The sequence below is a fragment of the Corynebacterium sp. HMSC067D03 genome (assembly GCF_001811185.1).
GTDB lineage: Bacteria > Actinomycetota > Actinomycetes > Mycobacteriales > Mycobacteriaceae > Corynebacterium > Corynebacterium coyleae.
Window position 1 is genome coordinate 1 of record NZ_KV803781.1, and the last position, 57,671, is coordinate 57,671.

Here is a 57,671-nt window from a genome sequence, read left to right on the forward strand (position 1 = left end):
TACTCAAACGGAACAAAACCTGGGACACTTCAACTTGACCCCGTTCAAAGATCACTGCCCAACTCGAATCCGCTTTTAGTTAAGCTAGATTAGGTGACAACGAGCAACACCTTGCGCACATTCTCGAAAGGGAAACTTACGCGACTCTATAGGCCTCCATAAATCGCTCGGTGTTTCATAAAATAGAGACCTGCTAGTACTCCAAATCTACACATAGCTCTCTATCTCATTGTTTCCGCTGGAAGCGCTGCTCGGCAGTAGCCACTCATGCCCCGTTCTGGCCCAACGAGATGTGGCGTAGGACTATACGACCTGCTGCTCTCCACTCTCCACTACCATCTGGGCGCGTGGGGCGCCTTTTCGGCGAACAAAGACCTGAGCCCTATATATCCCGGCTCCACCTATCTCGAAAGAAACCGGATTCTGGTATTCCGAATACCAGGCCGTAGAAACTCGGGAGCCATCTTTGAATAAGTAGATCGCTACCTCGGCCTCTGACGAGAGATTTTCACACCACACCTCAATGTTGCGGTCAACGACCTCAATACCTACGTTGACATCTCCCATTGAATACTGCTTACGTGTTCTCTCAAAACGCCCTGGAATACAAATTGTTTGCGTTACCAGATGCTCCTGTTCCGAGGAAAACCTTGTTACACTGTAAGCAGCATCAGATACTCCCAATGCGTCTTCAACAGTAGCTATCTTTGCCAACAGTGATCTTTGAATACCGTTGGAGAAATCACTGTTTACAGCTACGGTTTTTAGTAACCAGTCAGGCAAATATTCGAATACCCTGTCGACTCGTCGTGCTAGTTCGGCACCAAAACCAGACTGAATATCGTATCGTGGTACTCCGGCTATTTCTGCCACTGGAGAGACAGAGGAATTTTCCTCCCATCTAGAAAGCGCACCTGAGCCATTAATCGTATTCCATCGAGTATCACTTGGAAGAGATTTAGTAAGTTCGCGATCCCACTGATCACCATTTAATCCTAATGTAACAAAGGCAGGGTCAATTGACCGCATGATATCAAACTGGAGTTTCCCCCATCCTTGTTCCGTAGGATCCAAGAAAGTTTTTGCCATTATAAACTCAGGCTGGCAAAGGGGATTTACTAAGAGTTCCTCGGTTTCCCACGCTTTTCGCGTAATTGCGTGATGTAACCTTCCAAAATTGACGTCGAAAAAACGGCTCAAGGAATCAAAGTAGGACCTAAAATAAGCGCTAGAAAGGAAGGCCCGCACGAATAGAGCCTCGCCAGCGCTATAGACTTCGTGCGGAACGAACATTTTTGGATTTGAACCGGCGTAGAACCGCCGGAATCCCGCTACCAAATCCTCGCCCGCAAGTGCCGATTTGTGAGCACCCAGCATGCCAACAGCAAACTGCCCACGAAGCATCTCACCGTTCGCGCCATAAAAGTGAGTTCTAAAACCGCGTTTCATCGCAATAGTCGATGAACCCTCAATTTCGAAACTTTGGTGCGATCTTACGTGTTGGAAACGATCCACGGCTTCTGTGACTGTGAACCTGTAGCCTTCACTTGGCTTTGGCTGTTGCCAATTCAGGCCAAAGCGCTCGACAATTCGACTAGCGTAGTGCAAATCACCACGCATAACGTCTCGTGTAGCACCTGCTGGATACCCCATCGGGTTATTGCTTATCACGTTAATAGAATTAAGCGAATCGGCAGCGTGAATTAGAGAAAGTACTGTACGCGAATCTCTGCCACCAGACAGTCCAACTACGGGTTCCTGCTTACTGAAGGCCACGCTTGCTTTGATTTGTTTACTCGCGCGTTCGATACCTTTCGCTATGAGGTCAGAGTAACTACTCCCCGGAGCTGGTTTAGAAAAACGGCGCCGCACGACACTGTAGGTTCCGCTTCTAATTATGATCGCCTCGTCGGCATTTAACGCATACACTCCCCGGCGAAAAGTTTGTTTAGAAAATCTTCTACCGAACAGCGTGTGTACGCTGGAAACGGTGGGGGCAAGTGACGCGAATTCCAACTCGCCACAGCCATCAAATCTCTGCATCCTATGGCAAACCGCCCGGAAACTTGATCCGATGACCAAAACTCCATCCGACCGCTGTCCGTAATAGACGTTAGCGAAACCGAAGTAATCAGCTAGCACAACGTGCACGTTCTGATCATCCCTGAAAATCCCGAACCACTCTCCGTTCGCTTCAAGCAAATCAGCAAGCGGGAAAGTAATCTCAGAATCCGAAAAGCTTAAGGCTCCGGCGTGTATGTTCGCAGGCAAAACACCGTTGATAGCGACCGACCGGAACAACTCCAGGTCAAGTTCTTCAAGCTCTCGAACTGTTATTGATTCGACAACATTCTCAAACTCGGCTACGTCGCTTGGAAAGCAAAATTGAGAGAATTCAGCGCTCTCTGAGAAACGCACGTCAATTGTCCTATCACTAAAATAATCGAGATAAAGCTGCAGCCACCGCAAACTCTAATAAATTTTTAATGTTCTACCGGGTACCGGCCGGGGAGCTCCAGTTGATCACCGACATCTAAAAGCGCTTGAAACTCCGACGGTGTCCCGCAAAACACACAGTCCGACTCAGGTACCTGTCGAAAATAGACTGGCAGATTCTGTCCAATCAGGTGATTATAAAGAGGAGCAATATAATACTCTCCCTTCTCAGTCAGATTGCTATCGAAAAACGCACGAAAAGAATCCAGAAATAGCTCGGAATTAGCAAAGATATACAATCCATTACTGCAAAACTCGGAAATCCGAGTCTTTTCTGCAGTCCTTAATACTCGAGAGCCTGATGCTGGTTCAACGAATGACCAGTGGTCCCCCTCACCCCGAAACACGTCGAGAACGCCGGCCCCGATATGTCTCCGATCGGGAATACTGAAGTTCAATAACATGCTGTCCGCGTTGAAGATAACGAGGGGGCCTGCGTCATCGGATTTCTGCATACGCTCCAATCCGATCGCCACTGAATGCGCTTGACCTTCGGTTTCAAAGTCAAGTTCGACAATCTCAAAATCTCGAATTCCCTCCTTCTTCACGACCTCTGTAACGAAACCTGAAGCATTAAAATCTTCTCGAGTAACAAATAGAAATTTTTGAGACTCGTAATAGGCTTGAAAGCTTCTTAATACCCACGCCAGGACTGGTTCCCCAAACAAACATAGCTCATACTTAGGAACGGAGAATCCTTCTTTAAAGAATCGGCTGGACCGCCCTACCATAGGGATAACAATCATTAGATTAAACCTTCTTTGTAATCATGGTAAAGCCGTAGCCCGTTTGCGAATAGCCCCCACTGCCGACGCTGATTATCCGCATGAAGAGGCAACATAGAAAAGAACAAAAGGATCATCTGGGGTATGGAAGCGTTCAGATCGATATCCCCCAGTAACGCATATCCATCTCGGAGATACACGTCTTTGACTTCTTGCTGATTGTGCGTCGTTAGGACCTCCAGGTCAAATTTCATTCGGGACAGGTCCCAAGAAACATCAAAGGCTCCCGAAATGATCAAGTCGTAGAATCCAATGACGGAGTGCGACAATTTGGCTAGATCGTAATGTAGGTCTCCGGTCGCATCCGAGCTAGTTGCTGGAATCCCTCGGGGATCAAGTAACCGAACACGACGATTCCGGGAATCGTAGAGTATGTTCGAAAAGCACATATCCCCATGTAACAAGCCAGGTAACACTGGGCGGCTAAGGGAATCCGCAATAAGGTCATCAACAATTTCCCAAACGGCGGGGAGACTCACACCATTAAAAACGACTGGTTCATTTCCTGAGACTCCCATAACACTTAAGAATGTTTCAACCCGGGCCCGAGTTTTTGCCACTACTAAGCGGTTCCTCGCCTCGACAGCAAGTGACTCATTAGCAGGCAAAGCCATTTGCGCCCTAAGGAGCCAATCCCCGATTGATCGGAAGAGTTCTGCCCAAAAATGCTTTGGATGGTTGCCGTGCACGAAAAGATCATTTAAAGGAGTCATCGGAAGATATTCGAGTGAATACGAACCAACATTATGATCGACTCCGTAAAGTGCGGGGGCAAACAGCCTCAGATCTTCGGGTAAAAGATCGAACCACTTAGCTTCCGCTAGTATCTTGTCTGTTTTGTGGCTACTCTTCCTTACGATGCCGCCGAAAATTTCAAGGTCGTTAAACTCTCTCTGGGTTGTAAATTTCTCACGAGCTTGAAAGTAGGTATTCACATGTCCGAGATCTAACCAGCCGACTGCCTCAATTTCCTCCAACGGTATACGCTGAGAGTACGCTAAAACCGCACCCTCGAAATCATCGTCAGAGAGCGCAAGTGCACGCGATAGCTCTCTTCTGCTCTCAAAGCAGAAGTATCCACACCATACGTTGGAAGGCTCGCCACTCTGAGTGCCCGCCAGCTGCCAATCATAAGAATCGGTGGTTGCGGAAACCCCCACCACATTCACCGAAGAATCAATGCGTTTTAATAATGTGTCTCCGTGAAGAATCCGGACGATATCATCCCGAGATTCACTTACATTGAGCGCAAACAACACCGATGCCGCCAAACTGAAGCCCGCCGGGACAGTTACCACCTCCACGCCACTGTCATCTATCGCACGACTTTGGAGGTTTGTCAGAGAAATGTTTTCCGGAAGCGAGAGCACAATAGATTCATCTCCGAAGGCTTGTCGCAACGTTTGGACTTGCCAATACAGCAGCGGCCTATTGCCAATCGGCAGAAATACGGGCGGAATCGGTCCGAATTCGGAGCGAAGATCACCTTGGACCTCCGCGGCGGCAGTTATTAATATCACTTTTTTAACCCTATGAGTTCACAGATCTCCAGATAGCTGAGTTTAGCGAATTCGTCCGGCCTTACAGCCTTATCATCGACGTAGAATCCTTCAGATCCACACCAAGGTTTCCCCATATAGATTTCATCATATGGAATCTGGTGCCGATCCAACCATTCTATGAGGGTCGGAAGTGTATGCGCATTTATTTTGCCCAAATTTCCCTCAAAGGTCCTTACGTTTCTGGAGGAATGGAATACGATTTCGAATCCACGATTCTTATATTCACGAAGCCGTTCAATTACAGGAAAGTTTGGCTGCGCACACGCATAATCACCATTTTGAGTAAATGAAATGGTGTCGTCAACGTCGACAATCAGTCGCTTCAAATCTAAACCCTCACCTTTTCAATCGCGGATCTTAGCTGCGGAAGGGTAATCAGTTCTGACTTGAAAAGCCCATTCTTCTGCAGTGGACTGGATACTGGATTTCCTCCCATCATCCAAAGCTCAAGGCCCAAATTGACGTGCCCTTGCAAGTAGTTCGGCTTTCCGAATACCTCGGTTTGTATTCGCACTGATACCGAATGAGGACTCCAAGTTGTCAACAGAGCTTCCATCACATCTGACCGTCCATAGAAGAACTGGTCCCCTACGCCGAATCCCCATGGCTCAAAGAGCCAGTTTGGATGATCATTCCCAATGTCGCTCGGACCTAGGCTTCGCAAGTCTTCGGAAGTCAGAACGGTACCTTCCTTAAAAATCAGATCCGGCCGCACTTTTACGACATAATCATAGTTCCGAGAAAGATACCTTTCCCCCAAAATGGATGGCCACACAAGGTTGTGATAATGCATCTTCATGCCGTTATCCATCAGCTTAAACACCGGCTCCGACTCATCTACCAAATGTATGCGATCCGTGTGGAGGCTCGGAATGGAATTCAGTAGGATTTCATTAAGTGTTTCCAGACTCGCTCCCCTTTGACTACTCAACTCCTTATCAACCAAGGCCAGTTCTCTATCCGTAAGGCTTTCCCCCAGGGGAATTGCCTCCGAATCAAGTACTCGACTCAACCTCGAACGATTGAGTGACGTCCGTCCGAGAGTGCTCCACGACGAGACAAAATAGTCCGCGTCATTGACCTGCAGGTGCCGTTGTAGTTCTGGAAGCGCGCGTTCTGGATTACGCATCTGGCCCGCAACTACTATCGCAGTTCTTCCGCCGTTAGATTCCGAAAAAGGCTTCGGAGCATTCACCAAACGCCGCGTCACAGCAAGATTGACCAGCCTATAACGGTGATCACGACCCTCAGTAGCCCTTTGGATAACCCTAAGCAACTGATCTCCACCAACATTAATTACTGTGGCCGCTAGCGCTATATTCAGTAGAAACTCTGGGGAAAAACTACCGTATGGCAACTCATCGCGCAATATATGCCCAATCAGCCGTTCTGCGTTACTTCGATTTGACAAAAAAACTGCTGCGTCATTGGCACCGAAAGTACTGCCGGCTTCACCAAGGTAGTAGGGGTAAGCCTCCCAGAAAGCTGTCGGTAACAAGTAGGAAAGATTAGAGACATAGGCGGCGGGGGGATTTGCTACCAGCAAGTCACTTCCGAATTCACCTCTCCGGGTATCGAACTTGTTAGCAAAAATCTTGATGCCTTCTGCCCCGTAGTTGCGCATCAACTTAATGCGGATCTGCGACACGAGTCCCGGTGAGCCAAGTACATCTACAGGCGAGTTCGCTGCCAAAACCTCAGCTACCAATTCGGCCACCATTTCGTCTATCTGCTGCATTTCCTCCACTTGCCTTCCCTAGCACCGTTACTTAAACGGTTTCAATATGGACATCATCTCAAACCGGTTGGGCTTAGCGATCGAATTGAATCCCATAAAATCACTAATTATCTCGGGATACAGCGCAATCTTAAAAAAATTCTAGACGAACAGTCCAGCATTAAACTGCTACGAATCATCTTCAAGAATTATCACTCGCTTTGTGGATCGCTTCCGTCCATTCACATTGGAGGTCATCGCAAACTCAGACTTATTCATTCCCCGGCATTTCAGGTGAGCTAGGTGAAATCCGAGAAGATCCTATCCAATACCGTGATTGCTTCCGGAGCGTTGCCCACACCGGATTGATAGGTCAATTCCAGTTCCGACAACGGAGAGCCTTCTTGAACGACGCCCCAAATTGAGGTTCCACTTGCCTTGTAATCAGAAAATTTCGAAGGGAGGAAAGGGTTAATTCCCTCTGGGTTACTACAAACTGCATCATTGACAAGAAGGACGTCCGCTTGCACACAAGCGCTCAAAAAATCGAGATACGGCAAATATCCTTTTACTCTTACGGTCCCCGTCAATCCATAGGTAGAAATCTCTGATTCAACATTTTCTATCTGGTTGGTAAAGATATGCAGCACGACACTTGATCTGACCTCCGGACGTGAATTCATCAACGCAACTAATACATCGCGTAATCCACGATTCGAATAAAACGATCCGAAGTACGCGATGTTAATACGCTCCGGGGGAAACGCACTCGAATCTGATTTGTTAGTGAATAATGATGAATCCGGAGCAGGATGGGATCTCACAAGTGACTTCTGCTCCACCAGCTTCTTTAGGCTTTCCGGATAAGAATGCAGCATGTACGACTTTTGATTTTCATTTGTAAAAATGACTTCGTCAGCAAGTATTACCGTCAGAAATTCAATCAAGTCGAACGCGGTCTCCACATCAGCTAACGGAACCACCGAACTCACAACCTCCAGTAGCTCCGACGAGAGGTCGTTTTCAATAAGTGGTGCTTTTCTCTTCTTTCCCTCCACATCAAACCTTAGAGGATCAGAAAACTCTGCAATCCAGGGAACCGCCGGATGTGCCAATTTATACAAAGCTGCCGCTACATGCGATCCAGCCCACATGGCACGAGAATAAACTGACTCATAAGGACCAATCCGCTTCTGCGTAAGAGAATCCGCCACTGCGAACGCCTTCAATGCAAAAGTGGTAAGTAATGACCAATCATTAAAGGTGACCGGCGCCTCTATTTCCTTATGTTGAACTACCCAACGACCAACAACATGATCAAGACTTTCGTCTCGCTCTCTCGTACTGGACATGTCTGCCGATACGACATCCACCTTCTTCTTTCGAGACCTAATGACTTTAGCCGCCACAACTGCCGAGGTGTCCGAAAATGGGGGAAAGCAGTACGAAAAGACTAAGTCGCTAGCTTGGCCAGTCTGAACATCAGACCATGGAAAGTTAGAGACCGAACGCTCATCAACCAGATCCTCCAGTGCTTGCTCGTCCTGTGGATTTTCCTTCAAATACCGCCTAATAAAGCCCAACTGACCTTTTTGAAGCTGTCGAACTGCAGGAGAATTACCCTCAATCTCATTGAGCGCAACATAGCAGTCGAGGCGTTGCCTCACTGAAAAGTCAAAAGTTGCTGGCTGGCGGGAGACGGAATTCTCCGTTAGCCGCCTTACGTACGCATTGTCGTCAAATTCCACAGCCGAGACGCGGAGATCCGCATCTGATAAAAGTTGCGCAAAGAATACTAGATCTTCGCCACTTTCGAGCGTCTCGTTGTAGCGGTACTCTCCAATAAGATTTCGGTGAACGAGTTTACAAGCATTGAATCCAAAAGCCCAGGATATACCGGTACTAGCGACTTCCGTTCCAGCGATTGCGGAAATCTTCCGATTTAAGGGATTCAAATCGTCGAGTCCCGAGTTCGGTGAATAATTGTGAATTGGCGTCAGCGCTATCACTTTATCCGAGGCAATCTTATAAGCAGATTCTAAGAACCTTGGCAATACCCAGTCATCAGCATCCACGAAAGTTACATACTCGCGTGTGCAAGCGCTCAACCCCAGGTTACGAGCCGCACCCGCCCCCGCTAAAGCGGACTGAAGGAAACGAAGATTGAATCCCGTATTTTCCCGCTCGTAATCGCGAAGTAGGTCTAGAGTTCCATCTTCAGGACCATTAACAATAACAACAACTTCAAGAAGTTCACGAGGGAGCGTCTGAGCGCGTAGCGAATCTAATGTCTTGCGGATCGTACTAACCGATTTGTAACTGGGGACGATAACGCTGACACCAGGCTGCGACCTCTGAGAAGAACCTTCATTAAATAACATTTTCCCAATCATCTCCTGTGACAAACCATTCCAGCCAGCTACCCAATGAAGTATTCCTGCTGTCTAGCTTTCCGATTTGAGCTCGAGGATACGTTCGGCCAAGGCAGCATTTTGCATCTTCAGCTCTTCGTTCCTGACGCACTGAGCAACGAGCTGGTCGCCCAGTTGGACAACCAACCTGTTGGCAAAGTTGAGTTCGGTCTCGACTATTTCTTTTGAGTTGGCAACCTGTTGAAGCACTTCCACTTCATTCTCAAGATGGTTGAGTTTAGCCCGATACTCCTCCGCCTGTTGTGCCGATAGGATAACCGGAACTGTCACGAGTCGTCCAAGTTGAACCTTCGCTAGCTCACAATCGCCTCTACCCCCGTTAGTGCTGTAGGTGGCAAGGGCAACGGAATCCCTAAAGTCGACTGACTGTAAGCAACAATCAGAAGTGCCGAACTGTATAAGGACCCGAGTTACATGCCGTTCAGTTTCTGGACGCCACACCGCAACTACAGATTTATCATGCCTTAGCCACCCTTCCATGAGCGTAATATCCTGGTAATTTGGGCTAAATATATAAATACAATCAGCAGACTGCAGTACCGATGAGGGAAGTATGTCCGCATCTGAGTGCCAAATCATCGTCCCGTTAGGAAGTACCCATAGCGGTGGTGGTTGATCAGCTGGTTGAACAACCGCAACTTTGACCGATTTCCTCAAACTTTCCATTCTTTATCTCTCTGCCTAGGACTGTTCTTCAGTTGGACCTTTACGTTTGCAATCTCGATACTCGGCCGCTCTCGGCCAAACCTCATGAACCGCATGCCGGTGCACACCAAGCCTGCAGGTAAGTCAACATCTACATGATAACGACCAACCCCTGGCCGGAGATCTAAATACTTAAAGTGACCAATGGATGGATCGCCTGACAGATATAAGCCGTCGACCCGAAAATCAATTGTTTGGTCTGCAACTATTTCACCTGCTTCTATTTTTGCAATCTCAAAGCTGACCAAACAATCTTTCGGCTTAATGGAATGATCTGCCACACAATCGAAAGCCAATTCAAATGCAGAAGCGCAATCAAACAATGAAATTACGTCTAGAGCCTCTATATCTCTGAAAGGCTTATCAACGGCACTCAGGCACCCACCGTCGTGCACGGGTTGCAATAGCTCTTCTTCCACCATCAACTCGTGCAGCACTTCGGAAAAATGATCATCCGATCCGCAATCAAACACCCCGTATGCTGGCTTTTCACCTAACCTACGAAATGCGTTAGTTTCGACTTCCGCCTTTAGATGCCTGTCACCTGCCACAAACACGACTCTCCTTGGGGATGCCACCGACGCAAGTCGCCGTAACTTTTCACCGAGCTCTGGAGTGAACGAGGAGACTCTCATTTCAGCGCGAAGGAAGCTATCTAAATCAACTAGAAGTACGTCGTACGCGAGATGTTTTAGCTCGGCTTCCAGTTTCGAGAAGGCGATGGAACTTCCTGTGATTGTTTCAACAGGGAACCGCTTGAAAATTTCGTCTTCCACGCCCCGGTTTCCCACATAAAGAATTTTGGGAGACCCCACAAAGCTTTCAAAGAGAAGCTCAATTTCACCCCGCCCTTTCCATCTTTCGATGGTAACAGTCACTTTTCCAAATTGTTCCGGGGGCATATGAGCTACGACACTAAAGGGTTCAAGATGACTACTATTTTCGAGATAGCGATAATGCGAACCGTCAGGGGTAGGCCAGAGCCCGTCGATTTTCCCTGGATGCCCTTTCTCTGGCGAAAATCGAACCAGAACTTTATTTTCAGAAGCTGACTTTAGTAGCCCTTTAACCTCGTAGAAACTATTTTCATCCGGAAATACTGGCAGGGATAGCTTTTCGTTCAAAATCATTTAATCCGTCCAACTATTTGCTCGCCTCTAAACAGTAGTTCGCCTCATAGTAAACTACCGCCTGCTCATGCCCACTGTCCGTTTCCACCCACTGGGTCTTTCTGTAGCACTCCGTGCGTACAGAACTCCGCCACGTTCAGCGAACGATGATTATTCTTAGCCTATGCATTGTCGCATGAATCTCCGACGCTTCCCACGCCCGGCATAATCTCAGCATCGGCCAACGCTGTAGACTATTTTAGCGACATGTACCGACTGTTCCGATCACTGCGATGGATTAGATTTCCGTCATGAATTCGACCGGTTTTGTCAACACGTGCTCCAATCCTTCCCTTGGCAGCGCATGAACACTTCAACAACAAACGCGGTGCAAAGAAACGCTGACGAGGTGCTCGCAAAGGTAATGCCAGCACCCCAAAAGCAGGCCAGGTGCGTCAGCACGATAGTTCCGCTAGACAAGATCCGGACGACCGACTTGCAATTGAGTGACTATCCATTGCTATCAGATTTCGTCCACGCCGCCAGCCATAAACACCTGCTGGTTTCATCAAACGCGCCGTATAGTCGCGGCCAATATGTAAGCCCTCCCGATTCATTGCGTCCCGCATTTTGCGGGTGCCGTAAACAGGGAAGTTTTCCCCTGGATACGTTGAGTCTCTGGGATAAGCAGGCTTTCGCTCAACGCATTTGCGTTTGGAGTCCGTGCGGTGGCGATCCGCTAGCCGCGCGGGGCAATGAAACCACGATCTGCCTGCTTCAAAACACGGCAGATGACTTCGACCCCAATTTGTTCCTTTTGCACGTCGATTTTGGAAATCATCTCATCGTGGCATCGGCAAAATTCCACCGGGAAAAAACCAAATCTGGTTTTCAAAATCTCGTTGGTTCGTTTCAACTAACACGACCTTCCCGGAATATTCTCTTGAGCTTCTGCCTTCGACAGGTTCCTCAGCCGAGGCTGCTGCCCGTCCGCGAAGTACAACCAAGTCGAGATACCACAAGCGCAACGTCTGGTGGCAAACGCCAAGCAGTATCCCGACTTCTCCGTAAGCGCATTGCAGTGAGCAAGGCTTAAGGTGGACCGTTTCAACGATTTGGCCGACTGCCCTTCCCTTGAACTCGACGAAATTATTCTGGGCCGAGTGACCTATCTTTCCTTAGATAGGTCAGGAACTAGCCTGAGGACACTTCCAAGAGTAGACACTTCATGATAAAGCCTCTATTAACAAGATTGAATGCCTCGCACTGAACGTCAACTCTGGGTGCCCCGCTCAGACATGGAAGCAGAGAGCTACAATGCAGGTGTTCTTAACACCTAAAGGAGCCTTGATTTGAATTCAGTTGCTTTTATTGGACTAGGTTATATTGGCCTGCCAACAGCCGTCGTCATGGCCAATAGTGGCTTGCAGGTGACCGGCGTAGATGTTGTACCAGAAAAAGTTGAATCCGTAAACAACGGCGAAGTAACAATCGTGGAGCCAGGCCTCGAGGAGGAACTGCGAAACGCACTCGAAAGTGGCAACTTCCGTGCTTCCACGGCAATGCCGACTGCCGACGCCTACATTGTCGCGGTTCCCACGCCTTTCCAACAGGACCATTCCGTAGACATGGCTTTCATCTATTCGGCCGCCGAGGCCATCGCACCGAAGCTTACGGGTGGTGAACTAGTTGTGCTCGAATCCACTTCTCCGCCGCTCACGACCCAGCGCATGGCCGAACGCATTATTGAACTGCGCCCTGAATTCGTTATCGATGGCAGCGACAATCCGGACGAGAAACCGACAATTCTTTTTGCACACTGCCCCGAGCGCATTCTCCCTGGCAAAGCCATGGAAGAGCTCCGTACCAACGACCGCATCATCGGTGGTATGTCACCTCAGGCTACGAAGCAGGCCCGCGAAGTATATGCGAGCTTCTGCCGTGGCGAACTGCTCGAGACAAATGCACGCACTGCTGAGTTAGCGAAGCTAACTGAAAACTCGTTCCGCGATGTAAATATTGCTTTTGCCAACGAACTATCTGTCATCTGTGACAGCCTTGACATCGATGTCTGGGAACTAATCGAGCTAGCTAACCACCACCCTCGCGTGAACATTCTTCAACCCGGTCCAGGTGTTGGCGGCCACTGCATCGCAGTGGACCCATGGTTCATCGTCTCTAGCGCTCCTGAACAAGCGCGGTTGATTCGCACCGCTCGTGAGGTAAACGACGCAAAGCCCGCATGGGTGCTGGACAAGATTGCTGACGCTGTTAACCAGGAGGACGCCGGAACAATCGCGATTCTCGGTCTGGCGTTCAAGCCCAACATCGACGACCTGCGCGAATCTCCAGCATTGGAGATTGCGAAGCGCGTCGCTACGCAATTCAGCAATAGGCAGATTCTCGCTGTTGAGCCGAACGTAAAGGCTCTGCCGCCGGCCCTCGAGGGATTAGAAAACGTCGAATACGCCACGCTTGATTCCGCAATCAATCAAGCAGACGTATTGGTACTGCTGGTTGACCACAACGAGTTTAAAGAAGTTCGTGCATCTGAAATTCAGGGCAAACACATCGTGGACACCAAAGGTCTTTGGGTTTAACTAGAGCCGCTTAGGGCCTGCCCCTCCCCGAGGGGCAGGCCCTTCAACTTTACCCTTCCTGACGAGTAATCAAAGCTACCAGGCGTTCAAGGACGTCTTCCTGAGCAAAGTGCTCTTTCACGAACTGACTTGCATCCTCAGAATTCACCTCGCCACATATCAGGGCTTGAGCCAGCTCATCGGTTGAAGCAGACAGCCATTCCAGTGGGTAGATGAGATCCGCACCCGGCCACGCGATGGAGTAGGGAATCGCACCAGAAGCAGCACCGTCAGCCAAAGTGAGATGGAACGATTCAAAGTCACTCACCGAGAGGACGAAACCTACGTTCCGGTACCAATCGGCCATATCAGGACCAAAGCCATCGAAAATAACAGAACCAGGCTTCCGGTTATTTAGCGTTGCAATCCGGTCGTATTGCTCCTTGTAGAATGCCATTTCCTCCGGACGGTTTGCCATCCACGGATAGTCTTCAGGGGTTTTACCTTTTATCCGCAAGTGGAACCGCTGATCTTTTTTCTGTAGCGCCTCAAGCACATCAAGGGCACGGTCCAAACGCTTTAACCGTGGCACAATTCCGACAAAGCCTATACCGAACTCAGCCGTCGGCTTCTTCGGGAGCTTAAGTGCCCCCACGTCGACAGGGTTAGGGATGATAACTGTCTTTTCTTTTGGAATGCCGTGGGAAATGACGGCGGTATCTCGAATAAGTTCACCCACGAACACGAATTTTTCTACGCTAGACGTATCAATCTGCTTGAGGTACGGGCGAAACAGCTCCTGGGAATGTACCCGCACAACAAGTCGTTGATCAGGGCGAACGTGATGCGAAAACCACACCGCATTTCCCAGACCCCACTCGCAAAAAACTATATCCGCCTCAGAAAGCAGTTCCATCGACTGATCTTCGTCGTGCTGAGTATGCGACTCCCATTGATCCAATAGGACCTTATAACCATTGGCCGTCAAGGCGGCAATAGTGCTCTGAGCAAATTTCAGATCGTGCCCTGCCACAAGAACTGTTGCTCCAACGGGGAGAGACGCTAACTCATTTTCGACTTGTTCCGGTTGCGTCCAAGCTGTGTCCGGCGCCATAAACATTCCAACAGCATTTGCATTGTCAGCATTCTCGCTTCTGATCAGCGCCGCAACAGTTATTTCGTCCGGGGTAATCGGAACACATACTGAGTCGCCGTTAACAAAGTTCTCCCCATACAGTGGCTGAATGACATCCCATTCACCAAACCGCGTAGCAAGGAGCAAATCCTCAAAATGCGTGCGTGAAACTGGCTTATCTACGTGCGTGGTGTAGTCCGCTTTTACTGACTCAACGTCCACGCGAATGCCTTGTTCTCTGACTAGTGCGCGCTGTTGTTCCGATAAGTCACCAACAATAGCGAATGGTCGAACAGACTGTTCCAGTAGCGATGCAATTAGCTCGTTGCTCGGGTTTGAAACTGTGACAAAGTAAGTCGGAAGCTTGACTCCACGGACCGGAATACCAGCAGTGCGACACATAATTGCCATTGCTGTATCCGTCGTGTGTGATCGATAGATCGTGCGCATTTGCCGCCAGATTTCTTCCAGCCGGCCTTCTGCGCTTTGCGTCCAATTGAGCATCCATGCGTCAATGTCCTCTTCGGCATTGGACGACGCAATATTCGGCCCCAAGGTTTCCGAGATTCCACGACTTGGAGAGGAAAGGACAACACCGCCACAAGCAGGGATCTCAACAACACGGCGAGAGAACATAGTCGGAGAATCTGTCACTGAGCTCACGTTTAGTTGAGCAATGTGGGATGCGTACGATTTCAACACCTCGGTGTATGGCAGTGATCCTCGAACCGCAGGCGCATACTTTGACGGAAAGGTGTAGGGAGAATCTGGTATATCCGCCTGACGGTCGTAGATTGCTAGTCCATACTTTCTCGCGGCCTCGAGCAGCTGGTCAAGCCCCTTTGAACGATCCGCGTATCGCTGCCCGTAATACGTCCCGGCATACGCGATCGTATTATCGAACTCTCTCGACACCGGTAGAGGATTGTGAATCTTGGGCTGCGCGTAGAAAGGTAGAGAAGAAACACTTACATTCTTGCAGTCAGGAACCCTCAAATACTCAGGAATCATGTTCGCATCGGTGGTAAACACATGATCAAACAGGGCTGTGTTAGGGGCGAATCGCGCAAAGTGCACCGGATCTTCTTTATTCCAAAAGACAGTGGGGACTCCGTTTTCTTTCGCATACGCTACAAGTGCTCGCAGATCAGCGCTTTCGTCATCCGAGTAGTGCCCGACTCCCCGCTTCCATTCGCCACCGTTTCCTTCCCATGCTGATTCCACAAACAGCAGATCAATCGAGTGCGACGAAAACTGTTGACGCCAGCTTTCACGACTCATCAAAACTGTGTGGAACGCCCCTTCAAGAGTGGTACGTGTGAATTCATCTCCAATCACCCCCACCGTCAAATCAGCAAGTTCCCTACTTGAAGTAACGCATGTTTCGTAACGACGACGCGCCTCCACCTGAGCCAACCGCATAGTTTGGCCGATAGCTTCCCAGGTACGCTGCTCAACCGTCCAGAGACGCGCTCTACGGCCAAGCTCACCACGTGCTTCAGAGTCTTCAATCAGTGTTCGTAGCTCCACGGTGAGGCTCTTTAAGTCTCCCGCTCTGAACGTTGCTGCACGCGGTAGATCTGCTGTACCTGAAAGATCTACGTTAGGTGCGACATCGGACAAAATCGTTGCTTTACCGGCTGAAAATGCTTCCAAGGGTTTTAAGGGCGAGACCAACTCGGTGATGCGTTGAGAATGACGCGGGCATGCGACGATATCGAAGATACTCATCAACCGAGGGATTTCAGACTGCGGTAAGCGTCCCAAGAATCGGACCTGCGCATGAGGGCGATCCGCTGCTAGCGTTCTCAGGTTATCTTCTGCTACGCCTGATCCAGCAATCACAACCTGGTGTTGGATACCTTCTCGCCCAAGCAGCTCGGACGCTTCAATGAGCAGATCGAGCCCCTCATATTCCACCAAGCTGCCGGCAAAGCCAATGACCGGACCCTCACTTGGGATCTTTTTCGCTTGCTTGTAGCTTTGGTCTGCGGGAATCGGCACGAACCTGCGAGTGTTCACCGCATTAGGCGCAAGCAGGATCTTGTCTCGTTCAACGCCCCGTTCGACCAACTCATCAGCTACCTGGTCTGTAATAGCAAGTACTACATCTGCTTCCAGCGCAACCAAGGTCTCGAGGTCGCGCATGAGCTCGAAACGTTCCGTATTTTCAAACCCCGGTTTTGATGATGCTTCGGTTAGCTCCCAAAGTCCCCTCACTTCGTAGACGAAGGGAACACCAACTCTCCTGGCAGCGATCAGAGCTGGTAGCGCTGTCCGGAAGTTCGATGCTGACTGAATCATACTGGGACGATTCAGTTTCGCTTCACGCACGAAACCATCTGCGGCGATCTGAAAATAGTGATCTAAGGCGTCTCGGCTCAGGTTTCCGCCGGGAATGTGAACATATGGCACTCCGTCTAGATTTGTGGAACTGCGACGCTGACCGGGCTTTTTTCGATCAGCCTTTGAGTCCCACGGATAACCTGGCCGGGCGACAACAACCGGATCAACACCATTTGCCGAGAGTCCTTCAACTACACCCCGAGTTCGTGTTGAATAGCCATTTGAGTTAAAAACAGGGCTCTGGTGCACGCAATACATCACACGATTTACCTCGGGAACGTAAGCGCACGCATCCGAACGTGCGGGGAGAGCGATGCCGTTCTTGCGAACCCGTTCAATACCAAGAATTCTGTGCGAGAGAATTTTTGCTTTATCTGAAGATTCCTCTAACGCAGCTTGATTCGTTTGAATGAATGTAGCGGCATCACTGACTCGACCTTCCTGATACCACAGCCGATTCAATGTCGTTTCAAACGATTCATTGCGAGTTCTGTGGTTACGCTTTTCTAGGGATTCGAAATCTCGTTCACCGTCACTGTTACCACTGCCAAACGAACCAGTGCGGGGTAGCGCATCGACTACCTTGTTGGCGAATTTCGAAGATTTCTTCGCTGCCTTTTGCGTAAAACCAACTGGGTCAGTCAACGCATGGCGCGTAGCTTTAGCCGGCGCTGCAACAGCACGCCCAAGGCGCATAGTTTTGGAACTACGAAGTGCTGCAATCTGATCTTTCAACTTGGAGTTCTGCTTCGCGAGCCGTTCGCTACGAGTCTTCTCATCCTTGAGACTCGCCATCGCGGATGAGATTCTCCTCTTCAAATCGCTTCGCTCGCGCATAAGCGCAGCGAGCTGCTTCTCCTGGCTCTGCCCACGAAGATGCTTCATCTCGTTGTAGAACTTCTCGGGATCATTGACAATGGCATTAATCCGTAACTGCTCGAGATGTTGCGGATCGCGGATCTCATCGGCGAACACTAGACGCTCCTTCAGACGTTTGAACTACACAGGATCTAGCCCGTTGCTCAATCGATTCTACAAACTCGTAGGAAGCTACTCCCATGCTAAGACAGCGGCGCTGCGGTAACCCTCCACTGGAAACTGCGTGATCGCGGACATGGTTTGATTAGCCGAGGTTACGACTTGCGAACACCCACCCTGGAGCCGCACCCCTGAGGAATGGATGCTTCACCGCGAAAAAGGCCAAAGTTACAGGTCTGTCCAGCGAAGGAAGCAGCCACATCCTGCTATGCGGGCCTCTCCTCCGGATCAGAAAATGCCGTATTTGAAAACCACACAGCGCACGATGCGCATTTTCAGCAACCGGACTGGAGACCCCTATTCACGATCACCCTTCTCGAATACTCCCGCTAGGGCCGCAGGATGGTACATCCATTTCGCTTTGACTTGTGCCCCACTGAAGCTGCCAACTCATCGCGAGACATCATCGACGCGAATCTCTTTCGTTTCAAACGCATCCGTCGCACTAGCAAATCGCGAGAACACCAAGATCCGAGTTGGCGCATGTCCACCAACGTCTACTCGTAAAAATCCATCCGGCTTGTACCATCTTGTATAGAACCGTTCATCACCTGCGAAGACGTAGAATGCGAATTCGACATGAGTAGCCTGGCCCTTAACCACTTTCGCATCTATCGTCAATGCCTTCCCGTCGAATATCGCGGTTGCCGCAACTTCAACCGGCTCCAGCGATTCTCTCAATCGATAGGGTTTTTGAGCCGGTGCAGGCACACTCGACCTGAGAGTTGCGCTTCTGCCGGTTTGAATCCCAAGGCTTGTATCAAACCGGAGGTCAGGCGCTATCCCCACCAAGGCATCTCTAATAGATGCCAATTTAGCAACTAAGATGCCCTTACCTGAGGCGTTCTCTTTTTCAAACCTATGTGCTAGCCATCGATCGATTGGGCCCGATAACACCCCTTTAAGCTCGGATACTTCCCTCAGCTCTGCTTTAATCTGATTAAACTGTGCAAGCAGCCAGATCTCCGACTGAAAAGCCTCTTGATCCGCTGAGCCATCGAGTGGCGTAATTCGTCGTGTAGCTCCGACTGTCTGTTTTGGTTCGATTACAGGACGAACTGTTGTTTCACGCCCAAAGTGCCGTGGCCATTCACCCGACTCAAACTCGACCGAATTTAGACCCGGGGCACAATGCTCGATGATGTCGAAAATTACTTTACCCTGCTCACGATCCTCACGATCGAGCAGAAGCGCAGCCTCATAGAATTCAGGTTGAGCGAGTGGCATCATGTTGTAACTATTAGAGATAGTCGCAGAACGGGCGGAGCCGTTGTGCCCACGATTCCTAAATTTGACATAGTGCCTGTCTATGGCGTCGTCAAAGAATTCATACTTGTCTAATTGAAGCTCTTTAATAAATCGTTCCTCAGCCAGCGAATGGAGTCCTTCACCGAAAAATGCTGCAGGGAACACTAACCGAAAAACCTCGCTAGCAATCTCTTTTGGTTGCGATTGCCCCCAGTTTAAATGACCGAGTCTAGGGTGCCCTCGAAAAAAACCTGCCCAATGTGTACGAAACGCCTCGCCTGCACCACCGTAAATATCAAAAAGCCGGTGTTCGTTCTTCACGACGATGTTACGAGGGGCATAGTGGAAATTGAAATTGGAACGATGACGCTGCCAATCAACCAAGCTTTCGTGTACTGGTATCGAACCACTTACTCCCGCACGTGGACGTGAGATCGGCAGCGAGTATTCGCACCGCAGATAGTTTGCGATACGGGCATCAGTCTTGAGAATTTTCGACGCAAACTCTGAGGTGGCACGCGCAGGATCAATAGAAAGAACTTCAGCGTGAGGTAAGAGTGCAGACGATGACAGCAATGCTAATACCGCCCTTGAGTCCCTTCCTCCGGAGAGACGGAGCTGCACCTGATCATCACCAGAAATACCCCCTGCGACACGATCCAGGACCTGGCGCGCTTTTTCGACACCCTTTTTGATCAATTCATCATAGCGGCTGCCGGAGCTTAGATTAGGAACAAGTCGCCAACCGTCTAACGAAATCTCCAGAAAATACCCTTGCTCTACTAGTTTTACCCGTTCATCGGGTGTCGCCTGACTAAAAACTGTCTGGGCAAAGGTACTAGTTGATCCCAGCATCGAAGCGACATTGACCGGATCTATGTGGTTTGATACCCCCGGCAACAACGAAGTCAAAGCTGGGAACGAATTAGAAACGTAAAGGTCAACGTGGCCCTCATTGTTTTCTATTTCTGCAAGATATACCGGGCTAAACCCCATCGGGTCACTCAAAACAATGTAGCGATCATCGGTACCGTCTTTAAAGACAGAAAACCACTCGCCACTGGGTGGATTCTGTATCCATCCGTAATCTCCAACCCCGCCTTTTCTATCGCCCCCATAAGCGACCCCCGCAAACAAAACTTGATGCCACCGCCCCCTCGTTATACCTGAGGAAGTCGAATTTCGGCCTCGAACATCTCGAAAGACTGCTACAGCGGTTTCTGACCTATTGAATCCCTCGTCATATTCAAACAACTAAAAGCACCTCTACTTACAACCCTCTGAAATAGCCCAACAGCAAAATTCGATTTCTATCTGTCATTGCAATAGCCTTAGCTCTCATCGCACCTAAGGGGCCAAGGCTAAACACTGTAGGCTCGCCAGATTACCGGAGGAGTTAACGAAGTGAAGAGCTTTCATCGTCTCCGAAAGATAACCGTTCAAAATGAGGACCAAGAAAAACCCCTACTGCGCGAACGGTATCCCAGTGGCGGCAAAAGCGAAGTCGTCGAAGTAGATCTTAGCCACCTCTATCCAGTCTCTTCACGCCCGTCATTACAGGATTACACTAAGCAGCTCTTTTCATTTCGCTACTTTCTAATCTCACACGCCCGGAGTCAGTCCTTTAGCACTGGCCGTGGAACACTACTAGGCCGGGTGTGGATGATTCTGGATCCCTTATTCCAAGTGCTGATGTACGCCCTCGTTTTTGGGCTCATCCTCCATGTTTCGAGAGGCATCGATAACTTCATTGGGTTCCTCGCGATCGGCGTAACGTATTTTCGGTTTTTGAGCGCTGGACTAACTAACGGTGTGGGCGTTATCCAACGAAACCGATCCTTAATTACCTCTTTTAATTTCCCGAGAGTTGCTATCCCTCTTAGCACCAGCCTCCGGAGCTTTTTCGATAATTCCATACCGGGCCTCGTCGCGATCATCGTCGCACTAGCATTTCAGTACCAAGACCCCATCCACTGGACCCTGCTGCTTGTACCTTTTTTCTATTGCCTCATCCATATTTTTGCCGCAGGGCTAACCATGATCATTGCGAGAATCGCATCTCTCATACCAGACACTCGATCATTGGTTCGCGTGTTCACCCAAGGTTTGTTTTTCCTTTCGGGCGTATTCTTTCCGCTCTCCCGGTTTGCGGAAGGATCAACCCTGCAGATGATCATGAAACTGAATCCGTTTTTTCAATATCTAGAAGTCACTCGCAACGCAACTCTGTACGGATCCGCGCCCTCCCTAGCGCAGTGGCTTTACATCATCGCATGGTCATTCCTGACATTTTTGGTTGGCTTTGTATTCTTCTGGCGCAAAGAGGCTCGGTATGCAGTCGTTAAATAACCCCACAGTAGTTGTAGACCGTGTTTCCAAAGTCTATGAAATAGCCCCTGACGGCGAAAGCTATACCGTTCCGTGGAAAACGAACAAGCTGGTTCCAGCAGTCAACCCCTTGTCTTTCGTTGCTCACCCGGGCGAATCGATCGGTATCCTCGGTCGAAATGGCTCCGGAAAGTCCACCCTTATTTCTATGATCGCAGGGAATGAAGCTCCTACAACAGGAGAAGTGTATGTTTCAGCAAAACCTTCACTCTTAAGTGTTTCCGCCGCGCTCCAGCCACAATTAACCGGCGCGGACAATGTGCGGCTTGGGTTACTCGCTAAAGGCCTTTCCCCTGCAGAAGTTGATGAATTGGCACCATCTGTAGCAAATTGGGCAGATATTGGGGAAGCAATCGATAGGCCTCTGCACACCTATTCCTCGGGCATGGGCGCACGCCTTAAGTTCGCCATCGCTACAGCGGTACGCCCCAAAATTCTGCTACTAGACGAGGCGCTCGCCACCGGCGACGCTACATTTAATGAGCGAGCAAAGGAACGAATGAATGGTTTTCTCAACGGAGCATCGACCGTATTCCTCGTGTCTCACTCAGCGAGTGCGATTCGTAACCATTGCACGAGAGCCCTTTGGCTGCATGATGGCTCTTTAATTGCAGATATGTCGGCGAAAGAAGCAGTTAAATGGTATGTCAAGTGGTCCAGAGCAGTAGTCGACGGAAAACACAACGATGCCGAACATATCATTCGATCGCTTGCATGGACCCATAAAGAAACTAAGATCAAGATTCATTAGTTGTCAGTTGAAGATAATACACTTGAATACGCTGTACTCCTGCGTAGCACTTCGGAGGCAGCCACTCCGTTTTCAACTTCTCGACTAAAGGTGAGATTGATCCATTCCCCCTTACTTCCTACAGCTCCGCTTAGAAAGTGGTCGAGAATGGCCCTGGAAGGCGCACGGTGTCCCGCACCCCACTCCCCTAGGACTAGTCCAAACTGACGGTTAGGGAGTGCAGCCTCATTAAGGAATGGCACCAAATGGTGCTTCACATGCGACGTATCGCCCAGGTTTTGCAGATAAAGCACAGTAGTGTCGATTTCCTTCGAATAGGTCTTGGTTAGATCGAACTCGACAGGCATGCTTTCTAGAGGTTTTCCATTCCAAGCTGCATCGCGATAACTCTCAACAGCCGGTGGCCAATAACGATTAATGTTCGTTTGAGGATTAACACACATCACCAGGCTGCTGGGAAACTGCGCGCCAAAAAATAGCGCAGCGAAACCGCCCCCGGAAGCGCCGAAGAACAGTTTTGCAATTTCTCCATCTCTATGTGCAAAATGGCGCTCTAGCAAAGCAGTGAGATCGATTTGCAGCGAACGGTTTAGATCACCGGCAAACCATCCCAGGTTGAGACCAAAATCTAATATCGGATCTGACACAAAGATTCCGTTTACATCAAGTTGATCGAGCATATTTACTCCAGTGAACACCGGTTTCGTGACCCCGTCAGTTCCCACCGCAGCATGAAAACTCACAACGGTCTGCTCAGCCCCCTTGTCCACGAAGGCTATATACAAATGACCCGCACCATACCGAATCTTTGAGATGCCACTGGGCAGCTTAGAAACTGCTTCAACATGATCAAAGCAGTGCACTGGACCAATTTGTGCGTAGGTTGCTAAATTTTCTCTATACCTCACATGCGACAGGTTACCTGCTAGCCTCTGATCAATTAGAAAAACAAACGTGTCGCCCATACACGCCAAATCGAGGACGTAATTCTATGACGATGAAGTATTTTGTATCTGCAGAGACCATTTTCTGTGACTATGAATCTGACCCAGAGATTCTGGACAAGTACTTCTCACGCTGGATTCACTCACTTCGATCGGTTGCGAACATCACCATTCCCGATGGCGTCTTTTTTAGACACTTCCTCTACATTTCTTCAGATAAACTTGAATTTGCAGCAAAACTGCGCGACATTCTCAACGCTTTGCCGGATTCACAAAAAACTCGCTTCGTTATCGTTCCATACGATCATCCAGAAGGAGGCTATGGATACGACGAAGACTCACATCCTGACCAATACAAGAATCCGAACAAGAGTGCGCCGAACCGAGATCGCTTATTCGAACGTGCTCTAAGTCTAGAGTCGGTCCCAGAGTGGGAACGTTCAATCCGACTCACCCTTGATGATGACGACCTTTGGGCCCCCTGGCATCTATCTGAAATCGTAAGGGCCGCCGATTTGGCTTACGATCCCGACAAAGTAGTCGGCGTCGGCCTTGAAAACGCCATAATTGCATACATCGATAAGCGAGTTGCTGACATAGTCGGGCTAAACAAGGCCATGAATGGCAATAAGTTCTATGTTTCAGATAACAAAAAGTGGTCGCTTCAAACACGACTTAGTCCTTGGAGTATTCCCGAATCATTTGACCCAAAAAATTCGACTAGGATGTCGAAAGCCGGAGTCACATTAACCCGAATCTCAGGTAACCGCCCAGGATGGGTTTACGGGCGATGGGGCACAAACCTCTCGGGACGAGAAAAACACCGCTACTACTCAAAGAAGCAGGCCTCATTCAGCTTTTCAGATGTAAGCGAGATATTCGAAAAGTCCGCACACAGCTCAGACAAGAATCTATCACTTGCAATCGAGAGGGTCTCTTCTCCACAACCGGTCGATAGAAATCAAAGCCTGCGGATTTTTGTCCCCAGCAGTTTCCTCAAAGGAAACGGCGATCTGTTTGCCGTATTCCGCACTCCGGATGGTCGAGACCAGAAGATTTTCAAAATCCAGCGCGGAAAGACTATTGATCTTCCTCAGTCAGGTTTCCTCGACCAAAAAACTGATTGGGTCGGCCATATTCAGCTCCGGCCGAGTAATGGGCCACGAACCGAAGTCACGCCGAGAGCCAGGATCTCTGCCCTGAATTCACTCTTAACCGTGAGTCCCAATGACTTGGTGTCAAACGCGGTTCACTACTCCGAGCGTCAAGCGGCAACAATTCAATCCGGCTTTAGCTTAAGTAGCTGGTTGCTGAGACCGGATGTAGTGGACAAGGTCAAAACTCTCGCCACAGCAAACTATGAGCAAAACACGTTGGCCGTTGGTGAAAACCTTCTAAGATCTTTGATTGAATCAGATGAGCTGGTTACTGATTCATTAACTCATTCAGCACTTTCCTATGTATTTTCTCTAGCGTCCCTACACATCGGCGATACAGAAACAAGGATTCTGCCTGCGACCTCTTCCCACGAAGGAGAAGCGCCTACGCAGACGGTAAAATCTTTAGAAATCGAGTACGAAGTCGAGGCCTCCCCGGGAATGCCTCTCCTAGTATTTCTCCACGGTCGTAAGTCTGAAAAAGTCAAACTCCCATATCTGGTCGGAAGAGGGATGTCCGAAGGCCACCCTGTCTCCCGGTTGTCCATTTCTGACCCGAGCCTAAGACTCTCGAGCGAGAATACTATTTCTTGGTACGCAGGGAACGGGCAGCAAAAAGATCTACAGAAAAGGCTCGTTAGCCTCGTACGCGAAGTCGCAGATAAGAGTAAGGCATCCAGAATCGTCTTTGTAGGTGGATCCGCCGGCGGATACGCTGCGCTGGTACTTGCTACGCATTTCCCCGATTCTGTCGCCCTGATTTGGAACCCGCAGACCGATATTTTCCGCTACTACCAAAAATTCGTAAACCAGTTTGTGGATACTTGCTGGGGCGGGGACGCCTCTCTACTAAGAAACTCCGCCCAAACAACAGTCGTTGGTGCATTCAACAGCGCAGGGCCACAACCAACGATTCTTTATATGCAGGAGCCCACTGACACCCACCATGTACAGAACCACTTAACACCATTCATAAGTGAAGCGGATGACCTAGACAACATACTTGTTTACAACAAGCACTGGGGAGAAGGACATGTGCCTCCACCAAAGGAGTTTCTGCATGCGATGATCGACGTAGCAATCAGCGCTGACCCGCATGCTGGCGCACTATCGATGGGTTTCGTCCCGGGTTCAGTACTTATCGACCAGCGTCCATAAGGTGTGTCAATAATTCCTGGTAGATGACAGCGGCATGATCCCATGTTCGGGAGCTCGCCCACTCTCTGCCTCGGCTAACAAGACTACGATCTACCAGTGCGGTTTCAATCGCTTTTGCTAACGACCTGGGGTCCTCAGGCCGAAAATACTCAGCACAGTCTCCCGTGACTTCGCGGATCGCTGGGAGGTCAGATGCGACCACTGGGATCCCCATTGCCATCGCCTCCATGGCTTTTATCGGTGTCACTGTGCGACAAACCTCGAGATTTTTCCGTGGCACTACAAATAGATCGAGCGCAGCATACCAGTCCTGAATCTCGTCCCTCGGTTTCCGTCCAACAAAACGAACGCGATGGTTAATACGCATCTCCTGTGCTTTCCGCTGCAAGCTTGGCAAAGCAACACCATCGCCGACTATTAAAATATTGATGTCAGAAGGCAGATAAAGGATTGCGTCTAGGAGAGTATCTAACCCCTCATATTCAACAACAGAGGTTACGGTTCCTACCCATTTACCTTCAGGAAGTCCAAGCTTTTCTCTAGCACTTTCGTTACAGATGGTGTTTTCAAGCAACGAACCATCAACACAGTTGGGAACCACCCAAATTTTCGACGCTGGAACTCCTCGCTCAACGAGACTTTTCTTCGACACCTCGCTAAGGGTCGTGACAGCATTGCTTGCAAGCATTGCTTTGGTTTCCAGCGCGCGACGCTTCGAGTAGTATTCAGAATTCTTAGCGCGCTCTTTAAATCCCACAGGTACCCTAGTTAGCCACGTCTTCTCAGGCTCCCCTCGAACCTCATATATCCATGGGATTCCTAGCCGATCAGCAACCCGCGACACCACTAATGCATTACGGAAGTCTGTTGTTGTATATAAAACCGACGGATGAGTCTCTTCGGCAAGGCGAGTGAGCAGATCTACTTCTTCATTGAGGCGGATGCTAAGAGAAGCGTTGTGTTTCTTGGGTATAAGGCGAAAATATTTGATGGAGGAAACCAACTCCTGATGTGAGCGCGCTATCTTCCCTACATTTAGTGGGTAACCCAGACGAGTAGCTGCAAAAACCTCAATGCCGGCACCAGCGATCGCTTCAAAAACGTGCTGCGACCTGACTGAATACCCCGACAGCGTATGGGGAAGACTGTTCGTCACAAATGCCAGTATGCGACTATCGCTTCGTTTTTCCCCTGGGCCACCAGTGGCAGGCTCCATCGCCAGAAGGTTAATCTGTTCTATAACCCGTCGCCGCTCTATAAAGCTTGAATCATCAATCGTTAGCGCTCGACTCAGCTCTCCAATGCTTACTAAGAATTCAAATTCTGAGCGTGTACTGTTTCCCTTTGTGTCTCCCCCCATCCGCCACAACCATCTTTTGTCTGTTTGCCTCAGCCGTTCTTTCACCTGAGCTTTGAAGTGCTTCGGGTTAGACCAAAACATATGCATCGCTGCAGAGCAGAGATACCGAATAGTTCTAACGAAAAAAAATATGTTATTTTTCACGCGCCACCAGCAATCTCAAGTGTTTGAAGGAGTTTTTTCGGGCTGTTCTGATTGCGTTCTTGCAAGACCCACTCCCTAGCATCACTATCAGGTGTGAGCATGGTGCGAGATGAAGCCAATAAACTCCACAAATTAGCGAGACTTTCGGGATCTCCGGGAGCAACCACATGCCCAGCACCATTTTCTGTGATGATTCTTGCTGCTTCGCCTGATACGACTCCAGTGATATGGATTCCTAGGTCCATAAGTTCGTATGTCTTTGACGGCACGGATAAAGCAAGTGCGGGCCAGTCCGATAAGTGCACTAAGGCGGTGTCAGCCCATTCATAATGCTCACCTAACGAGTCAGACGGTCCACGAGATTGAAATTCCGCATCCAGTCCCAGCTGCTTGGCAGTCTTACGCAATTGCGCTTTGGCGGCGCCTGCGCCGACAAACCGAAAACTAATCGGTACGCCTCTATCCTCTGCTAGTTTCCCAGCCACAAGAGCATTTTCTAAATCTTGCGCTCTCCCAAGAGTTCCCGCGTACAGCACATTAAAGGTATGCTTCTCGCCCTGGCTTTCCTTCAGCAGATGGCGATTCTGACTGGAGTTAACCGGGAACACATTTCGGATTGAAACTACCGTATGTGCCTTATCTCGCGACCAACTCATGAGCTCTTTCTCGAGCCTCTCCCTATGATCTTCAGAGGTAACAGTCACTGCTGTGGCTTGAGCTAGAGATCTTTTGAGCACGCCTTTCACAACCCACTTAGCGAACTGCAATGGTCCTTTATTCAAGATTCGCTGATGCAATGAAATATGTCCAACGGATTCATTCCATCGGCGTGATTCCTCTAAAAGTTCGGGCCATGCGTCTCGCAGGTCAATAATGTAAGGCACACCCAGTACTAATGATGCAACGCGAGTTACAAAAGCGGTGGGAAGCGCGGGAACAGTTCCCACAATTAAGTTGGGCTTAAAACTAGATGATCTTCGTACTCGCGCTACTGTCGCAATTTGGCTTAGCGCCACAATGACCTGGTTGAGCGCTTTCCTTGCGATACCGTTTCCCCCGGGGAAAAAACCGGTACGAACCACCCCCTCTTCGGATGGAAAACAATCTGAGTACTTCCGACGCTTGAAGTTCTGGGATAACCATGATTTGACAGTTATCTTCGTCTCGTAGTGAGGAGGAGGCACCAAGGCAACAACCTCATGGCCAGCGCTCTTCAAAATTTCCGAGAACCACGACCATCTCCGTTGGGGAACACCGTTTTCAGGTTCCCAATACTGAGAAATCACTAGAATGTGCATTGGTCTAGGCCTCTGGATTCTGTCCAAGCTAACGTGGGGCCAGCGGGGCTCGAACCCGCGACCAGCGGATTATGAGTCCGCGGCTCTAACCGACTGAGCTATAGCCCCAAAACGGCAGTATCGCCTGAGTTACTATAGCGCGTTATTCCGCACAAGATAAACGCATCCCAACAAGTGGGTTACTCAGCAACAAATTCTTCAACCCGCTTTCCAACGGAAACGAGCTCTGCAATTGCTGCCACAGCTCGTTTCGCTGCCCGACCATCGCCGTAAGGATTAACTGCATTAGCCATTGCTTCATAAGCAGCTTGTTGATCCAACAGATTTTTTGCTTCTGCAACTATTCGGCCACGATCCGTGCCGACAAGCTTCACGGTTCCTGCCACTACCGCTTCAGGACGTTCGGTGTTCTCACGCATCACGAGCACCGGTTTGCCGAGCGACGGGGCTTCCTCCTGTACACCACCAGAGTCAGTAAGGACGAGGTACGCACGGCTCATCAACGCGGTGAACTGGTCATACGGCAGTGGGTCTGTGATTATGACGTTTGGTAGGTCCTGAACCTCAGGAAGGACGGCATCTCGCACCTTCGGATTAAGGTGCAACGGAAGAGTGAAGACATGGTCTGGGTAAGACTTCGCAAGCTCTTGAACCGCACCGCCGATCTCTTTCATCGCATCGAGATTCTCGCGACGATGAGTTGTTACCAGAACAAGCTTCTCGTCAGAATTACGAACCGCCTCCAAGCGCGGGTCATCAAACTTCACGTCCCATTTTGCTGCAGTCAGAAGGGCGTCAATGACAGTGTTTCCGGTGACCACAATGTCCTTGGTCCTGAAGTTCTCACGACGCAAGTTCTCACGCGATTCGCTTGTCGGGGCAAGGTGAAGTGACGCTACTTGACCAATGATCTTGCGATTGGCCTCCTCCGGGAACGGAGAGAAAATATTGCCGGTACGAAGTCCCGCTTCGAGGTGGACAATCTTCACACCTTTATGAAAACCGGCCAGGGCTGCAACCATTGCAGTAGAAGTATCGCCCTGGGAGATGATCACATCGGGCTGCTCTTTTTCAATAATCGGATCGAGGCCCTGGATGGCACGCGAAACCAACTCGTTAAGTGTTTGACCTGGCTTCATTAGAGCCATGTCATAATCCGGTGTGATACCGAACCGCCTGTTAACCTGCTCAAGCATCTCTCGATGCTGACCGGTGGAAACTACCACCGATTCAAATCGATCATCGTCCTGGAGGGCACTCACAACCGGCGCAACCTTGATCGCTTCCGGGCGCGTTCCATAGACGGTCATGATCTTAGGCTTGGTAGACATGCTTTCCTCGTGAGACTTAGGGACACAGGCGTACTCACTACAACTTAATACAAAGCAATTTCAATAGCGGCTTCGTATCCACTCAAGCGCGTTTACTTCGTCACTATCCTGGCGACAATCCCATCGAGAATGTCTTTCTCACTAACCACAATTCGGCTCGCATTTGCTTCGTGTTCGAAGGTGTCAATCAATGCTTCGACAACAGCAGAGCCGGCTGCAATGACGTCAGCACGCCCTGGGTGCACGACGGGGTTTGCTCGACGCTCGTCTGCAGTTTTGCTTCGAAGGTCTTCTGTAACCTCACGGATACGGTCAAAGGAAATCTCCGACATGTGGATCCGTTTCGGATCATAGGAATCGAGATCCTGAGCAAGCGCAGAGAGCGTCGTGAACGTCCCAGCACAGCCGACGAAAGTATTCGTCTGGGCAAACGGCACCACCTCTGCTCCTTCGGCGATCCGCTCATTGATGTAATCGCGGGCCGCAGCGGTCTCTTCTGCGGTGGGCGGATCGGTCCGCATGAACCGCTCGGTAATGCGCACGCACCCCATCTGGGTGGAAACTGCGTACAATTGGTCAGCGGTCTGCATGACAAACTCGGTCGATCCGCCGCCGAGGTCAATCACGCAAAAAGGCCCGCGTTCCGGGTCAAGGTCTGCCGTGGCACCGGCGAACGAAAGAGCCGCCTCCTCCTCACCAGAGATCACTTCAGCCTCAGCGCCAGGTTGGATCTTGCCGAGGGCGTCGCGAGTCATTGCGAAGAAGTCTTCGCGGTTGCCGGCGTCGCGAGTGGCGGAGGTGGCCACCATGCGTACGCGGGTGACGTTCTCACGCCGCATTTCGTCGACATAGTCCGCGAGTGCAACGCGGGTGCGTTCGATGGCTTCTGGCGCAAACTTGCCAGTCTCATCGACACCCTGGCCGAGGCGAACGATCGTATTGCGGCGGCACACTTCGCCGGTTTCGGTGTCGTGGATGAGTAGACGGATGGAGTTGGTGCCGCAATCCACGGCGGCGACGCGGGTCACTGCAGCCCCTCCCCTGCTTCAGCAAGTGTGATGCCGAGATCCTCAAGAGTGGGCCAATCCTCCGGGATTGCGATGCCGCGCAGGTTGGCGTGTTCGGCGGCGAGGGCGACCGCCTCGGTGCCGAAGCGGACGCGCTCCGGGCCTTCGGCGAGCGCGTAGGCAATCAGCACGTGAAGGCACTTCACGCGCTCCGGCATACCACCGCCGGAAAATTCGGTGCCCAGGTCTTCGATGGCGTTGCGCTCTGCGAGGAAGTGTTCGTGGGCGGCTTGGTAGTCGCGTCGTAAAGCTTCGCCGTCGTCGGAATCGGCGTTGAGGCGGGCTTCCATCCACTTCATCACCTGTGCCACCTCGAGGCGTGACGCTTCGGCGGTAAGGCGTGGATCGGTGAGGTAGTAGAGGGTGGGGAACGGGGTGCCGTCGTCAAGTTTTGGCGCCGTTTTCACCACAGCCGGCTGATCGTCGGGAGTGGTGTAGGCAATCGCGAGGACACCGCGAGGGGTGCGGCCGAGCTGCTCAGCGACAACGGCGAGCTGTTCATCGGTGGGAGGAGTATGCATGAGGCCCATTGTTTCATGAACCACAATCCACCACGGCGTTGAAGGGGTTGGCTGACCCGGATTGGGGCACCTCGAGGTTATTTGTCATTATTTAACAGACTGCTCCTCGAGAAAGGTTGACTAATAAGATGAGCGTTCCTGCGTTGCATCCCGGCGCGCTGCCAACCCCTGAATTCCCGTTGGTGTCAACCGGCACGGAGACCCGCCACTTGATGCCACCTCCCCCACTGCACGGCGCACATACGGTGGCTACAGCCGGGTACATCCAGGCGGTAACGCGCATTCTGAAGAACGGACCGCTAACAGCAAGCCCCGGCGTGTACTGGACCGAAGACCAGGTGTTGCACACTGCTGATGGAACGGTGATTGCTCATAATCTGGACGAGCTCGCCCAAATTGTTCAGGCGCTAGGGCTGAGCGATGGTGTGCGTGTGCAATGGTCCGCAGTTAACCATGCAGAACTTGCTCCGCGGATGCTGGTGAAAAGCCGGGAACTCGGGTTTATCAACTAGCGTCTTCGCGCTACTGTGCAGGAGCGTCAGGTGCAGGCGGTTCAGCAGGAGCCTCACCGGCTGGTTGTGCCGACTGTTCTGCGCCCGCTGGCGCCTCCGGTTGCGGGGCGTCGGGTTGTGGCGCTTCTTGCTCGGGTACTTCACTCTCGGGCGCCTCGGATTCAGGCGTCTCTAGAACCTCTACCTCTGGAATCGCGCGGAGTGAATCCCACAGCACCTCGGACCACTCGCGATCGTCCGGGATTTCGTCGGCGGCGGTGGTGATGTTGTCGGGGGCGGACATGCGCGGATCAAGGATCCGCCAGACGGCCTCCCCTTCCTCCACCACACCGAGGCGACGACGTGCTTCTTGGCGCATAAAGGCATCGTCTTCGTACATGGCAATGTCGCTTTCAAGCGCCTGCTTGCGTGCCTCCAAGCGTTCGATGGATTCCTGGGCGCGGGCGATCTCGGCGCGACCCTCGTAGTAGTTCCGAAGCGGGGCGGCAATGGCCAGCAACACCAGCAGGACAACGCTGATCAGGATGACCACGCTCGCCATGTCTTGCTTTGGAAACACGCGCGCCCGCCTCATGCGGGAGCGTTGCTTGCGCTCGCGGGCGCGCTCGGCCCGCTCCGCGTCACGGCTGGCGACGGGCACCGTGTGCGACTTGCGGGGACGTGGCGGGCGCTTCTTCATAGGTAATCAGTCTAGATGCGCTTGAGGATTTCGCGGACTGCGGCGCGGCCAGCGGAGCGGTCACGGGGTCGTCGATACGCTTGCTGCAACGCTCGGCGACCGCGGCCTCGACAGTGAGGCAGGGGAACATGATGCCCAATACGTACGGATTTATCGCCGACTTCGCGTATCGGGATCCCACCGGGCTGCGGAGAGTTCTCCAGCAAGCGCTGGGTTGAGCACTTCCGATACAAATGCCGTCGCCTGAGCGAAATCGTGGTGCTTCACGGGCAGACCGTCTCACGCCTACTTGTCGCCATTGCCCACCTGCCATGCGATCTCTTGCATTTGCTTGCGAAGCGGCTCCATTTGTTCAGCGAATCGCGCGCTGATGATCGCCATGCTCTCCTCAAGACTCTTAAATACGCTCGGGTCAATTGATACGCGTTCAACGGCGTGGCCAATGAGCGCGAGGCGATTGCGCCACTCCGCGCTGTCTTCCACAGAAGACGCTTCAGCGCTTAGCTCGGCGACCAATTGTTTGCCGGTCTTCGCCTCGTAGTAGCGGGCTGAAGGGGCGAGCTTGCTCGCGAGGTCGTCGATACGCACGCCCTCCTTCCGGAGAGCATCCGCGACAAGGTCTGCTAGGTACCCGCGCTCAATCTTGGCCTCGGCCAAATCACCAACGGTGCGCGCGACACTGGTCACCGGCAACCCGTCTACTGACACGATGTCCTCCTCAGGAAGATCACGACGGGTGCGGATGCGGACTCCTTGCTGCCGTGTTTGCTTCGTACCCTCAGTGGAGAAGGTCAGCTTCGGTGGGACGAGGCGGCCGATCCCGTGGATGAGAGCAGCCGACTCGTGCGAGACCACCACGGGCTGCTCCTCCTCCCAGCGCTCATCGATGAACTTCTTTGGCTCGAGAGATAGCCACGCCGCCCGAATCTCATCGTGGGGTCCACCTTGATGGGACGGCAGCAGGTAGACACCATGCCGCGCTCGGTCAAGATCACCACGCTCCACGAGGCGGGACAGCTGCAGGCGTTCAATCCCCTCCCGTCCCGCTTGGCCAGTGGTGACGATCCCCCACTGGTCCGAGGCGACCATCTCTAAGGTGGCTAACACATCTGCACGCTTCACCGACCCCTCCTTTTGCGTTTATATCCGTGATTGCGGACGATTGTATCATTCAAGGCGATACAATCGTCCGTTTGTTTCGATACAAACGTCAGATTTGGACATAAAGAAACGGCCCCGCACCGAAGACGGGGCGGGGCCGGGCCGTAGCGGTGAGCTACTACCTACTTCTTAAAGCGCGGGAAGGCGTCGCGGCCGGCGTAGACGGCGGCGTCGCCAAGCACCTGCTCAATACGCAGCAACTGGTTGTACTTCGCCACACGCTCGGAACGAGCCGGAGCACCGGTCTTGATCTGACCGCAAGACAGGGCGACGGCGAGATCCGCGATGGTGGTGTCCTCGGTCTCGCCGGAACGGTGCGACATCATCGTGCGGAAGCCATTGCGGTGCGCCAGCTCGACGGCGTCGAAGGTCTCGGTGAGGGTACCGATCTGGTTCACCTTGACCAGCAGGGCGTTTGCGGCGCCCTTCTCGATGCCCTCGGCGAGGCGCTTCGGGTTGGTGACAAAGAGGTCGTCGCCGACGATCTGGACCTTGTCGCCAAGCTTCTCGGTCAGGGCGACGTAGCCGTCCCAGTCGTTCTCATCCAGCGGGTCCTCGATGGAGACGATCGGGTACTGCTCCACCAGGTCCGCGTACACCTGGATCATTTCCTCGGCGGAGTGCTTGCCGCCCTCGAAGTTGTAGGTGCCGTTTTCGTAGAACTCGGAGGAAGCGACGTCGAGGGCGAGCGCGACATCGCTACCAAGCTTGTAGCCCGCCTTCTCAACAGCCTCGACGATCAGGTCGAGGGCGGCCTTGGTGGAGTCGACGGACGGGGCGAAACCGCCCTCGTCGCCAAGACCCGTGGACAGGCCCTTGGACTTAATCACGGACTTCAGCGCGTGGTAGACCTCAGTGCCCATGCGCAGCGCCTCGGCGAAGGTTTCCGCGCCGATCGGGGCGATCATGAACTCCTGGACGTCCACACCGGAGTCGGCGTGTGCGCCACCGTTGAGGATGTTCATCATCGGCACCGGAAGGGTGTGCGCGTTCGGGCCGCCGATGTAGCGGAACAGCGGCAGTTCGGCAGCCTCAGCGGCAGCCTTCGCCACAGCCATGGACACACCCAGCAAGGCGTTCGCGCCCAGGTTCTTCTTGTTGTCGGTGCCGTCGAGCTCGATCATCGTGTTGTCGATCAGACGCTGATCATCCGCCTCAAACGCGATCAGGGCATCCGCGATGGTCTCGTTGACGTTCTCAACAGCCTTGAGGACACCCTTGCCGTCGTAGCGGTCGTCGCCATCGCGAAGCTCGTGAGCCTCATGCTCACCCGTCGACGCACCCGACGGCACCGCAGCCTGGCCATGCGAGCCATCCGACAACAGCGCTTCCACCTCCACGGTCGGGTTACCGCGCGAATCCAGAATCTCGCGAGCAAAGATGTGCATGATGTCAGCCATGATGTCTCCTTAACGTGGATATAGGCGTGGAAAATGACTTGGCGAAAAATTCCGACAACAAGTCTAGCCGTTGCCCTACCGGTGGGCAGGCTGGTTCATGGCATAGTTGGCCGCCGCGTCGCGCACACGGGCGAAATAGTCGCTGGACTGGTTGTACGCGTAGATGGCCTGGGTCCACCCCTCCTCAGTAGCCAGGTCGCGGGTTGCGCCGCCGGAATTACACAACAGGTTGGCGGCGCCTAAGGCGGCGTCGTCGATCTGCTGGGGATTCGGGGTGCCGTCACCGTTGGCGTCGCGACCAAAGCGCGCCCAAGACTCCGGGATGAACTGCATCGGCCCGACTGCGCGGTCGAACTCCGTGTCGCCGTCCAGCTGACCGTGGTCAGTGTCCGGGACCTTGGCAAAGCCGTCCCCGTTGAGCTGCGGGCCGATGATCGCGGGTTGCGGGTAGCCGTTCTCGTCCAGTTTGGAGTAGTCGAAGCGGCCGCCGTAGGTGCCGTGGCGGGTCTCCACCCAACCAATGCCGGCGAGCGTGTTCCAGGTCAGGTTGCAGTGCGGCCAGGCTTCCTCGGCGATCAGCGCAGCGTTGGCGTAGGCGCGCACGGCCTGGCCGGACATGTTCGTGGCCTCGCCGATGCTTTGCGACCAGTCAAAGAGTTGGTCGGAGGTTCTGCCCGGCGCGTGGACGTCGATACGCGGGGGCGCCTCCGCAGCCGCAGGCGGGACCGTGAGCGGGGCTTTTTGCTTCGGCTCTGTTGTGTCGAAGTTGAAGGCCGAGAGCAGCCACGCGATAAGCGCGACGACCAGAATGACGGCCATGGCCGCGCCAAGAATGCCTACGCAGCCACAGCCGCGAGCAATGCGTCGCGGTGTGATCATGGGCGCAAAGTGTACCGGGCGCGGTTACCGCGCCGTGCGGGGGTTAGGCGGTACCAGAAGTAACAATTTTCACACAAACCACAATAATCACAGCTGTAACAGTTATGATGCTTGACGACCTATCAAACTTCCCCGAAAGGACACCCCATGCGCCGCATCACCGCCGCACTCGCAGCAGGCCTCATCGCCGTCACCGGCTTCGCAGGCACCGCAACCCCCGCCAAGGCTCAGACCCTCGAACTCGTCCGCCTGCTCAACGGCAACATCGCCACCGCCAACTGCGACAGCCTGCGCACCGGCCTGACCGCCACCCGCATGGTGAACAAGGACACCACCCGCAGCCAGCTCGTCATGAACCTCAACACCGCCGTGGGCAACGACGCGGCCCTGCGCCTCGTCTCCGCAAGCACCGTCGGCGCGGTGGCGGACCGTGCGCTGGAGTGCGGCATCGTCAAGCCGGACCCGGTCACCCCACTCGACCAGCTCTTCGCCGGCTCCTCCCAGATGTCCTCCAAGGCAGGCCTGCCGGACATCCGCACCCTCATCCCGGCACTGCCGGCTATTCGCTAGCCTTTCCCTCGGCCCACAGACGGTCCTGCGTGGCCTTATCCACAGGTCCGTCTGACCCGTCGAACAAATACGGCGCACGGCGGCGCATCTTATCGACGAACGCCCCCGCCACATCACCAAACCCAAAGGCACCCCGCTCGTCGGCAATCTCCGCATGGAACAACACCTGCAGGAGCACATCCGACAACTCCTTCTTGAGCTCCGCGTCGGGCGCCTTTGCGCGAATCGCATCCGCGACCTCACCAGCCTCCTCCGCCAAAAACGGCAGGAGGCTTTCGTGCGTCATCTCCTGCTCCCACTCACCCCGACGCCGCGCCTCACGCATCGTCTCCACAGCCTGCAACACAGGATCCTCGAGGGAAGGGACTTTGATCAGGGTGGTGGAGTCGTCGTCAAGCAAACGCTCCGCGAACTTCGGATCCGTGGTGATGATCCAATGCCCGTCGCCGTCTACGACATCCAACGCCCAACGCACCGACACCGGCACCTCCGGCGAAAACTCCACACGACCACGAATCTGGCCAACGAGATTCAGCGGGATCATGTCGGGCCAACGGGCATCCAGAAGCAACACGGTCGCAGTCATGCTGGGAAGTCTAAGGCCTCTATGATGGAGCGCATGACTCAGATCGCCGAAGCACTCGAAGCCATCAAACCCAGCGCCCAAGACGCACTGCAAGACTCCGTTACCTTCTCCCCCATCCGCTGGAAAACCGGCTGGCCCCACCACCTCCGCCGCGTCCCGCCCTTCCGCGACGACGCCACCGCCTCCATCACCCGCGCCGAAGTTTTCTCCTTCGCGTCGGATGTCCGCTCCTCCGACTTCGCGCGCGAGCAGATCATCGACTTTTTGGGCGCCTGCTTTGCCTACATCGCCGGCCAATCCAACCAGGTCATGCAAATGCAGGCGTTTCTGCGCAACAAGGGCAACGCTTCCAAGCTGCTCGGCGCGATCCGCAAGCTTGGCGGGCTGTCGCCTGTCGACGCCTACGCCTCCCTGATCGCAACCGGCCTGGCACCGAAGTACGCATCCGCCGTGGCGTACTTCCTGGCGGGTGAGCAGGACGCTGCTGGTGCTGCCGACGGTGCTGCTGCGCCGGCGATCATCTGCTCCAACCGCGCGCGCCTGGCTGGCCTGGCGAAGGACGCCGACTGGACCGCCGACGAATACAAGGAGTACCTCGACGCCTTGACCGCTGCGCGAGACGCCTACGACTCTTCCCTGCCGTTGGACGCGGTTGAGTGGGCGTTGCGGGAGTTTGCTCGTCGCGAGGCAAAGTAGCGCTGAGTTTTTGGGGGGTGAATATGTCGCCCGGCGAGCTTAGGGGCAAACCCGAACTCGCCGGGCTTTGGTTTTGATGGGGTTGGGTTTAGATCTTGATGTGTAAACGCTGAAGGAACTCGAGTGCACTGATACAGGGCACACCGAACTGTATAGCCACGTCAGGGATCTTTACCTTCTTTATGCTGTTAGGTGCCGACGCCTCATTAGTAACAATGGTCGCACCGTAGCGATATGCCGACGCCACCAACCAGGAGTCTGCCACATTGAAGAACTCCGTAGCGGCAGCGTCGCGGTATTTCGGTTGTCTGCCGAACTCAACCCATTCCACGACTTCCTGGTAACAATCGACCTCTTTTTGATCAGGGAAAATTATTTGATTTTGGCGGACATTCTTCTGATACCAGCCATACTCAGGAGCACCCCACGCAGCAAGCTCTTTATCAACCTCATCATGGAAGTGCACACCGTCGGAGAACAACGCAACCTCAAGGTTCTCCCAAAGTGTCGGAAACACAGTATCCGGATAAACACTGGCCAAGGTGCCCAAGAAGTTGGTGTCCACCAAATACATCAACTACACCGCTTCCCGGCCTCGCACCTGTCGTGCATTGACCAGATTCGCGAACGACTCGCTTGAATTAGTTCCTAGGTACCGCGCAGCCTCCCGTTGCGATATCTGGCCATTCACCGCCGCTTGCGTAACCGTGTCAAAGAATCTTCCGCCAACCCGGGAACGAACCAGCACGTGGTGCGGCGGCGCCCCCTCACCGGACTTCTCCACTCGCTCTCCGGTGTGCTTCACCAAAGGCAGTACGCGACGTGCTTCCTCTTGATCAATGAGCTCCAATTCCTCGAGGCGCCAGAGCATGGCTTCCCTACTCAGACCAAAGCGACGGGCGAGTCGTTCGACTTGGTCTTTGGTCGGCATGGTGTCGTCGAAAAGCTTCTGCACTGCAGATGCCGGAGCAATGAGCGCGGACGCAAACTGGTTGCACCATCGCTCCAACTGCACTCCGTCCGCATGATCGGAAACACCCGGTTTTCCGAGCACAACGTGGCCAAGCTCATGCGCGAGGCTGAACAACTGCGCGGTTTTTGCATCCCGAGTGTTGATAAAGACGAGGCAGAAACCATCGTCTTCAATGGTGAATCCACGAAACTCTTCGACGCTCAAACGACGCTTCGTCGAACTCTCCACGATCGAATTTCGAGCCACCAACACCCCTGCTTCTTCCATCGCGATCACCAAGGCGCGCACTTTATCCGACCCCGGAAATGGGACGTCAACATCAAACCCGAGATGCTCGCGGATAGACAGCGCGACGTCTTGAGGGCGCTGAGAACTCGAGGCTGAAGCGAAAAAGACCGGGGGTTCAATCCCCTCATCCTTTGCATAGTCCGAGTACCAAGCCAGACGCTGCTGCGACTTGAGAACAACCTCTTGAAGATCTGGGCTCATCGCCCCCAACGCAGAATTCCTGACGGTCCGGAAATCTGCAACACCAGTGTCTTCTCCCGAAGGCTCCTTAAGCAGCAACCTCCCGAACGGAATCTTGGCGCGGCGAGCCAAGTCTTGTGCCTGACGCAGCGTGGGTTGTGCGTCCCCCTCCAACCAGGAATCGAATTTTGGAAAACGCTTGAGCAACTCATCATCATCCAAACCCGTACGACGAGCGGCCCACTGCAAGACGGGAGGCGTGACCGAAACACGCGGCGTGTTCATCGGCCCACCTCCTTGTCACTCTTCCTGCGAAAACCGAACTCTGCCCAAGACGATAGTGCGTATGGGGTCAGTATGTCACCCAGAGTTGACACGTGAACCGGTTTTGATGTGGAGGGTCGATGCCGCCGCTGTACTGGGCGTTTAATGCGACTCGGTGAGTTCGGGTTTGCTCCTAAGCTCACTTTTTGGCGTATTGATTGAGTTACGATGAGCGTTGATCGGGCAGGGACTCAAAACAGATTGGTGCAGCAACGATGAACCGTTTCACAGCGACCGCTGAGCACTCATCCGGCTGGTGGGTGGGGCAACTTGAAGAAGACTCTGGCGTCATTGTCCAGGCTCGATCTGTAAAGCAACTTAGAAACGAGTTCCGAGAAGCACTTCGACTCTTTCCAGAGCTCACCGCACACCCCGACGCTGCTCACATTGAAATTACGGTTGTTGGTGAAGCAGGCGGCGGCGGGCTGACCTACTAGTGGCGCTTCGGGGCGATGCAAGATGTTGCAGGGGCGGGAACTGCGACCTGCGCGGAGTGTAAAAACCGACAGACGAAAAGGCAGGGTTTTACACAACCGAAATATGTAAAGCGGGGCGCTGGTGGCCTAGCGCCCACGGAAGGCGCGGTCGTTGAGGTCCCTGCGGGCCTGCTCCAACGCAACCAAGTCGGAGAAGAGGGCGTTGTAGGCCTCTTCGTCGTCAGAGGGGCGCATGCGCTGCAGCTGCGCCTTGAGCTGAGCGATCTGCTCGCCGACGCGGGTCTCCTGCAGGCGGGAGAGGACGGAATCGGCGTATTCATCGAGGTCGTCGGCGTGGATGGGTTCGACGGCGAGTTCGGAAACAAAGTTGCGCCCGGAAAGATCGCGCATCTCGCCGGCGACGGCAGCGATCCAGGAGGCACCGCCGTCGGGGGCAGAGCCGGTGGGGCTAAAGCCGGTGGGCGCAGCGCCAGCAGCGCCCACGCCGCCAGTGCCCAAACCGGCCCCCGCGCGGGCGCAGCCGCCGGCGGCGGTGATGGCCTCGCGGACCTGCTGGTAGGCGTCGTTGGTGAAGGCGTCCGGGTTGATGCCGTCGAAATAGTTGCCGGCCTTGGACGGGTGCTGAAGGGCGATCTTCAAGGCTTCGCGCTGGGGCCACAGCATTGGGTCGTCGGGGCGCGGCGGGATGAGCAACTCCGCCTGGCGGCCGGAGGAGTCGGGACCTGCGGCGGCCTGGCGGGCGGCAAGGGAGACGCGCTGGCGCTTCTCCTTCTTCGGCTTCTTCGCCTCGGCGCGGACCTGTTCCAGCACTTCGTCGGGGTTGGGCCAGCCCACCCAGCCGGCGAGGCGGCGGGCGTATTCCTGTTGGAGAACTTTGTCGTCGATGGAGGCGACGACGGGGACGGTGCGTCGTAAAGCTTGGACGCGCCCCTCGGCAGAGTCGAGGGAGAAGTTCTTCAGCAGGGACTCGATGACGAACTCGTAGACGGGGATGCGGGAGGCGACGAGGTCCCGAAGAGCACTGTCGCCCTTCTCCAGGCGCAGGTCACAAGGGTCCATGCCGTCCGGGGCGACGGCCACAAACGACTGGCCGCCGAACTCCGTGTCGGTGTTGTAGGCGCGCATCGCAGCCTTCTGGCCAGCCTCGTCGCCGTCGAAGGTGTAGATCAGTTCGCCGCGGAAGAAATTGTCGTCAAGCATCAGGCGGCGGATCAGGCTCATGTGCTCGGAGCCGAACGCGGTACCGCAGGTGGCCACGGCGGTGGTCACGCCAGCGGCATGCATGGCCATCACATCGGTGTAGCCCTCCACCACCACCGTCTGGTGCTGGGTGGCGATGTTGCGCTTCGCCTTATCGATGCCGAAGAGCACCTTCGACTTGTGATACAGCATCGTGTCGGAGGTGTTCATGTACTTGCCCATGGGGTCGTCGTCGAAAAGTTTGCGCGCGCCGAAACCGATCGTGTTCGACGCGGCATCCTTAATCGGCCAAATCAAACGACGGCGAAACTTATCAATCGGCCCGCGCTTGCCCTGGGAGGAAATACCGGCGTCGATGAGTTCCTGGACCTCAAAACCCTTACGCAGCAGGTGCTTCGTCAGCGTGTCCCAACCGTCGGGGGCGTAACCGCACTCGAAATCCATGATCAACTCACGCGAAAACCCGCGGTTAAGCAGGAAATCGCGCGCGACCTTCGCCTCAGGCGTCTCCAACTGCTCGCGGTAAAACTCGTGCGCCGCCTTATTCGCCGCCAGCAGCCGCTGGCGCGTTCCCGGCTTCACATCACGCGCACCCGTCGACCCGCCCTGGTAATTAATGCGGTACCCAATCTGGTCCGCGACCGCCTCCACCGCCTCCGGGAAGGTCAACTGCTCCATCTCCATCAGGAACGAGAACACATCCCCGCCCTTGCCCGTAGAGAAGCAGTGGTAATACCCATGAGCAGGGCGAACGTGGAAACTTGGGGTCTTCTCGTCCTTAAACGGACTCAGGCCCTTCAGCGAATCGTGCCCGGCAGGCTTCAACTGCACATACTCGCCCACAATCTCGTCGAGCGGTGCGCGCTGACGGATAGCCTCAATGTCACTATCCGGAATTCTGCCCCTTGCCATGGCGCTCATCGTAGCGTGTGCAACGATATGGGCCTATGAAGCGCCCGATTGTCCTGCTGACCTGCCTCGCGTTAAGCAGTTGCGTATCGACGACCCCCTCACCCACCCCGGCACCAACCAGCGCCGTGGCGTCGAGCGCAACCTCGACCGCGACCGCCTCGGGGCTGCCGGCGTGCGGCTCACTTCCCGACGAAGCCTGGGACACCGTCGATCTCATCGAAGCCGGCGGACCTTTCCCCTACCCCACCAACGACGACAAACGCTTCGGCAATTACGAACGCGTCCTCCCCCAGGAGTCCCGCAACTATTACCGCGAGTACACCGTGGACACGCCGGGGCTGCGCCACCGCGGGGCAAGGCGCATCGTCACCGGCGGCGCAAGCGGCAATGCCAGGGACGTCGAGACCTGGTACTACACCGACGACCACTACGAATCCTTCTGCGAAATGGAGGTCAACTGATGAATCCGATCTTTCTCGCCAACCCGGTCCACACGCTTGAGGACCTCGCCCGTGGCATCCTCACCGCCGCCTACGGCCCCAAAGATGCCGCCGACCGGCCCGTGCCCACAAACCTCGACGCGCTCGCGGATCTCCTGCGGGAAACCCAAGTGAAACGGGTGGTGGTGGCTTCCTGGAGGGTGGAGGGGTCGTCGACAAGCAAAGTGCGCGAAGTGTTTGAGGATGAAGGGGTCGAATTGGCAGCTTAGGGGCAAACCCGAACTCGGAAATGTCCACTATATTGTGCACGCGAGGGGTTCCCAACGCAGCCGCCAGGCGCGATACTGGCTTGCATGGGGTATGCAGAAATGGCTCACCTTCGGGGGTTGAGAGCAGATTTTGACGAGCAAGCCAACGCGCCCAGCGCGAACCCGCGCTATGTGACGCGGACAACCACCGTCGAGAAAGAATGGTGGCAATCGCTCCCACTGCGCGACCAAATGCTGGTCCGCGGTGCGGGAGTCTCGCGCGACAGTCGCAAAGCGATCCTCCTCGGTCGCTGGGCCGCAGTGCAACACGGCATGTGGATTGGGCCATTCACCGACTGGACCGTCGATGTCGCACTACCGTCCGGAAAACCGCCCGCCAAAAGCAAATGGCCCTATCTGACACGATTCCGCTCAGTGCCCGTGCGTGACGACGAAACCATCACCGCCCACAACATCCGCTACACCGACCGACTCCGTACCTACATCGACCTGTTCCGCTTCGGCACCATCACCGACCAACTCACGGCAACCGATTGGCTCCTGTCGCACTACTCACGCCGCACAGTGCACGATTACATCGACGGGTTCGAAGGTTGCCGGCCCGAGATTCTCAAACGGGCGCACAGAATGGTCGCTGGTGTGACACCGCTGCCCGAGTACCGGTACAGCCTCGCCCGCGCCGTCCTCTCCTCACACCGGATTGACTGTTACCCGGTGTTCCTAAAACCATGGGTCACATCCGGGCCTCTAATTGTCGACTGCGGCGGGATGCGCAACATCGCCATCATCATCGACGACGCCACCGGCTTCGATTCCGACTTCGGTTTCCCCGAAGACACACGCGCCTCCTGGACTTCGCACCACAACTTCCCGACAGTGCGTTGGGACTTCTCAGATCTGTTCTTCAGACCGGACCTTTTCATGAGGGAAGTAGGCCGGGCGCGTAATGCCGTCATATATAAGCACTCGCTGCCAAAGTGGGAGTGGTGAGGCGGTCGCCGGCTGTGTGAGCGCGTTGTGTGGGCGGTGTGTGAGCGCTGTTTGAGCGCGGTGAGGCGACCGCCCTGAGGGGTGGAAGGTGTCCGATTGGCAGCTTAGGGGCAAACCCGAACTCGGATGCGCGGCACGACCACAGTGGACCGCAGTGGAACGCAGTGAAGGCCGGTAGGAATCGCCGTCGGTGCGAGTTCGGGTTTGCCCTTAAGCTCAGTTTTCGCACATGTGCACCCCGGCGTGGGATGTGGCCGGGCGTGGGCGCTCCGGGGTGGAGGGGTCGTCGACAAGCAAAATGCGCGCAGTGTTTGAGGATGAAGGGGTCACGCTGGTCGCGTAACCACGCACGCGTCATCTGACGGGTCGAGCCACTCCAACTCTTTGCAATCAACCCCCTCGGCTATAGCAGTTGCAGTTTCCTTCCATGCTGTGAACTCGGCTGCCAGCAGGCTGGGGTCTTCCGAAGTAAACGCTTCTCGAAGGTCACGCGCGCACGCCTCTCGATCGTCCGGGGAAAGCGAGAGCATCCAAGGAAACGCTCGAATCATTCGTTCCACGCGATCAAACAAACGCCTTCGTCTTTCGACACAGCTAGAAAAGTTCTACTACGCAAACTTATGCGGTCATCGCGCGGAAGTCGAGGGGTATCAGACATCCTGTTCACGTAAAACAGCGCATAAAAACACCCCAAATGGAAACTTAAAAGTGTGCTGTGTGTCATAATTCGCAAACTGTGAACCACGACACGAATGGAGGACGCCCATGAGCTCGCTCATCCTAGTGCTCGTCGGCCTCGCGATGATGGCCGCCGGCTACCTGCTGTACTCGAAGTTCCTGGGCAAAAAGGTGTACCAACTCTCGGACGCCTACTCCACGCCCGCCCACACCATGGAAGACGGCGTGGACTACGTGCCCACCAACAAATACGTCCTGTGGGGCCACCACTTCACCTCCGTGGCGGGCGCAGCACCGATCATCGGCCCGGCCGTCGCCGTGATTTGGGGGTGGGTGCCGGCGTTCCTCTGGGTGACGCTCGGCACGGTGTTCTTTGCGGGGATGCATGACATGGGGGCGCTTTGGGCGTCGCAACGCCACCGCGGGCACTCCATTGGCACACTGTCCGGCCGCTACGTCGGCGCGCGCGGACGTAACCTGTTCCTCATCGTGATCTTCCTGCTGCTGCTCATGGTCAACACGGCCTTCGCGGTGGTGATCTCCAACCTGCTGATCTCCACCCCAACCGCCGTCATCCCCACCTGGGGCGCGATTCTGGTGGCCCTGCTGATTGGACAGGCGATCTACCGCTTCAACTGGAACCTGCCGCTGGTGTCGTTCGTCGGCGTGGCAGCGCTCTACGGCCTGATGATCCTCGGCGACCGCATGCCACTCGCCCTGCCCGAAGTCATGCTGGGCATCCCTGACCGAGGCTGGTGGATCATCTTCCTGTTCCTCTACGCCTTCATCGCCTCGCTGCTGCCGGTGTGGGTGCTGCTGCAGCCGCGTGACTACATCAACGGCCTGCAACTGTTCGTCGGCCTGATCATTCTGTACGGCTCGTTCTTCGTCGTCCGCCCAGAAGTTGTCGCCCCGACACTTCGCGACACCGTCCCCGACGGCACCCCCGGCATCTTCCCACTCCTGTTTGTCACCATCGCCTGCGGTGCGATCTCGGGCTTCCATGGCATTGTGTCCTCGGGTACGTCGTCGAAGCAGATCGATAAGGAAACCGACGTGCGCTTCGTCGGCTACTTCGGCGCCGTCGGCGAAGGCCTGCTCGCACTGGGCACCATCGTTGCGACGACCGCCGGATTCAACACCATCACGGATTGGGAAAACGTTTACAACGAATGGAACGCCGGCGGCGTGGACGCCTTCATCCAAGGCGGCGGTGCACTGATGAACGAAGGCCTGGGCATCCCGCAGTCCCTGTCCGGAACAATCTTGGCGACGATGGCCGTCCTCTTCGCCGCCACCACCATGGACTCCGGTATCCGCCTGCAGCGCTTCGTCGTCACCGAAATCGGCGACCTGATGGGCTTCAAACTTTCCGGCCTCATCGCCACCATCATCGCGGTCGGCTGCGCACTCGGCCTGACGTTCTCCATGGGCATCGACGGTTCCGGCGGCATGCTCATCTGGCCACTGTTCGGCACCACCAACCAGCTCATGGCCGGCCTGACCTTGTCCATCGTGGCGATCATGCTCACCCAACTGCGACGCCCCTCCTGGCCAGTGCTCGTCCCGCTGGTGTTCGTCACCATCATGTCCCTGTGGGCGGCGGTGCTGCAGGTGCGCACGTTCTACAGCTCCGGCAACTGGCTGCTGCTCGTCCTCGATGTGATCATCATTTGCTGCGCGATCTGGGTCATCGTCGAAGCATTCACGGCGATCTCGAAGGCACGCCGCGAGCCCGCAGTGGTCTGGCGTGACGACGAAACCATGCCCGGCGAACACGCTGCCGCCGACGCGGACGCTGCCGATGCTCGAGCGCTTTAAAGCCTTCGCGGCCGGCCTGGACGAGTTCTACAAGGCGCCTTATCGTCGAGAATTTGCCCGCGCCGCCCGCGAAGAAGACGACCTGTTCACGCTGCTCGTCGCCTCCGAAACGCTCGGCATCCCCAACCCCGCCTCCTTTTACACCCTCGAGCTCATGCCATTGCTTTACGACGAATTCCACGCCTGGCACACCCGCATGGGCATGTCCCACTCCCCCTTGGACGGCGTGCGATGCTGCTAAAAACCGCACCCGTGATGTTCTTCGGCGGCAAAGGCGGGGTTGGCAAAACCACCGTGTCGGCCGCCACCGCGGTACGCCTCGCCGAAGCCGGCCGGCGCGTGCTGCTGGTGTCCACCGACCCGGCGCACAACCTCGGCCACATCTGGTCGGTGTCGCTCTCCGACACGCCGACCGAACTCGAACCCGGCTTGAGCGTCGTCGAACTCGACCCCGCCACCACCACCGAACGCCACCTCGCCGAAGTCGAGCAGTCCATGCGGGCAATGATGCCCGAGCGCATGCACCCCGAAATCCGCCGCCACCTAGACCTGTCGCGCAACTCCCCCGGCATGCACGAGGCGGCGATGCTGGAACGCGTGGCGGAACTTGTGGACACGCAAGGCGTCGACCACATCATTTTCGACACCGCCCCCTCCGGCCACACCTCCCGCCTCCTTGCCCTGCCGGAGTTGATGGCGGCCTACACCGGCGGGCTGATGCAGCGCCGCGAACAATCCGACAAGTTCTCCCGCGCCCTGCGTGGTCTCGGCGGCGCGGACGAGGACCCGGTGCAGCGCCGCAACCAGCAGATCCGCACCACGCTGTTGCGGCGGCGTCGCAAGTTTGAGCGCCTGCGCGACATCCTCACCGACCCGGCCGCCTGCACGTTCACCATCGTGCTTACCGCCGAGCGGCTCCCGGTCCTCGAGAGCACCGAACTTTACGACGACCTCACCCAGCACCACATCCGCGTCTCCGGCCTCGTCGTCAATCGCCGCAGCCCCGCCGACGCCGCTGCGGATGGCACTGGCGCTGGGACTGGCGCTGGCGCTGGTGTGGGCTCGAGCGCAAGCGAGTTCTTGGCTGCCCGGCGCGCCGTGGAAGACGAAGCGCTTGCCCTTCTGGACGCGAAACTGCCCAACGTGCCGCGCGTGGAACTGCCGTGGCTGCCCGGGGAGATCGGCACCCGCGCCGCGCTCGCCGACATCGCCGCGCGCCTGTAGCCTCCCCGAGCCCCGCTCCGAGGAGTGGAAGGTGTCCGATTGGCAGCTTAGGGGCAAACCCGAACTCGCTTCGAAGCCCTTTTTCATCTGGCCAGCTGAGTTCGGGTTTGCTCCTAAGCTCACTTTTCGCCGTATTCCACCTCGGCGCGGTATAGGCTCACTCGCAATATCTGCGAGCGAGAGGAGCCCCTATGTGCCGTCCCGTCCACTGCACAACCTGCGGCAAGACGCAACGGCCGCGGGCCTAGTAGAAGCCCTCGAAGGCGCTGGCTTTCTTCGCGGTGCGCTCGAGGCGAGACTCGGTCATGGAGGCGATCTGGTCGATGATCACGCGCTCGCGCTCGGCGTCGGTGTCGGCCGCTTCGAACCAGGCACGGAACATCGTGTCCAGGGTGCCCGGGGCGCCGGCGCGCAGGTACTCGTGGACGCGGTAGATGCGGTCGCGCTGGCGGTCCTGACGCGCGAGATGGGCGGGCACATCCATGACGTAGAGCACCGCGACGGTTTTCAGCAGGCGGACTTCGGCCTCGACGTCTGGCGGGACGATGAGGCGGCCGTGCTGGCGGCCCATCACGCCCGAGGCACCCGCAGCGCTCGCAACGCCCGGGGCTGCAGCAGCGCCCGAGGCGCCCGCAGTGCCAGCGCCCGCAGTGCCAGCGCCCGCAGCGTTCCCCTCGAGGGTCGCCTTGGTCACGCCGCCGATGTAGCGCCCCACCAACTGCGACGTCAGCCCCTTCAGGCGAACCCAAGAGGACAAGGTGTAGTCGAAGTCGGCGGCGGCTGCGATGGCCGGCAGGGCGCGGAGGCGGTCGGCGGCGTCGACGAGTGAGTCGGCGTCGCCACCAAAGGCGGCGGCGCCCTTCTCAGCGAGGGCGGCGAGTTCGACGAAGTCCCACAGCACCTGCAGGGAGACTCGCCCGGAGACGATGCCGTCTTCGACGTCGTGGACGGAGTAGGCGATGTCGTCGGAAAAGTCCATCACCTGTGCCTCCATCGGTGGCATGTCGTCGGTGTGGCCTTCGCGCGCCCACGCAAGCACCGCCGCATCCTCGTCGTAGGCGGAGTACTTCCGGTTTAGGGTGCCGTCGGGGTTGGTGCGGGTCACGGGGTATTTCACGGCGGCATCTAAGGAGGCGCGGGTGAGGTTGAGGCCGTAAGAGTGGTCGTCGATAAGCACTTTCGGCTCAAGGCGCGACAGGATGCGCAACGTCTGCGCATTGCCCTCGAAGCCGTCGGGCGCGACCTCGTTGAGCGCGACTTCGCCGTTGTGACCGTAGGGCGGGTGGCCGATGTCGTGGGTGAGGCCAGCCATCTCGCAAAGGTCGGGGTTTAAGCCGAGGCCCTCGCCGATGCCGCGCGAAATCTGGGCGACCTCCAGCGAGTGCGTCAGACGCGTGCGCGGGGTGTCACCGTCGCGCGGGCCAACAACCTGGGTCTTGTCTGCTAATCGACGAAGCGCCGCCGAATGCAACACACGGGCCCGGTCACGCGCAAACGCCCCGCGTGAATCCGGCGCAAGCTGCGCCCCCTTCGGGCCCTCGGCGGTGCGGCGTTTCGTATCGTCGGCGTTATAGGCGTACACGAAGCGCTACCCTAGTCGCATGACTAGCCGTTACCTTCGCGTCCTCGCCGTCGGCGGCATGCTGTTTCTCGCAGCACCCGCCACAGGTTTTGCCGAAACGCCCGCGCTTGCGCAAGGCGTGGCCACGGAAACCACCGTCCAGCCAGGCCTTTTAACCAAGCCTGTGACCGACGACGCCGGCGTGCTCACCGATGGCGAGCGCGCCGAGATTGAGCAGGCGATTCAGCAGGTCAGCCAGTCCCAGGGTAAGTCGGTGCGTGTGGTGTTCCTGCGTACCTTTGGCGACATCAGCCCGTCCGACTGGGTCGACCAGGCCGTCGCCGCGAACGGTTCCAACACCGCCGTGCTGGTGATTTCCCCCGACGAGCGCGCCTACAACGTCGGCGGTGGCGAAGAATGGACCCAGGCCGAGATCGACCGGATGAACGACGCCGCCTACGCGCAGCTAACCCAACTCAATTGGTCGCAGGCGGCGCTGAATGCGGTTGAGTCGGTAGGTGGGTCGTCGTCAAGCAACGGTGACGGCGTGGGCTGGGTCGCAGGCGGCCTCGGTGTCGCGGCGCTCGCCGGCGGCGGCATGTACGCGGCAACACGCAAGGGCTCGCGCAAGCAGCAAGCGAAGCAGCTCGCCTCCGCGAAGGCGCTCGACCCGGCGGATACCGATTCGCTCGGCCGCCTGCCAACCGCAACCCTGGAGGAGGTTGCACGCGACGCGCTCGTGTCCGCCGACGAGTCGATTACCCAGGGCAAGGAGGAGCTGAAACTAGCCACATCCGAGTTCGGCGCCGAGCGTGTCCGCCCGTTCACCTCCGCCATGAACGAGGCCACCCGCACCCTGCAGCGCGCGTTTTCCACCCACCAAAAACTTTACGACGCCATCCCCGAAACCGAACCCGAAAAACGCGCGATGCTCGTCGACATTATTTCGTCGTCAGGCAAAGCTGAGCAGGCACTTCGCGACAAAACCGCTGAGTTCAACGACATGCGCGGCGTGCTCATGCGCGCACCCGACGAGGTGGACAAGATCCTCGCCCGCACCGTGGACATCCGCGCGCGCCTCGAGCCCGCCCGCGCCACCCTTGCGCAACTGCGGGAGGCGTATGCGGTGGAGATGTTGTCGTCGATAGTGGACAACGTCGATGTTGCGCAGGCCTCCCTCGACGAAGCCGAAAAGGCGCTTAACGACGCCCGCAGCCTCGCCGCCCAACCCGCCGGTCGCCAAGGCGCACTCCTGGACACGCTCGCGGCTGCCTCGCACGCCGTGGAGGTCTCTGACACCAACCTCAACGCGATCGAGCACGCGGAAGAGAACATCCGGGCGGCGAAAACCAATTTGCCAGCGCTTATCGACGAAATCCGCGCCGAACTCCGCGACATCGACACAGTCAAGGGTGCCCGTGAGCAGGGCGCGCGTATCGACGTCGCCGCCCTCGACGCGGTTTCCGCCAAGGCCCAGCGCATGCTCGACGCGATGGGCAACCGCGCCGACACCGACCCGCTTGCCCTGTACGAGGAACTGGCCAACATGGACGCCGAAATCGACGACGCCCTCGACCGTGCCCGCGGCGTCGCCGGCGACCAAGCCCGCGCGCTGCAACTGTTGGACCAACAAATGCAGGTCTGTGCCGCGCAGATCCAGCGCGCCGAAGACTTAATCCGCTCCCGTGGCCGCATCATCGGCTCGCACGCCCGCACCTTGCTCGCCGAGGCGAAGCGCCAGCACGCCCAAGCGATCCAGCTGCGTGTGCGCGATACGCGTACAGCTATCGACGCCGCCCGCACCGCCACCGACACCGCCCGCCGCGCCGAGCAGGCCGCTAACGACGATATCCGCCGCTACCAAGCGGCCCGCAACCGCGAAACCGCCGACTCCCTGGCCAGGGCGGTGCTGTGGGGCACGCTGCTCTCCGGCGGCGGAGGCGGCGGAGGTGGCTTCGGGGGAGGCGGCGGCTTCGGAGGAGGCGGCGGAGGTGGCTTCTCCGGCGGTCGCCCCTCCAACCGCGGCGGCACGTTCTAGGCGGCACGTTTTAGACCCGCGCGACTGGGTTGGTCGCGCGGGTCTGGCGCTGTGCCGGCGCTAGATGCGGGTGCGGCGCGTCGGCGTGTCCACGAAAGTGAGCGCCCACGTCATGAACACAAGATCCTCCATGGGCAGGTCGGCCTCGGCCGCAGCGTCGACATCCGCTTTGACCTCAACGTGGAGGTCGCCCGAGGCCTTCCCACGGGTCACGGCGACAAGCGTGCCCGCGGCGTCGCGGATCTCGCGGTGCAGGCCGGAACGGTTCAGGGTGTAGCGGCGCCCGTCGCAATCCGCGGTGTAGCGCGCCACCGTAAACCCAGCCTTGCGCAGAACATACTCCCCGCCCGTATCCGCATCGACGGCCTTAAACCGGCGCGCGCTCCCGGCGGTGATGCGCAGCACCGCGCTCGGGTGTGCCCCACCGACGGTGATGGTGTCGGCGGTGGCGGTGGCGCGGGTGCGGGAGTCGTCGAGAAGCGTGGCGCCCTGCCAAATCACAGCAACGCCACCACAACGATGAACAGCGACAAGAACACCAAAGTGCTGATCAGCGCGGTCGAATTGACCATCTTGCGGGCCTCAAGCACCTCGCGGGTCAACCACGCAAGGCCGGCAACCTGGGTGGGCGGCAGGTCGGTCTCGCCCTCGAACTCGAGGATCGCCTTGCGCACACCGTTGTGGTCCTGGGTGAACTGGGCAACCTTCTCGCCGCTCGCATCCTCGACCACCCAGTTCTTGGAGGTCTCCGGGACGAACGCGTAGGCGTGGCCCTCGATGACCAGGTCGATGCGCTTCGCGCGCTTCAAACTGTTCGACGTGCGCACGATCTCCTCGCCGCGGCGCGTCGCCACCGCACCCGATTCGGGGTGCGACACCAACTGCCACTCGTCGCCGCCCACAACGGCGTGGTCGTGCGAGAACACACCCAACACCTCGGGTCCGGCCTCCGCGAGCAACTTCGGCGCGTCGCGGTCCGTGCGATCCCAGCTGACGTAGTGCATTAGCAGCCGATCAGGCGGGCGGCCAGGTAGGCCTCCAGCTCGTCGAGAGGCACGCGCTCCTGCTCCATCGTGTCGCGCTCGCGAACGGTCACAGCGTTGTCCTCAAGGGTGTCAAAGTCGTAGGTGACGCAGAACGGGGTGCCGGTCTCGTCCTGGCGACGGTAACGACGACCAATCGCACCCGAGGTGTCAAAGTCCACGTTCCAGTACTGGCGCAGCTTGGTGGCCAGCTCCTCGGCGGGGCCGGCGAGTTCCGGCTTCTTCGACAGTGGCAGCACGGCAACCTTCACCGGCGCGAGGCGACGGTCCAAGCGCAGCACGACGCGGGTGTCGGTGCCGCCCTTGGCGTTGGGTGCTTCTTCTTCATCGTAGGCGTCGATAAGAAATGCCATCATGGCGCGGCCCAGGCCAGCGGCCGGCTCGATGCAGTACGGGATCCAACGCTCCTCGTTCTGCTGGTCGTAGTACGACAGGTCCTCGCCGGACGCCTCGGAGTGGGTCTTCAGGTCATAGTCCGTACGGTTGGCCACACCCTCGAGTTCGCCCCACTTGGAGCCGGTGAAGCCGAACGCGTACTCGATGTCCACGGTGCGCTTGGAGTAGTGCGACAGCTTCTCCTGCGGGTGCTCGTACAGGCGCAGGTTCTCCGGGTTGATGCCCAGGTCGACGTACCAGTTGAAGCGGTTTTCAATCCAGTACTCGTGCCAGGTTTCGTCCTCGCCTGGTTTGACGAAGAATTCCATCTCCATTTGCTCGAACTCGCGGGTGCGGAAGATGAAGTTGCCCGGGGTGATTTCGTTGCGGAAGGACTTACCAATGTTGGCGATGCCGAACGGCGGCTTGAGGCGCGCGGACGTCATCACGTTTTTGAAGTTAACGAAGATGCCCTGCGCAGTCTCCGGGCGCAGGTAGTGCAGGCCTTCCTTGTCGTCGACGGGGCCGAGGTAGGTCTTCATCAAACCGGAGAATTCCTTCGGCTCGGTCCAGTTGCCAGGCTGGCCGGTCTCCGGGTCGTTGATGTCGGCGAGCCCGTTTGCTGGCGGGTGGCCGTGCTTCTCCTCGTAGGCTTCGATCAGGTGGTCGGCACGGTAGCGCTTGTTGGTGTAGAGCGACTCAACGAGCGGGTCGGTGAACACCTCGACGTGACCGGAGGCTTCCCACACGCGGGTGGGCAGGATGATAGAGGTGTCGACGCCGACGGTGTCGGGGCGGGAGGTCACCATGTGCTTCCACCACTGGCGCTTGAGATTTTCTTTCAGCTCGACGCCGAGTGGGCCGTAGTCCCACGCGGAGCGTGTTCCGCCGTAAATCTCACCTGCGGGGTACACCAAACCACGGCGTTTGCAGAGGTTGACGACGGTTTCGATCTTGGATGCGGGCATCACAATCTCCTGCGTGTAATACGGTTGCCAAAATACGTCGATCAGTCTAGCCGTTTCACTTTGCGACGACACAGACGACCCTTTGGACATAAGTCCCACCTTTACGCCTGCTTCGAGTAAACTGTGTGACAACTGTGTAGGACTGTCGTCGAAAGGGGCCGCCCATGCGTGACGACCTTCGCTTTTCGCCGGAGGAGTTAGACCACACTGCCGCACTGATCCGAGTGCTGGATTCGGAGATGCGTCTTCGGATTTTGCTGCTGCTGCACGATTCACAGCGCGCGGTCCATGAGTTGGTGGGAATTTTGGGGAAGTCGCAGCCGCTGGTGTCGCAGCATTTGCGGGTGCTTCGCGACGAAGGCCTGGTCGCCGCCAAACGCTGCGGCCGCGAAGTCGCCTACGAACTTGCCAACCCCACCGTGATCCGGATTATCCACGCGCTCGTAGACCATGCCTGCGAGTTCTACGCGCCGGCCGCTGACACAACCCGGCGCACGTCGGTGCCGGGCCAGGACTAGCCCGAATCAGCACTAGCCCGAATCAGCACTAGGCAAGATCCGGCTAGGCCTCGTCCCAGTCGAGCGCCATCCCGGCTAAGCTGGCCCGGTATGAAACACCGCCCACACAGCACGCGTCCGGTCCCGAAGCTTGGCCCGAGGATGACTAAGCAGCGCGCGGCGGTCGTCGATACGCTGCGTGGCTTAGACAAATTCGCCTCCGCACAAGCCATCCACGAGATCCTCACCGAACAAGGCGAGTCCGTAGGACTGACCACCGTCTACCGCACGCTGCAATCACTCGCGGACGTCGACGCGGTGGACGTGCTGTACTCCCCCGAAGGCGAAACGCTCTACCGCGACTGTCTCGCCGACCACCACCACCATCACCTCCTGTGCTCCAAATGCGGGCGCAGCGAGGAAATCGAAGGCGGCCCGGTAGAAAGATGGGCCGAGGTGATGGCGAAGCACTACGGCTACGAACTCGTCGGCCACGACGCCGAAATCTACGGCGTGTGCCGCGACTGCCAGGCCAAACGCTAGCTATCGAACTTATCTACCGCGCCGCCAAAGCGCCGGTCACGCTTCGCGTACTCCAGCACCGCATCCCACAAATCCTGCTTAGTAAAGTCCGGGAACAACACGTCCTGGTACACCATCTCCGCGTACGCCGACTGCCACAGCAAGAAGTTTGAGGTGCGCTGCTCCCCCGACGGGCGCAAAAACAGGTCCACGTCAGGCATGTCGGCGCGATACAGGTAGCGCTGGATGGCTTTTTCGTCGACGTGGCGCACGTTGTCGTCGATAAGCGCCTGCACTGCGTCGGTGAGCTCGGCGCGACCGCCATAATTCACGCACATCGCAAGGGTGAGCCCCGTGTTGTGCTTCGTGAGCTCCTCGGCGACCTCAAGCTCCTCGATCACGCTGCCCCACAGCTTCGGGCGGCGCCCACACCACACCACGCGCACGTTCTTCTCATGCAACTCGTCACGCTGGCGGCGCAACACGTCGCGGGTGAAGTTCATCAAAAAATGCACCTCGGAAGGGCTGCGCTTCCAATTCTCCGTAGAAAACGCGTAGGCGGACAGCCACTCCACCCCACCAAGTTCGATGCAGGCATCGACGGCGTCCATGAGCTTTTCCTCGCCCACCTTGTGCCCCTCGGTGCGCTTCAAGCCCCGTTGCTGCGCCCAACGGCCGTTGCCGTCCATCACCAGTGCGATGTGTTTCGGGATGAACTTCTTGTCAATCTTCGGTGCGCCCATGAGCGTTAATTATGCCTGCCCCATGATCTTCAGGCTCTTCAGCCCGACCTCAAGGTTGTGCTGCACGTGCGTCACGGTTGCGCGGTGAATCTGCGCAACGCGTATCGACGACACCCCGTACCCACCCCGCAACAACCACATATCGTGCAGCGTCTCCGGATCCACATCCATCGAGCCGGTGGGTCGGCAGTTGTTACACACCGCCCCGCCGACGGTGGCGTTGAACGCCTTGTGCGGCCCCGGCGCCTGGCAGTTCGCGCAGTTAAACAGGCTTAAACCCCAGCCGGCGTGCTCGGTGGCCTTGAGCACGAACGCGTCGAGCACCAACGTCGGATGCTGGTCGGTCTGCAGGTTGGTCAGCGCCTCCTGCACGAGCGCGAACAGTTCCGGGTCACCCTGGTCGTAGGAAAGCTTCTCGGCGACCTCCATGACGGCGCAGGCGGCGGCGTAGCGGTCGAAGTCGTCGATAATGCGGGCACCGTAGTAGGTGACGGTGTCTGCGCCGGTGATCGTCGATAAGCCTCTGCCCGGATACACCTGCACATCCACATCCACGAACGGCTGCAGGCGCGAGCCGAAGCGGCTTTTCACCTTGCGCACGCCCTTCGCCACCCCGCGCACCAGGCCGTGGTTGCGGGTCAGCAGGACGATCACGCGATCCGCCTCACCGAAATCGTAGGTGCGAACCACAAAGGCGCGATCGCGCCAGGACGGCCTAGAAGCCAAGCCGGCCCAACGCCTTCGGATCCTGCTGCCAGTTCTTCAGGATTTTCACGCGCACATCCAAGTAGATGTTCTGGCCAACCAGGTCGATGATCTGCTTGCGCGCACGGTGCACAATGCCGCTTAAGCGCCGCCCGTCCGGGCCTTCGATGATGCGCTTTTGGCCCGGGCGCTCCAGATACAGCACCGCGTAGATCATGGTGCGCTCCGGGTTGTTCGGGTCCGGGTGCATTTCGTCGATTTGTACGGCGACGGAGTGCGGGAGCTCGTCGCGAAGACCGCGCAGCGCCTCCTCGCGGATCAACTCGGCGATACGCGTCTCCACATCCTCGTCGGTGGTGTGGTCCTCCGGGTAGAAACGCGGGCCCTCCGGAAGGTGGTCGATGAGAATGTCCAGCAGCGTGTCCGTCTGCACACCTGCGGTTGCGGAGACCGGCACGACCTCGCAGTCGGGGCCGAGCAGGTCGTGCAGTTCGAGCAGGCGCTCGCCGACGGTGTCCTTGCCGGTCTTGTCCAGTTTGGTCACAATGCCCACGATCGGCGTGTTCGGCTTCGTTTTGCGGATCTCGTCGAGGATGAAGCGATCACCGGGGCCGATCTTCTCGTCCGCCGGCACGGTAAAGCCGATCACGTCGACGTCCGCGAACGTGTCCTTGACAATGTCGTTGAGGCGCTCGCCCAGCAGCGTGCGCGGGCGGTGAATCCCCGGCGTGTCCACCACAATGACCTGCGCGCCGTCGCGGTTGATCACGCCGCGGATCGGGTGGCGCGTGGTTTCCGGCTGGTCGGCCATGATGGCGATCTTCTCCCCCACCAGCGCGTTGGTCAGCGTGGATTTGCCGGTGTTCGGCCGCCCGACGAAGCTGACAAAGCCCGACTTGAACCCTTCCGGCGTGTTTGTGAAACCGCCGTTCGCGATCGCGTCTTCTGGCAGGTTGTCCGGGAAATCAATCATGGTGCGCATCCTACCGTTGTGGATAACTTTTTCGGTGGTGTGGGAGTTATCCACAGATTTTTTGTGGGGTCTTGTGGGGGTTGCGGTGGGTTTCTAGCGTCTGGTGCATGGATTTTATTGAGTTTTGTTCCGCGGGCGTGGGGATGCTCGCCGGGTTCTCTCGGGAGGCCGCAGTTGCAGCTGGCTTATCGACGACACGAGCGCGCGACCTCGCCCGCGTCTTCGATACGTACTATGGCCCGACCAAGTTCACGCGCAAGCAGGCTGATGCGCTGGCGTTGGCGGAGGGGTTGCCGATCGACCAGTTGGTGCTCATCGAGAAGAAGTTGGTTGTGGTGGGCTCGGCTGCTGAGCGGTGGCGCATCCGGTTGGATCTGGTGCGGCATCGTGGTTCGTTTCGCTCGTTGTCGAAGCGCATCAGCAGGCTTATCGACGTCCCCGTGACCGCCCCCAAACCCTCCTGCCGGTTCACGCGCTCGCGTGAGGGCATGCGTACCATGACGCTGACGTACAACGAGCGCGACTTGGCGGATTTGGAGCACACGCTGCGCTCGATGGTCGATGAGGATCGGCCTGCTGCGGAGCAGATGGCCGGCTCACTGTTCCGCCTGTTGCGCGAGGGCGGCGGGGTGCCGCGCGCGGCGCTGCGGCCGATGATTTTGGTGCCGATCCAGGCCTACACCCGCATCATGGACGGCTGCGGCGACGACGTCGAACTTGTGCTTACCGACGGCACCACGATGACCGGCGCCGAGT

Annotated in this window: 49 protein-coding genes, 1 tRNA gene and 1 pseudogene (1 of these 51 running past the window's edge); 18 read left to right on the forward strand and 33 right to left on the reverse strand. The window is 56.1% G+C overall.

What is annotated here, in order from left to right:
- Nucleotides 1-303 precede the first annotated feature (303 nt).
- The 9 genes and pseudogenes from HMPREF2785_RS11720 to HMPREF2785_RS12130 form a co-directional block, all read right to left on the reverse strand.
- Nucleotides 304-2,418 carry an asparagine synthetase B family protein gene (locus HMPREF2785_RS11720; RefSeq protein ID WP_141750603.1) on the reverse strand — a complete coding sequence of 705 codons (2,115 nt, stop codon included), beginning with the start codon at nucleotides 2,416-2,418 and terminating at the stop codon, nucleotides 304-306.
- Between the two features lie 65 nt (nucleotides 2,419-2,483).
- Entirely contained in the window at nucleotides 2,484-3,242 is a 759-nt protein-coding gene (locus tag HMPREF2785_RS01010) for a glycosyltransferase family protein (RefSeq protein ID WP_070613922.1), read from the reverse strand.
- A complete protein-coding gene (locus tag HMPREF2785_RS01015; RefSeq protein WP_070613923.1) occupies nucleotides 3,242-4,801 on the reverse strand; it encodes a hypothetical protein in 1,560 nt (519 codons plus the stop codon). The genes HMPREF2785_RS01010 and HMPREF2785_RS01015 overlap by 1 nt, the downstream gene beginning before the upstream one ends.
- Nucleotides 4,798-5,169, reverse strand: coding sequence for an HAD family hydrolase (locus HMPREF2785_RS12330; RefSeq protein WP_070613924.1), 372 nt, complete (start codon nucleotides 5,167-5,169; stop codon nucleotides 4,798-4,800). Before HMPREF2785_RS12330 ends, HMPREF2785_RS01015 begins: the two co-directional genes overlap by 4 nt.
- A 2-nt stretch (nucleotides 5,170-5,171) precedes the next feature.
- A complete protein-coding gene (locus tag HMPREF2785_RS01025) occupies nucleotides 5,172-6,590 on the reverse strand; it encodes a hypothetical protein (protein ID WP_070613925.1) in 1,419 nt (472 codons plus the stop codon).
- Nucleotides 6,591-6,859: 269 nt separating this feature from the next.
- Nucleotides 6,860-8,941, reverse strand: a complete 2,082-nt coding sequence (locus HMPREF2785_RS11445; protein WP_168164667.1) for a glycosyltransferase — start codon at nucleotides 8,939-8,941, stop codon at nucleotides 6,860-6,862.
- A gap of 63 nt (nucleotides 8,942-9,004) precedes the next feature.
- Entirely contained in the window at nucleotides 9,005-9,262 is a 258-nt protein-coding gene (locus HMPREF2785_RS01035; protein WP_070613926.1) for a hypothetical protein, read from the reverse strand.
- Nucleotides 9,263-9,645: 383 nt separating this feature from the next.
- A complete protein-coding gene (locus tag HMPREF2785_RS01040; protein ID WP_141750606.1) occupies nucleotides 9,646-10,827 on the reverse strand; it encodes a hypothetical protein in 1,182 nt (393 codons plus the stop codon).
- A 164-nt stretch (nucleotides 10,828-10,991) separates the two neighbouring features.
- Nucleotides 10,992-11,978, reverse strand: a pseudogene (locus tag HMPREF2785_RS12130) (IS3 family transposase); the annotation flags it as partial.
- Nucleotides 11,979-12,158: 180 nt separating this feature from the next.
- Here HMPREF2785_RS12130 and wecC point away from each other — a divergent pair.
- Complete coding sequence (gene wecC, locus HMPREF2785_RS01045; protein ID WP_070613928.1) at nucleotides 12,159-13,406, forward strand: UDP-N-acetyl-D-mannosamine dehydrogenase; 1,248 nt, start codon at nucleotides 12,159-12,161, stop codon at nucleotides 13,404-13,406.
- A gap of 49 nt (nucleotides 13,407-13,455) precedes the next feature.
- Here wecC and HMPREF2785_RS01050 read toward each other — a convergent pair whose 3' ends face one another.
- Together HMPREF2785_RS01050 and HMPREF2785_RS11730 are read right to left on the reverse strand one after the other, a co-directional pair.
- Nucleotides 13,456-17,841 carry a glycosyltransferase gene (locus HMPREF2785_RS01050; RefSeq protein WP_070613929.1) on the reverse strand — a complete coding sequence of 1,462 codons (4,386 nt, stop codon included), beginning with the start codon at nucleotides 17,839-17,841 and terminating at the stop codon, nucleotides 13,456-13,458.
- A gap of 453 nt (nucleotides 17,842-18,294) precedes the next feature.
- Entirely contained in the window at nucleotides 18,295-20,406 is a 2,112-nt protein-coding gene (locus HMPREF2785_RS11730; RefSeq protein WP_141750608.1) for a hypothetical protein, read from the reverse strand.
- Nucleotides 20,407-20,556: 150 nt separating this feature from the next.
- Between HMPREF2785_RS11730 and HMPREF2785_RS01060 the strand changes: the two genes are divergently transcribed.
- Nucleotides 20,557-21,501 (forward strand): ABC transporter permease, encoded by a 945-nt coding sequence (locus tag HMPREF2785_RS01060; RefSeq protein WP_141750609.1) that lies wholly within the window; start codon nucleotides 20,557-20,559, stop codon nucleotides 21,499-21,501.
- Nucleotides 21,485-22,291 carry an ABC transporter ATP-binding protein gene (locus HMPREF2785_RS11450; RefSeq protein ID WP_083308815.1) on the forward strand — a complete coding sequence of 269 codons (807 nt, stop codon included), beginning with the start codon at nucleotides 21,485-21,487 and terminating at the stop codon, nucleotides 22,289-22,291. Before HMPREF2785_RS01060 ends, HMPREF2785_RS11450 begins: the two co-directional genes overlap by 17 nt.
- On the opposite strand, the gene HMPREF2785_RS11735 is transcribed toward HMPREF2785_RS11450, so the two are convergent.
- On the reverse strand, nucleotides 22,288-23,256 hold the full coding sequence (locus HMPREF2785_RS11735; RefSeq protein WP_141750610.1) for a hypothetical protein: 969 nt from the start codon (nucleotides 23,254-23,256) through the stop codon (nucleotides 22,288-22,290). The two genes, HMPREF2785_RS11450 and HMPREF2785_RS11735, sit on opposite strands and share 4 nt — an antisense overlap.
- Before the next feature lie 26 nt (nucleotides 23,257-23,282).
- Here HMPREF2785_RS11735 and HMPREF2785_RS11740 point away from each other — a divergent pair, with 26 nt between their 5' ends.
- Nucleotides 23,283-25,550 (forward strand): alpha/beta hydrolase family protein, encoded by a 2,268-nt coding sequence (locus tag HMPREF2785_RS11740; RefSeq protein WP_141750611.1) that lies wholly within the window; start codon nucleotides 23,283-23,285, stop codon nucleotides 25,548-25,550.
- Here the strand turns inward: HMPREF2785_RS11740 and HMPREF2785_RS11455 are convergent.
- The 6 genes from HMPREF2785_RS11455 to HMPREF2785_RS01085 all read right to left on the reverse strand — a co-directional run bounded on the left by HMPREF2785_RS11455 (nucleotide 25,531) and on the right by HMPREF2785_RS01085 (nucleotide 31,271).
- Nucleotides 25,531-27,054: a glycosyltransferase family 4 protein gene (locus HMPREF2785_RS11455; RefSeq protein WP_141750612.1), complete on the reverse strand. Its 1,524-nt coding sequence runs from the start codon at nucleotides 27,052-27,054 to the stop codon at nucleotides 25,531-25,533. The genes HMPREF2785_RS11740 and HMPREF2785_RS11455 overlap by 20 nt on opposite strands.
- Nucleotides 27,051-28,340 carry a glycosyltransferase family 4 protein gene (locus tag HMPREF2785_RS11460; protein WP_246818898.1) on the reverse strand — a complete coding sequence of 430 codons (1,290 nt, stop codon included), beginning with the start codon at nucleotides 28,338-28,340 and terminating at the stop codon, nucleotides 27,051-27,053. The genes HMPREF2785_RS11455 and HMPREF2785_RS11460 overlap by 4 nt, the downstream gene beginning before the upstream one ends.
- A gap of 46 nt (nucleotides 28,341-28,386) precedes the next feature.
- Nucleotides 28,387-28,460 (reverse strand) — tRNA-Ile (locus HMPREF2785_RS01070).
- A gap of 71 nt (nucleotides 28,461-28,531) precedes the next feature.
- On the reverse strand, nucleotides 28,532-29,683 hold the full coding sequence (gene wecB, locus HMPREF2785_RS01075) for a non-hydrolyzing UDP-N-acetylglucosamine 2-epimerase (protein ID WP_070613932.1): 1,152 nt from the start codon (nucleotides 29,681-29,683) through the stop codon (nucleotides 28,532-28,534).
- A gap of 92 nt (nucleotides 29,684-29,775) precedes the next feature.
- Nucleotides 29,776-30,711: a Ppx/GppA phosphatase family protein gene (locus tag HMPREF2785_RS01080; RefSeq protein ID WP_070613933.1), complete on the reverse strand. Its 936-nt coding sequence runs from the start codon at nucleotides 30,709-30,711 to the stop codon at nucleotides 29,776-29,778.
- Nucleotides 30,708-31,271: a DUF501 domain-containing protein gene (locus tag HMPREF2785_RS01085; protein WP_070613934.1), complete on the reverse strand. Its 564-nt coding sequence runs from the start codon at nucleotides 31,269-31,271 to the stop codon at nucleotides 30,708-30,710. Before HMPREF2785_RS01085 ends, HMPREF2785_RS01080 begins: the two co-directional genes overlap by 4 nt.
- A gap of 128 nt (nucleotides 31,272-31,399) precedes the next feature.
- Between HMPREF2785_RS01085 and HMPREF2785_RS01090 the strand changes: the two genes are divergently transcribed.
- The gene (locus HMPREF2785_RS01090) at nucleotides 31,400-31,783 is read left to right on the forward strand and encodes a hypothetical protein (RefSeq protein WP_070613936.1); all 384 of its coding nucleotides are present in this window, start codon (nucleotides 31,400-31,402) and stop codon (nucleotides 31,781-31,783) included.
- Between the two features lie 10 nt (nucleotides 31,784-31,793).
- Here the strand turns inward: HMPREF2785_RS01090 and HMPREF2785_RS01095 are convergent, their stop codons facing one another.
- The 4 genes from HMPREF2785_RS01095 to HMPREF2785_RS01110 form a co-directional block, all read right to left on the reverse strand.
- Nucleotides 31,794-32,462, reverse strand: a complete 669-nt coding sequence (locus HMPREF2785_RS01095) for a septum formation initiator family protein (RefSeq protein ID WP_070613938.1) — start codon at nucleotides 32,460-32,462, stop codon at nucleotides 31,794-31,796.
- A 285-nt stretch (nucleotides 32,463-32,747) separates the two neighbouring features.
- Complete coding sequence (locus HMPREF2785_RS01100; protein WP_070613940.1) at nucleotides 32,748-33,584, reverse strand: type IV toxin-antitoxin system AbiEi family antitoxin domain-containing protein; 837 nt, start codon at nucleotides 33,582-33,584, stop codon at nucleotides 32,748-32,750.
- Between the two features lie 161 nt (nucleotides 33,585-33,745).
- Complete coding sequence (gene eno / locus HMPREF2785_RS01105) at nucleotides 33,746-35,023, reverse strand: phosphopyruvate hydratase (RefSeq protein ID WP_070613942.1); 1,278 nt, start codon at nucleotides 35,021-35,023, stop codon at nucleotides 33,746-33,748.
- A gap of 75 nt (nucleotides 35,024-35,098) precedes the next feature.
- Nucleotides 35,099-35,902, reverse strand: a complete 804-nt coding sequence (locus HMPREF2785_RS01110; RefSeq protein ID WP_070613943.1) for a lytic transglycosylase domain-containing protein — start codon at nucleotides 35,900-35,902, stop codon at nucleotides 35,099-35,101.
- Nucleotides 35,903-36,049: 147 nt separating this feature from the next.
- On the opposite strand from HMPREF2785_RS01110, the gene HMPREF2785_RS01115 reads away from it, so the two are divergent.
- Nucleotides 36,050-36,472: a hypothetical protein gene (locus HMPREF2785_RS01115; RefSeq protein ID WP_070482886.1), complete on the forward strand. Its 423-nt coding sequence runs from the start codon at nucleotides 36,050-36,052 to the stop codon at nucleotides 36,470-36,472.
- Here the strand turns inward: HMPREF2785_RS01115 and HMPREF2785_RS01120 are convergent.
- The gene (locus HMPREF2785_RS01120) at nucleotides 36,462-37,058 is read right to left on the reverse strand and encodes a MazG nucleotide pyrophosphohydrolase domain-containing protein (protein WP_070613945.1); all 597 of its coding nucleotides are present in this window, start codon (nucleotides 37,056-37,058) and stop codon (nucleotides 36,462-36,464) included. The two genes, HMPREF2785_RS01115 and HMPREF2785_RS01120, sit on opposite strands and share 11 nt — an antisense overlap.
- A gap of 33 nt (nucleotides 37,059-37,091) precedes the next feature.
- Between HMPREF2785_RS01120 and HMPREF2785_RS01125 the strand changes: the two genes are divergently transcribed.
- The gene (locus HMPREF2785_RS01125) at nucleotides 37,092-37,754 is read left to right on the forward strand and encodes an 8-oxoguanine DNA glycosylase OGG fold protein (RefSeq protein WP_070614064.1); all 663 of its coding nucleotides are present in this window, start codon (nucleotides 37,092-37,094) and stop codon (nucleotides 37,752-37,754) included.
- Nucleotides 37,755-37,842: 88 nt separating this feature from the next.
- Here HMPREF2785_RS01125 and HMPREF2785_RS01130 read toward each other — a convergent pair whose 3' ends face one another.
- A complete protein-coding gene (locus tag HMPREF2785_RS01130; RefSeq protein ID WP_070613947.1) occupies nucleotides 37,843-38,328 on the reverse strand; it encodes a DUF4411 family protein in 486 nt (161 codons plus the stop codon).
- Between the two features lie 3 nt (nucleotides 38,329-38,331).
- A complete protein-coding gene (locus HMPREF2785_RS01135; protein WP_070613949.1) occupies nucleotides 38,332-39,480 on the reverse strand; it encodes an ImmA/IrrE family metallo-endopeptidase in 1,149 nt (382 codons plus the stop codon).
- A gap of 254 nt (nucleotides 39,481-39,734) precedes the next feature.
- Here HMPREF2785_RS01135 and HMPREF2785_RS01140 point away from each other — a divergent pair, with 254 nt between their 5' ends.
- The gene (locus HMPREF2785_RS01140) at nucleotides 39,735-39,956 is read left to right on the forward strand and encodes a hypothetical protein (protein ID WP_070613950.1); all 222 of its coding nucleotides are present in this window, start codon (nucleotides 39,735-39,737) and stop codon (nucleotides 39,954-39,956) included.
- 126 nt (nucleotides 39,957-40,082) lie between these two features.
- On the opposite strand, the gene dnaG is transcribed toward HMPREF2785_RS01140, so the two are convergent.
- Complete coding sequence (dnaG, locus tag HMPREF2785_RS01145; RefSeq protein WP_070613952.1) at nucleotides 40,083-42,068, reverse strand: DNA primase; 1,986 nt, start codon at nucleotides 42,066-42,068, stop codon at nucleotides 40,083-40,085.
- A gap of 35 nt (nucleotides 42,069-42,103) precedes the next feature.
- Between dnaG and HMPREF2785_RS01150 the strand changes: the two genes are divergently transcribed.
- From HMPREF2785_RS01150 to HMPREF2785_RS01180, 6 genes are all read left to right on the forward strand, one after another.
- Complete coding sequence (locus HMPREF2785_RS01150; RefSeq protein WP_070613954.1) at nucleotides 42,104-42,529, forward strand: guanyl-specific ribonuclease; 426 nt, start codon at nucleotides 42,104-42,106, stop codon at nucleotides 42,527-42,529.
- Nucleotides 42,529-42,777, forward strand: coding sequence for a hypothetical protein (locus HMPREF2785_RS01155; RefSeq protein ID WP_070613956.1), 249 nt, complete (start codon nucleotides 42,529-42,531; stop codon nucleotides 42,775-42,777). The genes HMPREF2785_RS01150 and HMPREF2785_RS01155 overlap by 1 nt, the downstream gene beginning before the upstream one ends.
- Before the next feature lie 117 nt (nucleotides 42,778-42,894).
- The gene (locus HMPREF2785_RS01160; RefSeq protein ID WP_141750613.1) at nucleotides 42,895-43,767 is read left to right on the forward strand and encodes a hypothetical protein; all 873 of its coding nucleotides are present in this window, start codon (nucleotides 42,895-42,897) and stop codon (nucleotides 43,765-43,767) included.
- Nucleotides 43,768-44,532: 765 nt separating this feature from the next.
- Nucleotides 44,533-46,266, forward strand: coding sequence for a carbon starvation CstA family protein (locus tag HMPREF2785_RS01170; protein ID WP_070613962.1), 1,734 nt, complete (start codon nucleotides 44,533-44,535; stop codon nucleotides 46,264-46,266).
- Nucleotides 46,250-46,507 carry a cory-CC-star protein gene (locus HMPREF2785_RS01175; protein WP_070421363.1) on the forward strand — a complete coding sequence of 86 codons (258 nt, stop codon included), beginning with the start codon at nucleotides 46,250-46,252 and terminating at the stop codon, nucleotides 46,505-46,507. Before HMPREF2785_RS01170 ends, HMPREF2785_RS01175 begins: the two co-directional genes overlap by 17 nt.
- Entirely contained in the window at nucleotides 46,498-47,490 is a 993-nt protein-coding gene (locus HMPREF2785_RS01180; protein WP_070613964.1) for an ArsA family ATPase, read from the forward strand. The genes HMPREF2785_RS01175 and HMPREF2785_RS01180 overlap by 10 nt, the downstream gene beginning before the upstream one ends.
- Before the next feature lie 244 nt (nucleotides 47,491-47,734).
- Here HMPREF2785_RS01180 and HMPREF2785_RS01185 read toward each other — a convergent pair whose 3' ends face one another.
- Nucleotides 47,735-49,072: a deoxyguanosinetriphosphate triphosphohydrolase gene (locus HMPREF2785_RS01185; protein WP_070613965.1), complete on the reverse strand. Its 1,338-nt coding sequence runs from the start codon at nucleotides 49,070-49,072 to the stop codon at nucleotides 47,735-47,737.
- 19 nt (nucleotides 49,073-49,091) lie between these two features.
- Between HMPREF2785_RS01185 and HMPREF2785_RS01190 the strand changes: the two genes are divergently transcribed.
- Nucleotides 49,092-51,089 (forward strand): TPM domain-containing protein, encoded by a 1,998-nt coding sequence (locus HMPREF2785_RS01190; protein WP_070613967.1) that lies wholly within the window; start codon nucleotides 49,092-49,094, stop codon nucleotides 51,087-51,089.
- A 60-nt stretch (nucleotides 51,090-51,149) separates the two neighbouring features.
- Here HMPREF2785_RS01190 and HMPREF2785_RS01195 read toward each other — a convergent pair whose 3' ends face one another.
- The 3 genes from HMPREF2785_RS01195 to HMPREF2785_RS01205 are packed head-to-tail and all read right to left on the reverse strand — an operon-like array spanning nucleotide 51,150 to nucleotide 53,475.
- Nucleotides 51,150-51,590 carry a hypothetical protein gene (locus HMPREF2785_RS01195; protein ID WP_070613968.1) on the reverse strand — a complete coding sequence of 147 codons (441 nt, stop codon included), beginning with the start codon at nucleotides 51,588-51,590 and terminating at the stop codon, nucleotides 51,150-51,152.
- Complete coding sequence (locus HMPREF2785_RS01200; RefSeq protein ID WP_070613970.1) at nucleotides 51,587-52,093, reverse strand: hypothetical protein; 507 nt, start codon at nucleotides 52,091-52,093, stop codon at nucleotides 51,587-51,589. Before HMPREF2785_RS01200 ends, HMPREF2785_RS01195 begins: the two co-directional genes overlap by 4 nt.
- On the reverse strand, nucleotides 52,093-53,475 hold the full coding sequence (locus tag HMPREF2785_RS01205) for a glycine--tRNA ligase (RefSeq protein WP_070421399.1): 1,383 nt from the start codon (nucleotides 53,473-53,475) through the stop codon (nucleotides 52,093-52,095). Before HMPREF2785_RS01205 ends, HMPREF2785_RS01200 begins: the two co-directional genes overlap by 1 nt.
- A 164-nt stretch (nucleotides 53,476-53,639) precedes the next feature.
- Between HMPREF2785_RS01205 and HMPREF2785_RS01210 the strand changes: the two genes are divergently transcribed.
- Both HMPREF2785_RS01210 and HMPREF2785_RS01215 read left to right on the forward strand, forming a co-directional pair.
- Nucleotides 53,640-53,993 (forward strand): ArsR/SmtB family transcription factor, encoded by a 354-nt coding sequence (locus tag HMPREF2785_RS01210; protein ID WP_070453541.1) that lies wholly within the window; start codon nucleotides 53,640-53,642, stop codon nucleotides 53,991-53,993.
- 90 nt (nucleotides 53,994-54,083) lie between these two features.
- Entirely contained in the window at nucleotides 54,084-54,515 is a 432-nt protein-coding gene (locus HMPREF2785_RS01215) for a Fur family transcriptional regulator (protein WP_070453544.1), read from the forward strand.
- Here the strand turns inward: HMPREF2785_RS01215 and HMPREF2785_RS01220 are convergent.
- The 3 genes from HMPREF2785_RS01220 to era are packed head-to-tail and all read right to left on the reverse strand — an operon-like array spanning nucleotide 54,512 to nucleotide 56,915.
- A complete protein-coding gene (locus HMPREF2785_RS01220) occupies nucleotides 54,512-55,237 on the reverse strand; it encodes an isoprenyl transferase (protein WP_070613973.1) in 726 nt (241 codons plus the stop codon). The genes HMPREF2785_RS01215 and HMPREF2785_RS01220 overlap by 4 nt on opposite strands.
- A 9-nt stretch (nucleotides 55,238-55,246) precedes the next feature.
- Nucleotides 55,247-55,963: a DNA repair protein RecO gene (recO, locus tag HMPREF2785_RS01225; RefSeq protein ID WP_070613975.1), complete on the reverse strand. Its 717-nt coding sequence runs from the start codon at nucleotides 55,961-55,963 to the stop codon at nucleotides 55,247-55,249.
- Nucleotides 55,953-56,915, reverse strand: coding sequence for a GTPase Era (gene era, locus HMPREF2785_RS01230; RefSeq protein WP_210386065.1), 963 nt, complete (start codon nucleotides 56,913-56,915; stop codon nucleotides 55,953-55,955). The genes recO and era overlap by 11 nt, the downstream gene beginning before the upstream one ends.
- A 107-nt stretch (nucleotides 56,916-57,022) precedes the next feature.
- On the opposite strand from era, the gene HMPREF2785_RS01235 reads away from it, so the two are divergent.
- On the forward strand, nucleotides 57,023-57,671 hold the 5' portion of the coding sequence (locus tag HMPREF2785_RS01235; RefSeq protein WP_070613977.1) for an HNH endonuclease signature motif containing protein. The gene runs 389 nt beyond the window's last position; only the first 649 of its 1,038 coding nucleotides appear in the window; the start codon lies at nucleotides 57,023-57,025; its stop codon lies beyond the right edge, outside the window.

Bases quoted from the DNA above. Each gene is read 5' to 3' on its own strand.
- HMPREF2785_RS01010 (WP_070613922.1), bottom strand. From the start codon at position 3,242: ATGATTGTTATCCCTATGGTAGGGCGGTCCAGCCGATTCTTTAAAGAA.
- HMPREF2785_RS11445 (WP_168164667.1), bottom strand. From the start codon at position 8,941: ATGTTATTTAATGAAGGTTCTTCTCAGAGGTCGCAGCCTGGTGTCAGC.
- HMPREF2785_RS01040 (WP_141750606.1), bottom strand. From the start codon at position 10,827: ATGATTTTGAACGAAAAGCTATCCCTGCCAGTATTTCCGGATGAAAAT.
- HMPREF2785_RS11450 (WP_083308815.1), top strand. From the start codon at position 21,485: ATGCAGTCGTTAAATAACCCCACAGTAGTTGTAGACCGTGTTTCCAAA.
- HMPREF2785_RS11735 (WP_141750610.1), bottom strand. From the start codon at position 23,256: ATGGGCGACACGTTTGTTTTTCTAATTGATCAGAGGCTAGCAGGTAAC.
- HMPREF2785_RS11740 (WP_141750611.1), top strand. From the start codon at position 23,283: ATGACGATGAAGTATTTTGTATCTGCAGAGACCATTTTCTGTGACTAT.
- wecB (WP_070613932.1), bottom strand. From the start codon at position 29,683: ATGTCTACCAAGCCTAAGATCATGACCGTCTATGGAACGCGCCCGGAA.
- HMPREF2785_RS01085 (WP_070613934.1), bottom strand. From the start codon at position 31,271: ATGCATACTCCTCCCACCGATGAACAGCTCGCCGTTGTCGCTGAGCAG.
- HMPREF2785_RS01090 (WP_070613936.1), top strand. From the start codon at position 31,400: ATGAGCGTTCCTGCGTTGCATCCCGGCGCGCTGCCAACCCCTGAATTC.
- HMPREF2785_RS01095 (WP_070613938.1), bottom strand. From the start codon at position 32,462: ATGAAGAAGCGCCCGCCACGTCCCCGCAAGTCGCACACGGTGCCCGTC.
- eno (WP_070613942.1), bottom strand. From the start codon at position 35,023: ATGGCTGACATCATGCACATCTTTGCTCGCGAGATTCTGGATTCGCGC.
- HMPREF2785_RS01110 (WP_070613943.1), bottom strand. From the start codon at position 35,902: ATGATCACACCGCGACGCATTGCTCGCGGCTGTGGCTGCGTAGGCATT.
- HMPREF2785_RS01115 (WP_070482886.1), top strand. From the start codon at position 36,050: ATGCGCCGCATCACCGCCGCACTCGCAGCAGGCCTCATCGCCGTCACC.
- HMPREF2785_RS01120 (WP_070613945.1), bottom strand. From the start codon at position 37,058: ATGACTGCGACCGTGTTGCTTCTGGATGCCCGTTGGCCCGACATGATC.
- HMPREF2785_RS01125 (WP_070614064.1), top strand. From the start codon at position 37,092: ATGACTCAGATCGCCGAAGCACTCGAAGCCATCAAACCCAGCGCCCAA.
- HMPREF2785_RS01130 (WP_070613947.1), bottom strand. From the start codon at position 38,328: ATGTATTTGGTGGACACCAACTTCTTGGGCACCTTGGCCAGTGTTTAT.
- HMPREF2785_RS01135 (WP_070613949.1), bottom strand. From the start codon at position 39,480: ATGAACACGCCGCGTGTTTCGGTCACGCCTCCCGTCTTGCAGTGGGCC.
- HMPREF2785_RS01140 (WP_070613950.1), top strand. From the start codon at position 39,735: ATGAACCGTTTCACAGCGACCGCTGAGCACTCATCCGGCTGGTGGGTG.
- dnaG (WP_070613952.1), bottom strand. From the start codon at position 42,068: ATGGCAAGGGGCAGAATTCCGGATAGTGACATTGAGGCTATCCGTCAG.
- HMPREF2785_RS01150 (WP_070613954.1), top strand. From the start codon at position 42,104: ATGAAGCGCCCGATTGTCCTGCTGACCTGCCTCGCGTTAAGCAGTTGC.
- HMPREF2785_RS01155 (WP_070613956.1), top strand. From the start codon at position 42,529: ATGAATCCGATCTTTCTCGCCAACCCGGTCCACACGCTTGAGGACCTC.
- HMPREF2785_RS01170 (WP_070613962.1), top strand. From the start codon at position 44,533: ATGAGCTCGCTCATCCTAGTGCTCGTCGGCCTCGCGATGATGGCCGCC.
- HMPREF2785_RS01175 (WP_070421363.1), top strand. From the start codon at position 46,250: ATGCTCGAGCGCTTTAAAGCCTTCGCGGCCGGCCTGGACGAGTTCTAC.
- HMPREF2785_RS01180 (WP_070613964.1), top strand. From the start codon at position 46,498: ATGCTGCTAAAAACCGCACCCGTGATGTTCTTCGGCGGCAAAGGCGGG.
- HMPREF2785_RS01190 (WP_070613967.1), top strand. From the start codon at position 49,092: ATGACTAGCCGTTACCTTCGCGTCCTCGCCGTCGGCGGCATGCTGTTT.
- HMPREF2785_RS01200 (WP_070613970.1), bottom strand. From the start codon at position 52,093: ATGCACTACGTCAGCTGGGATCGCACGGACCGCGACGCGCCGAAGTTG.
- HMPREF2785_RS01205 (WP_070421399.1), bottom strand. From the start codon at position 53,475: ATGCCCGCATCCAAGATCGAAACCGTCGTCAACCTCTGCAAACGCCGT.
- HMPREF2785_RS01210 (WP_070453541.1), top strand. From the start codon at position 53,640: ATGCGTGACGACCTTCGCTTTTCGCCGGAGGAGTTAGACCACACTGCC.
- HMPREF2785_RS01215 (WP_070453544.1), top strand. From the start codon at position 54,084: ATGAAACACCGCCCACACAGCACGCGTCCGGTCCCGAAGCTTGGCCCG.
- HMPREF2785_RS01220 (WP_070613973.1), bottom strand. From the start codon at position 55,237: ATGGGCGCACCGAAGATTGACAAGAAGTTCATCCCGAAACACATCGCA.
- era (WP_210386065.1), bottom strand. From the start codon at position 56,915: ATGATTGATTTCCCGGACAACCTGCCAGAAGACGCGATCGCGAACGGC.